Origin of the sequence: Cellulosimicrobium funkei (genome assembly GCF_900155925.1) — a bacterium.
GTDB lineage: Bacteria > Actinomycetota > Actinomycetes > Actinomycetales > Cellulomonadaceae > Cellulosimicrobium > Cellulosimicrobium funkei.
Genome location: NZ_FTMI01000002.1, coordinates 401,748 through 459,263 on the forward strand (window position 1 = coordinate 401,748; position 57,516 = coordinate 459,263).

At 74.9% G+C, this 57,516-nt stretch carries 49 protein-coding genes (2 of these 49 running past the window's edge); 32 read left to right on the forward strand and 17 right to left on the reverse strand.

The features are described from left to right. From BXA05_RS06070 to BXA05_RS06105, 8 genes are all read left to right on the forward strand, one after another. Positions 1–205 carry the 3' end of a branched-chain amino acid ABC transporter permease gene (locus BXA05_RS06070; protein WP_043657230.1) on the forward strand. The gene continues 854 nt to the left of window position 1, outside the view, so 205 of the gene's 1,059 nt are visible here — the last part of the coding sequence; the start codon falls outside the window, past its left edge; the stop codon is at positions 203–205. Further along, the gene (locus BXA05_RS06075; protein ID WP_240949494.1) at positions 202–1,587 is read left to right on the forward strand and encodes a branched-chain amino acid ABC transporter permease; all 1,386 of its coding nucleotides are present in this window, start codon (positions 202–204) and stop codon (positions 1,585–1,587) included. The genes BXA05_RS06070 and BXA05_RS06075 overlap by 4 nt, the downstream gene beginning before the upstream one ends. Further along, complete coding sequence (locus BXA05_RS06080; RefSeq protein ID WP_083711550.1) at positions 1,584–2,648, forward strand: ABC transporter ATP-binding protein; 1,065 nt, start codon at positions 1,584–1,586, stop codon at positions 2,646–2,648. The genes BXA05_RS06075 and BXA05_RS06080 overlap by 4 nt, the downstream gene beginning before the upstream one ends. After that, a complete protein-coding gene (locus BXA05_RS06085; RefSeq protein ID WP_021483127.1) occupies positions 2,635–3,354 on the forward strand; it encodes an ABC transporter ATP-binding protein in 720 nt (239 codons plus the stop codon). Before BXA05_RS06080 ends, BXA05_RS06085 begins: the two co-directional genes overlap by 14 nt. Before the next feature lie 103 nt (positions 3,355–3,457). Continuing rightward, positions 3,458–5,308: a BamB-related PQQ repeat family beta-propellar protein gene (locus tag BXA05_RS06090; protein WP_076404318.1), complete on the forward strand. Its 1,851-nt coding sequence runs from the start codon at positions 3,458–3,460 to the stop codon at positions 5,306–5,308. A gap of 21 nt (positions 5,309–5,329) precedes the next feature. Beyond that, entirely contained in the window at positions 5,330–7,078 is a 1,749-nt protein-coding gene (locus BXA05_RS06095) for a BamB-related PQQ repeat family beta-propellar protein (RefSeq protein ID WP_143311065.1), read from the forward strand. Between the two features lie 55 nt (positions 7,079–7,133). Beyond that, positions 7,134–9,512 (forward strand): S9 family peptidase, encoded by a 2,379-nt coding sequence (locus BXA05_RS06100; protein ID WP_425291913.1) that lies wholly within the window; start codon positions 7,134–7,136, stop codon positions 9,510–9,512. Between the two features lie 39 nt (positions 9,513–9,551). Beyond that, entirely contained in the window at positions 9,552–10,514 is a 963-nt protein-coding gene (locus BXA05_RS06105; protein ID WP_076404320.1) for a hypothetical protein, read from the forward strand. 14 nt (positions 10,515–10,528) lie between these two features. Here the strand turns inward: BXA05_RS06105 and BXA05_RS06110 are convergent, their stop codons facing one another. From BXA05_RS06110 to BXA05_RS06120, 3 genes are all read right to left on the reverse strand, one after another. Then, a complete protein-coding gene (locus BXA05_RS06110) occupies positions 10,529–11,173 on the reverse strand; it encodes a zinc ribbon domain-containing protein (protein WP_211435828.1) in 645 nt (214 codons plus the stop codon). Positions 11,174–11,345: 172 nt separating this feature from the next. Beyond that, positions 11,346–12,269, reverse strand: coding sequence for a diacylglycerol kinase catalytic domain-containing protein (locus BXA05_RS06115; protein ID WP_076404321.1), 924 nt, complete (start codon positions 12,267–12,269; stop codon positions 11,346–11,348). Positions 12,270–12,271: 2 nt separating this feature from the next. Next, positions 12,272–13,315 (reverse strand): SPFH domain-containing protein, encoded by a 1,044-nt coding sequence (locus BXA05_RS06120; RefSeq protein ID WP_061267895.1) that lies wholly within the window; start codon positions 13,313–13,315, stop codon positions 12,272–12,274. 97 nt (positions 13,316–13,412) lie between these two features. On the opposite strand from BXA05_RS06120, the gene BXA05_RS06125 reads away from it, so the two are divergent. The 4 genes from BXA05_RS06125 (at position 13,413) to BXA05_RS06140 (ending at position 17,835) form a co-directional block, all read left to right on the forward strand. Continuing rightward, on the forward strand, positions 13,413–14,261 hold the full coding sequence (locus BXA05_RS06125; protein ID WP_076404322.1) for an NUDIX hydrolase: 849 nt from the start codon (positions 13,413–13,415) through the stop codon (positions 14,259–14,261). A gap of 99 nt (positions 14,262–14,360) precedes the next feature. Beyond that, entirely contained in the window at positions 14,361–16,055 is a 1,695-nt protein-coding gene (locus BXA05_RS06130; protein ID WP_076404323.1) for a hypothetical protein, read from the forward strand. Positions 16,056–16,255: 200 nt separating this feature from the next. Continuing rightward, positions 16,256–17,533, forward strand: a complete 1,278-nt coding sequence (locus BXA05_RS06135) for an inorganic phosphate transporter (protein ID WP_076404324.1) — start codon at positions 16,256–16,258, stop codon at positions 17,531–17,533. A gap of 23 nt (positions 17,534–17,556) precedes the next feature. Beyond that, on the forward strand, positions 17,557–17,835 hold the full coding sequence (locus BXA05_RS06140) for a hypothetical protein (protein ID WP_061267893.1): 279 nt from the start codon (positions 17,557–17,559) through the stop codon (positions 17,833–17,835). 89 nt (positions 17,836–17,924) lie between these two features. Here BXA05_RS06140 and BXA05_RS06145 read toward each other — a convergent pair whose 3' ends face one another. Then, positions 17,925–18,977, reverse strand: coding sequence for a LacI family DNA-binding transcriptional regulator (locus BXA05_RS06145; protein WP_076404325.1), 1,053 nt, complete (start codon positions 18,975–18,977; stop codon positions 17,925–17,927). A 29-nt stretch (positions 18,978–19,006) separates the two neighbouring features. Further along, entirely contained in the window at positions 19,007–20,221 is a 1,215-nt protein-coding gene (locus tag BXA05_RS06150; RefSeq protein WP_076404616.1) for a glycoside hydrolase family 3 N-terminal domain-containing protein, read from the reverse strand. A gap of 201 nt (positions 20,222–20,422) precedes the next feature. Here BXA05_RS06150 and BXA05_RS06155 point away from each other — a divergent pair, with 201 nt between their 5' ends. Then, entirely contained in the window at positions 20,423–24,031 is a 3,609-nt protein-coding gene (locus tag BXA05_RS06155) for a DUF5979 domain-containing protein (protein ID WP_076404326.1), read from the forward strand. 94 nt (positions 24,032–24,125) lie between these two features. Here BXA05_RS06155 and BXA05_RS06160 read toward each other — a convergent pair whose 3' ends face one another. Next, entirely contained in the window at positions 24,126–24,554 is a 429-nt protein-coding gene (locus BXA05_RS06160; RefSeq protein ID WP_228485119.1) for an SRPBCC family protein, read from the reverse strand. Between the two features lie 83 nt (positions 24,555–24,637). Here BXA05_RS06160 and BXA05_RS06165 point away from each other — a divergent pair, with 83 nt between their 5' ends. Next, on the forward strand, positions 24,638–25,588 hold the full coding sequence (locus BXA05_RS06165; RefSeq protein WP_143311066.1) for an alpha/beta hydrolase family protein: 951 nt from the start codon (positions 24,638–24,640) through the stop codon (positions 25,586–25,588). Between the two features lie 58 nt (positions 25,589–25,646). Here the strand turns inward: BXA05_RS06165 and BXA05_RS06170 are convergent, their stop codons facing one another. Together BXA05_RS06170 and BXA05_RS06175 are read right to left on the reverse strand one after the other, a co-directional pair. Next, the gene (locus tag BXA05_RS06170; protein ID WP_076404328.1) at positions 25,647–26,147 is read right to left on the reverse strand and encodes a nucleoside deaminase; all 501 of its coding nucleotides are present in this window, start codon (positions 26,145–26,147) and stop codon (positions 25,647–25,649) included. An 18-nt stretch (positions 26,148–26,165) separates the two neighbouring features. Beyond that, positions 26,166–27,302: a threonine aldolase family protein gene (locus BXA05_RS06175; protein WP_076404329.1), complete on the reverse strand. Its 1,137-nt coding sequence runs from the start codon at positions 27,300–27,302 to the stop codon at positions 26,166–26,168. Positions 27,303–27,430: 128 nt separating this feature from the next. Here BXA05_RS06175 and BXA05_RS06180 point away from each other — a divergent pair, with 128 nt between their 5' ends. After that, on the forward strand, positions 27,431–27,658 hold the full coding sequence (locus tag BXA05_RS06180; protein ID WP_051028580.1) for a hypothetical protein: 228 nt from the start codon (positions 27,431–27,433) through the stop codon (positions 27,656–27,658). A gap of 88 nt (positions 27,659–27,746) precedes the next feature. On the opposite strand, the gene BXA05_RS06185 is transcribed toward BXA05_RS06180, so the two are convergent. After that, a complete protein-coding gene (locus BXA05_RS06185; protein WP_076404617.1) occupies positions 27,747–29,450 on the reverse strand; it encodes an alpha-amylase family protein in 1,704 nt (567 codons plus the stop codon). Further along, positions 29,447–30,439, reverse strand: coding sequence for a TIGR03885 family FMN-dependent LLM class oxidoreductase (locus tag BXA05_RS06190; RefSeq protein ID WP_076404330.1), 993 nt, complete (start codon positions 30,437–30,439; stop codon positions 29,447–29,449). The genes BXA05_RS06185 and BXA05_RS06190 overlap by 4 nt, the downstream gene beginning before the upstream one ends. A 119-nt stretch (positions 30,440–30,558) precedes the next feature. Between BXA05_RS06190 and BXA05_RS06195 the strand changes: the two genes are divergently transcribed. Next, entirely contained in the window at positions 30,559–31,026 is a 468-nt protein-coding gene (locus BXA05_RS06195; protein WP_076404618.1) for a VanZ family protein, read from the forward strand. Between the two features lie 108 nt (positions 31,027–31,134). Here the strand turns inward: BXA05_RS06195 and BXA05_RS06200 are convergent, their stop codons facing one another. Both BXA05_RS06200 and BXA05_RS06205 read right to left on the reverse strand, forming a co-directional pair. After that, positions 31,135–32,784, reverse strand: coding sequence for a fucose isomerase (locus BXA05_RS06200; RefSeq protein ID WP_076404331.1), 1,650 nt, complete (start codon positions 32,782–32,784; stop codon positions 31,135–31,137). Then, positions 32,781–34,343, reverse strand: coding sequence for an FGGY-family carbohydrate kinase (locus tag BXA05_RS06205; RefSeq protein ID WP_076404619.1), 1,563 nt, complete (start codon positions 34,341–34,343; stop codon positions 32,781–32,783). Before BXA05_RS06205 ends, BXA05_RS06200 begins: the two co-directional genes overlap by 4 nt. A gap of 459 nt (positions 34,344–34,802) precedes the next feature. On the opposite strand from BXA05_RS06205, the gene BXA05_RS06210 reads away from it, so the two are divergent. The 5 genes from BXA05_RS06210 to BXA05_RS06230 are packed head-to-tail and all read left to right on the forward strand — an operon-like array spanning position 34,803 to position 40,171. Next, positions 34,803–36,140 carry an ABC transporter substrate-binding protein gene (locus BXA05_RS06210; RefSeq protein ID WP_031316944.1) on the forward strand — a complete coding sequence of 446 codons (1,338 nt, stop codon included), beginning with the start codon at positions 34,803–34,805 and terminating at the stop codon, positions 36,138–36,140. A 2-nt stretch (positions 36,141–36,142) separates the two neighbouring features. Next, a complete protein-coding gene (locus tag BXA05_RS06215) occupies positions 36,143–37,111 on the forward strand; it encodes a carbohydrate ABC transporter permease (protein WP_083711552.1) in 969 nt (322 codons plus the stop codon). After that, the gene (locus tag BXA05_RS06220; protein WP_076404332.1) at positions 37,108–38,034 is read left to right on the forward strand and encodes a carbohydrate ABC transporter permease; all 927 of its coding nucleotides are present in this window, start codon (positions 37,108–37,110) and stop codon (positions 38,032–38,034) included. Before BXA05_RS06215 ends, BXA05_RS06220 begins: the two co-directional genes overlap by 4 nt. Further along, entirely contained in the window at positions 38,031–39,530 is a 1,500-nt protein-coding gene (locus BXA05_RS06225) for an FGGY-family carbohydrate kinase (protein WP_076404333.1), read from the forward strand. The genes BXA05_RS06220 and BXA05_RS06225 overlap by 4 nt, the downstream gene beginning before the upstream one ends. Next, positions 39,527–40,171 carry a class II aldolase/adducin family protein gene (locus BXA05_RS06230; protein ID WP_021483183.1) on the forward strand — a complete coding sequence of 215 codons (645 nt, stop codon included), beginning with the start codon at positions 39,527–39,529 and terminating at the stop codon, positions 40,169–40,171. Before BXA05_RS06225 ends, BXA05_RS06230 begins: the two co-directional genes overlap by 4 nt. 56 nt (positions 40,172–40,227) lie before the next feature. Here the strand turns inward: BXA05_RS06230 and BXA05_RS06235 are convergent, their stop codons facing one another. Continuing rightward, positions 40,228–41,286, reverse strand: a complete 1,059-nt coding sequence (locus BXA05_RS06235; protein WP_076404334.1) for a LacI family DNA-binding transcriptional regulator — start codon at positions 41,284–41,286, stop codon at positions 40,228–40,230. A gap of 83 nt (positions 41,287–41,369) precedes the next feature. Between BXA05_RS06235 and BXA05_RS06240 the strand changes: the two genes are divergently transcribed. Then, on the forward strand, positions 41,370–42,362 hold the full coding sequence (locus BXA05_RS06240) for a ketose-bisphosphate aldolase (protein WP_076404335.1): 993 nt from the start codon (positions 41,370–41,372) through the stop codon (positions 42,360–42,362). 7 nt (positions 42,363–42,369) lie between these two features. On the opposite strand, the gene BXA05_RS06245 is transcribed toward BXA05_RS06240, so the two are convergent. After that, positions 42,370–43,377 (reverse strand): LacI family DNA-binding transcriptional regulator, encoded by a 1,008-nt coding sequence (locus BXA05_RS06245; protein ID WP_076404336.1) that lies wholly within the window; start codon positions 43,375–43,377, stop codon positions 42,370–42,372. Positions 43,378–43,487: 110 nt separating this feature from the next. Between BXA05_RS06245 and BXA05_RS06250 the strand changes: the two genes are divergently transcribed. From BXA05_RS06250 to BXA05_RS06270, 5 genes are all read left to right on the forward strand, one after another. After that, positions 43,488–44,150, forward strand: a complete 663-nt coding sequence (locus BXA05_RS06250; RefSeq protein ID WP_021483304.1) for a GntR family transcriptional regulator — start codon at positions 43,488–43,490, stop codon at positions 44,148–44,150. A 164-nt stretch (positions 44,151–44,314) separates the two neighbouring features. Beyond that, positions 44,315–45,190 (forward strand): dihydrodipicolinate synthase family protein, encoded by an 876-nt coding sequence (locus BXA05_RS06255; protein ID WP_076404337.1) that lies wholly within the window; start codon positions 44,315–44,317, stop codon positions 45,188–45,190. Positions 45,191–45,317: 127 nt separating this feature from the next. Continuing rightward, entirely contained in the window at positions 45,318–46,757 is a 1,440-nt protein-coding gene (locus BXA05_RS06260; protein WP_076404338.1) for an MFS transporter, read from the forward strand. Further along, positions 46,754–47,878 carry a sialidase family protein gene (locus tag BXA05_RS06265; RefSeq protein ID WP_076404339.1) on the forward strand — a complete coding sequence of 375 codons (1,125 nt, stop codon included), beginning with the start codon at positions 46,754–46,756 and terminating at the stop codon, positions 47,876–47,878. Before BXA05_RS06260 ends, BXA05_RS06265 begins: the two co-directional genes overlap by 4 nt. Beyond that, positions 47,875–48,651 carry a fumarylacetoacetate hydrolase family protein gene (locus BXA05_RS06270; RefSeq protein ID WP_076404340.1) on the forward strand — a complete coding sequence of 259 codons (777 nt, stop codon included), beginning with the start codon at positions 47,875–47,877 and terminating at the stop codon, positions 48,649–48,651. The genes BXA05_RS06265 and BXA05_RS06270 overlap by 4 nt, the downstream gene beginning before the upstream one ends. 68 nt (positions 48,652–48,719) lie before the next feature. Here the strand turns inward: BXA05_RS06270 and BXA05_RS06275 are convergent, their stop codons facing one another. Both BXA05_RS06275 and BXA05_RS06280 read right to left on the reverse strand, forming a co-directional pair. Continuing rightward, on the reverse strand, positions 48,720–49,163 hold the full coding sequence (locus BXA05_RS06275) for a YchJ family protein (protein WP_076404341.1): 444 nt from the start codon (positions 49,161–49,163) through the stop codon (positions 48,720–48,722). 135 nt (positions 49,164–49,298) lie between these two features. Beyond that, positions 49,299–51,107 (reverse strand): carbohydrate-binding protein, encoded by a 1,809-nt coding sequence (locus BXA05_RS06280; RefSeq protein WP_076404342.1) that lies wholly within the window; start codon positions 51,105–51,107, stop codon positions 49,299–49,301. Between the two features lie 204 nt (positions 51,108–51,311). On the opposite strand from BXA05_RS06280, the gene BXA05_RS06285 reads away from it, so the two are divergent. After that, complete coding sequence (locus BXA05_RS06285) at positions 51,312–51,953, forward strand: DUF305 domain-containing protein (RefSeq protein WP_170963142.1); 642 nt, start codon at positions 51,312–51,314, stop codon at positions 51,951–51,953. Positions 51,954–52,037: 84 nt separating this feature from the next. Here the strand turns inward: BXA05_RS06285 and BXA05_RS20655 are convergent, their stop codons facing one another. Next, entirely contained in the window at positions 52,038–53,018 is a 981-nt protein-coding gene (locus BXA05_RS20655) for a glycoside hydrolase family 19 protein (RefSeq protein WP_083711558.1), read from the reverse strand. Positions 53,019–53,374: 356 nt separating this feature from the next. Between BXA05_RS20655 and BXA05_RS06295 the strand changes: the two genes are divergently transcribed. The 4 genes from BXA05_RS06295 to BXA05_RS06310 form a co-directional block, all read left to right on the forward strand. Continuing rightward, on the forward strand, positions 53,375–54,406 hold the full coding sequence (locus BXA05_RS06295; protein ID WP_021481797.1) for a LacI family DNA-binding transcriptional regulator: 1,032 nt from the start codon (positions 53,375–53,377) through the stop codon (positions 54,404–54,406). Further along, a complete protein-coding gene (locus tag BXA05_RS06300; RefSeq protein ID WP_244550396.1) occupies positions 54,403–55,362 on the forward strand; it encodes a carbohydrate ABC transporter permease in 960 nt (319 codons plus the stop codon). The genes BXA05_RS06295 and BXA05_RS06300 overlap by 4 nt, the downstream gene beginning before the upstream one ends. A 3-nt stretch (positions 55,363–55,365) precedes the next feature. Then, positions 55,366–56,193: a carbohydrate ABC transporter permease gene (locus tag BXA05_RS06305; RefSeq protein ID WP_021481799.1), complete on the forward strand. Its 828-nt coding sequence runs from the start codon at positions 55,366–55,368 to the stop codon at positions 56,191–56,193. A gap of 70 nt (positions 56,194–56,263) precedes the next feature. Further along, positions 56,264–57,516, forward strand: the 5' portion of a protein-coding gene (locus tag BXA05_RS06310; protein ID WP_043656842.1) for an ABC transporter substrate-binding protein. 37 nt of this gene lie beyond the right edge of the window; only the first 1,253 of its 1,290 coding nucleotides appear in the window; it begins with the start codon at positions 56,264–56,266; its stop codon lies off the right edge, out of view.

Sequence of the window (57,516 nt, forward strand, 5' to 3'; positions counted from 1 at the left end):
GTTCTGCGCTGCGGTGCTCGGCGGCATCGGCAACCTGCGCGGCGCGCTGCTCGGTGGCCTGCTGCTCGGCGTCATGGAGAACTACGGCCAGGTCGTGTTCGGCACGGAGTGGCGCGACGTGGTCGCGTTCGCGCTCCTCATCATCGTCCTGATGTTCCGCCCGACGGGCATCCTCGGGGAGTCGCTGGGGAGGGCCCGCGCATGAGCACCTCGACACCTGCACCCGCCCCCGCGCCCGACGGCGGTCGCCCCACCGCGATGCCGCCCGCCGGCCGCGTCGCGACGAAGGACCGGCCGCACAGCGGAGTCGGCGACCGGCTGCGCCTGTGGTGGGACGCCCAGGCCCGGCCCACGCAGTGGGCGATCGGCGTGCCGTTCCTGATCTTCCTGGCGCTCGTGCCGATCCTCAACATCCCGGTGCTCACCACGGTGGGCACCAACTTCGGCGGGGTGATGGCGCAGTTCGGCATGATCGCGCTCATCGCCATCGGCCTCAACGTCGTGGTGGGCCAGGCGGGCCTCCTCGACCTCGGCTACGTCGGCTTCTACGCCATCGGTGCGTACACGGTCGCGATCCTCACGAGCCCCGACAGCCCGTGGAACCAGACCGACGAGTGGCTGTCGAAGGACTGGGCGTGGCTCGCGGCGCTCCCGATCGCGGTCGCGATCACGTCGTTGTCCGGGCTGATCCTCGGCTCGCCGACGCTGCGCCTGCGCGGCGACTACCTCGCCATCGTCACGCTCGGCTTCGGTGAGATCGTCCGCCTCCTCGCGGACAACCTCGACGAGCTGACGGGCGGCGGCCAGGGCCTGCGCGGCGTCGCCTACCCCCGGGTGGGCGTCACGGAGGAGCTGCCCAACGGCGTCTTCTCCGCGGGGAACGCCGCGGGCACGCTCAACTCGGGCGTGTGGTGGTACTGGCTGAGCCTCGTGTTCATCGTCATCTCGCTGCTGCTCGTGGGGAACCTGGAGCGCTCGCGCGTCGGGCGCGCCTGGGTCGCGATCCGCGAGGACGAGGACGCGGCCGAGATCATGGGCGTCCCCACGTTCCGCTTCAAGCTGTGGGCGTTCGTCATCGGGGCGTCGATCGGTGGTGTCGCGGGCGCGCTCTACGCCGGGCAGGTCCAGTTCGTCATCCCGACGAACTTCAACGTCATCAACTCCGTGCTCTTCCTGTGCGCCGTCGTGCTCGGCGGCCAGGGGAACAAGCTCGGGGTGATCCTCGGTGCGTTCATCATCGTGTACCTGCCGAACTTCTTCCTCGGCCGCACGGAGCTGTTCGGCATCCCGATCAACGGCAACGAGATCGCGAGCTACCGGTACCTGTTCTTCGGGATCGCGCTGGTCGTGCTCATGATCTTCCGTCCGCAAGGGCTCCTCCCCGTCCGGCAGAAGCTCCTCGCCTACGGGCGCGAGCTCTACGTCGCCGCGCGCCGCGCGGCGCAGGCCGTCACGCGGGGCGGGTCCGACGACGGCGCCCGCCCGGGCTCCCCGGCGGTCGCCACGGCGTCGGGCGGCTCCCGCGCGACGGGCACGACGACCGGGACCGGCGCAGACGGCACCACGACCGGGGAGGAGACCCGATGAGCACCCACGACCCCGGCGGCATCGGCGCGGGCGGCGAGCACGGCGACGAGCACCTCGCGTCGTCGGGCCGCGCCGACTCCTCGCGTGCCGACCTGTACATGCCCGGAGCCGTCCTCGAGGAGCCGGCGGTCGTCGACGTCGCGGACGTGCGCCCCGAGCTCGCGAACCCCGAGCTCGTCGACGCGATGGTCGCACCGGACCGCACGGTCCACGCACGCGTCGGCGAGCCGCTGCTCCAGATGCAGAACGTCACGGTCCAGTTCGGCGGCCTCGTCGCGCTCGACGACGTGACGTTCGACATCCGGCGCGGTGAGATCCTCGGGCTCATCGGCCCGAACGGCGCGGGCAAGACGACCGCGTTCAACGCGATGACGGGCGTCTACCGGCCCACCCAGGGGCAGGTCGTCTTCGACGGCTCCCCGGTGGGCAAGCTCAAGCGCTACCGGATCACGCAGCGCGGCATCGCCCGCACGTTCCAGAACATCCGCCTGTTCAACGAGATGACGGCGCTGGAGAACGTCGTCGTCGGGTCGGACGCGCGGCACCGCACGTCGGTCCCCGGGGCGCTGCTGCGCACGCCGCGGCACCGGCGCGAGGAGCGGGACGCGATCGACCGGGCGCTCGCGCTGCTCGAGTTCGTGGGCGTCGGCGGGCGGGCGACGGAGAAGGCGCGCAACCTCTCGTACGGCGACCAGCGCCGGCTCGAGATCGCGCGGGCCCTGGCGACCGAGCCGAAGCTGCTGTGCCTCGACGAGCCGGCGGCCGGCTTCAACCCGGCGGAGAAGGAGTCCCTCATGGACCTCATCCGCCACATCCGCGACGACGGCTACACCGTGCTGCTCATCGAGCACGACATGCGCCTCGTGCGCGGGGTGACCGACCGGATCGTCGTGCTCGAGTTCGGGCGCGTCATCGCGGACGGCACGCCCGACGAGGTCACGAACGACCCCAAGGTCGTCGCGGCCTACCTCGGCGTGCCCGACGAGGAGCTGGACGGCCCGGACGGCGTCGGGCCCGCGGCCCCCACCACCGAAGGAGGCAGCGGCCATGCCCCTGCTTGAGCTGCAGGACATGACGGTCGCCTACGGGCGCATCGAGGCCGTGCGCGGCATCTCGATCACCGTCGAGGAGGGCGAGCTCGTCACCCTCATCGGGGCCAACGGCGCCGGGAAGACCACGACGATGCGCGCCATCTCGGGCATCCGCCCGGTAGCGCGGGGCAAGGTGCTGTTCGACGGCAAGGACATCACGAAGATGAAGGCGCACCTGCGCGTGCTCGAGGGCATCGTGCAGGCGCCCGAGGGCCGCGGCATCTTCCCCGGCATGACGGTCGTCGAGAACCTGGAGATGGGCGCCTACGCGCGCACGTTCGCGTCGAAGGCCGAGCACGACGAGACGGTCGAGCGCGTCTTCGACCTGTTCCCGCGGCTCGCGGAGCGCAAGGAGCAGGTGGGCGGCACCATGTCGGGCGGCGAGCAGCAGATGCTCGCGATCGGGCGCGCGCTCATGGCCCGGCCGCGGCTGCTGCTCCTCGACGAGCCGTCGATGGGGCTCGCGCCCATGGTCATCCAGCAGATCTTCCGCATCGTGTCGGAGATCAACGCGCAGGGGACGACGGTGCTGCTCGTCGAGCAGAACGCGCAGCAGGCGCTGTCGCGCTCGCACCGCGCGTACGTGCTCGAGACGGGCGAGGTCGTGCGCAGCGGCGGCGGGCGCGAGCTGCTCGCGGACTCGAGCATCAAGGAGGCGTACCTCGGCGTCGCGTGACGGGCACGCCGTCCTCGGCCGGACGCGCCGCCGGGCGCGTCCGGCCGGGTCGGGCATGGCCTGGGGCGGTCCGCCGTCGGGCGCGCTGGCCTAGGCTGGCCGCGTGCCGCTCCGACGACGTGACGCCCGGGACCGACTGACCTTCGAGCTGGTCGAGTCCGAGGACGTCGACGCGGACGACGACGCCCTCGGCGGTCCGGGCCCGGTCTCGCCGGGCGGGCCGCGCGGCGTGCCGTCCGGCGCGACGGTGGGCACGACCTGGACGCCGGGCGTGACGGCGGGCGTCCGTGCCGCCCTCGGGGCGACGGACGGTCCCGCGGGACCCGACGGCCCGCCCGGGCGTGCGTCGGTCGACGACGACCCGGCCGAGGACGACCCGGCAGAGAGCGACGCGGCGGAGAGCGACCCGGCCGAAGGCGGACCGCCCCGGCGGGGACGGCCTGCGGCGGTCGTCGCGGGGGTCGCGGCGGGGGTCGCGCTCGTGCTGGGCGGCATGCTCGCGGTCGACGCGTGGCAGGGCCGGGCCGACGTGGAGCGGCTGCGGGCCGCGCCCGGCGGCCTGGAGCCGCTGCCCGACGCGCCCGTCGAGCGCTGGACGGCTGACGTCGAGGTCTCGGGCGGGCTCGCGCTCCTGCCCGGGGCGGTCGTGACGGTCGAGGACGGGACCGCCGTCGCCCGCTCGCTCGACGACGGGGCGGAGCGCTGGCGCGTCGACGTCGGCGCCCACGCGTCGTGCGGCGGCCAGCTGCTGTGGTCGCTGCCCTTCGGTGAGCCCGCCTCGACGCTCGTGTGCGTGGCGCCGTCGTCGGACGCCGTCGGACTCGGGGGCGTGACCGACCTGCAGCTCGACCCCGAGACCGGCCGCGTCCTCGCGTCGGACTGGGCGGTCACGGTGCTCGCCGCGGACGGCGAGGTGCTCGGGCGCCGCGACACGACGTCCGCCGGCGGCGCGCCGATCCCCGGGACCGACGGCACGCTCCTCCGGGCCCAGCGCGTCGGCGAGGTCCCCGCGGGCGACGGCGCCGTCGTCGAGCAGGACGTGGCCACCTCGGAGGTCGCCGACCTCCCCCTGGGGCGCCCCGCCGTCGTCCGCGTCGAGGACGCGCTCACGGGCGACACGCGCTGGGAGGCCGACGTGCCGTTCGTCGAAGGGTCAGGACAGTGCGTCGGCTGGACCGAGACGGACGGGACGGAGACGATCCGGGCGGAGCTCGAGAACCTGTGGGCGGCGACCGAGACGCACCTCGTTCGTGTCGAGGGCTGCGGCGTCACGGCGTGGTTCACGCCGGGCGGCGAGCGCCTCGACGACCAGGAGAACCCGCTGGACGGAGTCGTCGCGCTCGCGGACGGCACGTACTACCGCGACCCGTCGGGGTATGCCTCCACCTGGGGCTCGGCGGCGACCGCACCGCGCGACGCGGCGCGCGCCGTCCTTGCGGCGGACGGCGCCGTGCGCTGGGAGCCGCCCGGCCCGATCCTCGTGCCGCGCTCGAGCGACGGCTCGGACGCGCCGCTCCTCGCCCGGTCCGAGGGGGAGCTCGTCGCGTTCGACGGTGACGGCAGCGAGCTGTGGCGCTCGTCGGAGGTGGTGGCGCCCGAGGCGGTGCTCGTCGCCACGCACGACACGGTCGTCGTGTCCGGGGGTTCCAGCACGGGCTGGATGACCGGGCTCGACGCGACCACGGGGACGGTGCGCTGGTCCCTCGACCGCGAGACGGTCGAGGCCGCGGCCGGCGGGAGCGTCAGCTGGATGGACACCGCCTACACGGACGGGCGGCGCGCGATCCTGCTCGCCTACCAGGACGACGGGCGGACGGACCTTCTCGCGATCGACCTCGCCGACGGTCACGTCGCGTGGTCCGGTGGTGTCGGGCCGGAGGAGGGCTCCTGGCCCGTTCCCCTCCAGGGACGGCTCCTGCGGATCGGGCAGTCGGAGATCGCCCGGCTCGGTTGACGACCGGCCTACGCTGAGGGGGTGCCGCTCCGACGGGGAGACGGCGGCGACGGCCGCCGGACGTTCGAGCTCGTCGACACGGCCGGGGTCGACGACGACCTCGACCTCCTCGACGCGCCGCACCCGGTGCTGCTCGGCGGACCGCACGCCGTGCCGCGCGGCACGACCTTTCCACTGCCTCCCGGAGCGCCCGGAGCGCCCGGAGCGCCCGGAGCGCCCGGTGCGCCTGGTGCGCCCGGTCCTGGACCACGGTCGGCCGGGGCGCCCCCTGAGGTGCCGAAGACGCCGCCTGGTCCCGGCCGCCGTCGGGCCGTGGCCGTCGAGGTCGCGACCGGGGTGGTCGTGCTCGTCGTCGGCGGGATGCTCGTCGTCGACGCCGCGACGAGCCGGGACGCGCAGGAGCGGCTGGAGACGGCGCGCGGCGCGGTCCGCGCGCTCGACACCGCCCCGACGGAGCAGTGGCGCGCCCCCGCCGCGGCGGACCGCGGGACGGCCTTCCTCCCGGGCCTGCTCGTCACCGTGGACGGCGACGAGGCGGTGGCGCTCGACCTCGACACGGGGGCCGAGGCGTGGCGCGTGCCGGCCGGCGGCGACGAGGCCGTGTGCGGGTCGTGGAGCCCGTGGGAGCGGTCGGCCGTGCCGTCGCGCACGGTGGTGTGCGTCGCCGGGTCGGGGGTCGCGCCGTCCTGGTACGACGTCAGCCCGCCGTCCCGGCCGGGGGAGGGCACGGCGACCGTGACGGTGCTCGACGCCCGCGGGCGGGTCGTCGGGCAGCGGCAGGCGGAGACCGCGGGGGCGCTGCTCGTCCCCGGCCCGGACGGCGGCCTCGTGCGGGCCGAGCGCGTGGGCGAGCCGGGCGCGCCGAGCGGTGCCCCCGTCGCCGTCGACCCCGGCGCGGGCGAGTCCGTCGACGGCGTCGCGGGGCGGGACGTCGTCGTGACGCTCGAGGACGCCGCCACGGGCGCGGTGCGCTGGCGGCGCGAGCTGCCGTTCCAGGACGTCCCGTGGTCGTGCACGTCGTGGCACGCCGGGACCGGCGGGGAGGAGGTCGACCCGGAGCGGCTGCTGCTCGTCGCGACGGAGACCCTGGTCGACGTGGGCGGGTGCGGCGTCGCGGCGTCGTTCCTGCCGGACGGCGAGCGCCTCGACGACCCGGACGTCCCGACCGACGGCGCGGTCCCGCTCGCGGGCGGGCGGTTCCTCCTCGACGCGGACCGGCAGGGGTCGGACGGCGCGCTGCGCGCCGACCGCGTGCTCGACCCGGACGGGACGCCGCTCCTCGACGTGCCGGGCGAGGTCCTGGACCCGCAGGCGACCGACGACCCCGCTCCGGGCGTGCTCCTCATGCGCGACGGCATCGCTCTGCGTGCCTACGACGAGCAGGGCGCGCGCCTGTGGACGTTCGACGGCGCCCGCGTGCCCGAGGCCGTGTACGTCGTCGCGGAGGGCACGGCCGTCGTCGGGACGGCGAGCACGGTCCTGGGGCTGGACGCGCTGTCGGGCGAGCAGACGTGGTCGCGGTTCGTCGACGACCTCGCGGGCGAGCGCGGCCACGGCGCCGTGGTGACGCAGGCGTTCACCGACGGGCGCTGCGCCTTCCTCGTGCTCGTCGACCCCGCGACGGGGGCGAGCTCGCGCGTCGTGGCGCTCGAGCTGTCGTCGGGGTCGGTCGTCTGGTCGGAGGACCTCGACGGCGGCTGGGGCGGGCTCCTCCCGGTGCAGGGCCGGCTCCTGCGCTGGGACGGGCAGACGGTCGCCCTCCTGGGCTGAGGTGCACGGACGCTCACGCGCTGATGTCGTCGGGTCCCGGCACTACCCTGGCGAGATGCCCGACGACCTCACGCAGCCCGCCACGCCGTCTTCTCCCGAGCCCGAGGTGGCCGAGCCGGCCGAGATGCCGCAGGCGCCCGTCGCCCCCCGTCGTCCCGCGCCGCGCACGCACCACGGCGAGACGGTCGACGACGACTACGAGTGGCTGCGGGACAAGGAGTCGCCCGAGGTCGTCGCGCACCTCGAGGCCGAGAACGCGTACACCGAGGCGCGCCTCGCGCACCTCGAGCCGCTGCGCGAGCGGATCTTCGAGGAGATCAAGGCCCGCACGCTCGAGACGGACCTGTCCGTCCCGGTGCGGCAGGGCGCGCACTGGTACTACGCGCGCACGGTCGAGGGGTCGCAGTACCCGATCCGGGCCCGCGCCCCGATCGACGCGAGCCTCGGCAGCGACGCGCCGTCGGCCTGGGTGCCGCCCGTGCTGGAGCCGGGCGTGCCCGTGCCGGGCGAGCAGGTGCTCCTCGACGACAACGTCGAGGCCGAGGGCCACGAGTTCTTCTCGCTCGGGTCGTTCGACGTCTCGGCCGACGGGACGCGGCTCGCGTACGCGGTCGACGTCGTCGGCGACGAGCGCTACACGCTGCGGGTCCGCGACCTGGAGTCCGGCACCGACCTCGTGGACGAGGTCCCGGGGACGTTCCCGGGCGCCGTCTTCTCCCCGGACGGGCGGTACGTGTTCTACCCGACGGTCGACGACGCGTGGCGGCCCTGGCGCGTGTGGCGCCACGAGGTGGGCACGCCCGCGACGCAGGACGTCGTCGTCTTCGAGGAGCCCGACGAGCGGTTCTGGGTCGGGGTGGGCGTCTCGCGCTCGCAGCGGTTCGTGCAGATCGACGTGGGCTCGAAGATCACGTCCGAGACGTGGCTGATCGACGCCGACGACCCGACGGGCGAGGCGCGCGTGGTGTGGCCGCGCCGCGAGGGCGTCGAGTACACGGTCGAGCACGCCGTCCTGCCGAGCACGTGGTTCCCGACCGCCGAGCACGCGGTCGGCGACCGTCCTGACGAGAATCCGGTCGCCGACCCCGTGCTCGGCGGGTTGGGGGAGGGGCGCGACGTCCTGCTCGTCCTGCACAACGACGGCGCGGAGAACTTCGAGCTCGTCGTCACCGGTGTCGCCGAAGTCTCCGCCGGGCCGGGCGACGCGACCGTCGTCGTGCCGCACGACCCCGCGACCCGGCTCGAGGCCGTGGACGCGTTCGCCGGGCACCTCGTCGTCTCCTACCGGCGCGACGCGCTCTCGCGGGTCGGCGTGATCGACCTCGCGAGCCCGGAGCCGCCGCGGCCCGCGGGCCTGCCGACCCCGATCCGCACAGGAGACACACCGGCGCCCGCGACCGACCTCTGGCACGTGCACGAGGTCGCGTTCGACGAGCCGCTGTACACCGCGGCGCTCGGTGCGAACCCCGAGTGGGACCAGCCGAACGTCCGGCTGAGCTACACGAGCTTCGTCACGCCGTCGACCGTGTACGACCTGCGGGTCGAGACCGACGAGCTCACGCTCCTCAAGCAGCAGCCCGTGCTCGGCGGCTACGACGCCGCGGACTACGTGCAGCGCCGCGAGTGGGCCACGGCCGAGGACGGCACGCAGGTGCCGGTGTCGCTCGTGTGGCGGCGCGACGCCGTCGGGCTGGACGCGACGGGCACGGGCGCCGAGCCGGCGCCGCTCCTGCTGTACGGCTACGGGTCGTACGAGATCAGCATCGACCCGGGGTTCTCGATCTCGCGCCTGTCGCTGCTCGACCGCGGGGTCGTGTTCGCCGTCGCGCACGTGCGCGGCGGGGGCGAGATGGGGCGCCGCTGGTACGACGAGGGCAAGACGCTCGCCAAGCGCACCACGTTCACGGACTTCGTCGCGGTCGCGCGGCACCTCGTCGACGCCGGCTGGACGAGCCCGGAGCGGCTCGTCGCGCAGGGCGGCTCGGCGGGCGGGCTGCTCATGGGCGCGGTGACGAACCTCGCTCCCGAGCTCTTCGCGGGCGTGCTCGCGCAGGTGCCGTTCGTCGACGCGCTCACCTCGATCCTCGACCCGTCCCTCCCGCTCACCGTCGTCGAGTGGGACGAGTGGGGCGACCCGCTGCACGATCCCGACGTCTACCGGTACATGCGCACGTACACCCCGTACGAGAACGTGCCCGACGACGCGTCGCACTACCCGCGGATCCTCGCCGTGACGTCGTTCCACGACACGCGCGTGCTGTACGTCGAGCCCGCGAAGTGGGTCGCGCGCCTGCGCGCCGCGGGGGCGCCCGCGCTGCTGAAGATCGAGATGCACGCCGGGCACGGCGGGGTCTCGGGCCGCTACGAGGGCTGGCGCGAGGTCGCGTACGAGGACGCGTGGGTGCTCGACGTGCTCGGGCTGGCCGACCGGTGACGTGCCCACGGGCGTGAGGCCGCAGACGGAGGGGGAGCGATGACCGACGAGACCGTGACGCCCGACCCGCGGACGGCGCGCGACGTGACGCCGCCCGGGAGGGCCGTGCTGCTGCTGCGCCCGGTCGGGTACCTCGCCGTCGGGCTGGTGGGGACGGCCGTCGGGCTCGCCCTCCTGGGCCTGTACCTCGCGCCCGCGGCGTACGGGCTGCTCGCGCCGCCGGCGGACCAGGAGCCCTGGGCCGAGCTCGTCGCGTCGCCCGGCGCCGAGCTCGGGCGGCTCGCGGTCGTCGCGCCGGTCGCCGTGGCGCTCGCCGGCCCGGTCGCGTGGTACCTGTCGTGCGCCGTCTGGCCGCTCGCCGCGCTGGCGTTCGTGCACGCCGGGCGGGCGCTGCGGCCGTCGTCCCGGGACGACCGGCTGTCGTTCACGAGCCGGGTCGCGCCGGGCACGACGCTCGGGCCGCCCGTGCCCGGGCCGCTCCCCGTGCCCCTCCAGCCGCAGCGGCGCTCGCGGCTCACGGACACCCTGTTGCGCTTCGCCGTCTGCGGCTGGCACCCCGACCGCCGCGAGGCCGGGGCCGCGGTCCCGGCCGGCGTCGCGTGGGTGCTCGCGAGCGCGGGGGCGTCGACGGCGCTGCCGCCCGGCTGGCGGGTCGTGCTCGTCGTGGCCGCGGTCCCCTTCGCGCTCTGGTCCGTGGTCGCCCTGCGGCGCCGGTGGGACTGGCGGTTCCACCGCGAGCGCGTGCGCGCGGCGCGGCGCGAGCGGTGGCTCGAGCGCCACGCCGACGGGTACGTGATGCGCGACGGCCCGCGCGTCGTCCGGTCGCGCCCGCAGTCGGCCGAGCACCGCGCACGCGTGGAGGCGGAGCGCGCCGCGGCCCGTGCCGAGCAGGACTGCCTCACGAGCCTGACGAGCGACGCCATCGGCGAGCGCCGCGAGGCGGTGCTCCGCGCCCGCCGCGAACGCGAGCAGCACCAGAACGACCCCCCACAGGGAGACTGACCGGCGGCGGGGGGTCAGACGGACTGCGGGCTGCCGCACTCCGCGCAGTAGCGCGCGGCCGCGGCGTTCTGCGTGCCGCACTCGCGGCACGCGGCCACCTGCGCCAGGCGCTCGCCGCACTCGGGGCAGAACTTGCCGCCGTCGACCTTCGCGCCGCACGCCGGGCACCGCGTGACGGCGGCCGTCCGCAGGTCCGCGCCGCCGACGAGGTCGGTCGTGCGGAGCTGCTCCTGGACCTGGTACCGGCGGGCCTCGGCCTGGAGCTGGGCGAGCTCCTCCACCTGCTTGGGCGAGCAACGCACGCACTGCCCCACGGCCTCGTTCCAGCAGACCTCGTGGCACATCCAGTCGCCGCACCCGTGGCACTGGCGGAACGCGTCGCGCACCTCGCCGACGGCGGCGTCGAGCGCCTTGTCCTTCGCCGACGAGTTGGTCTGGCGGTCCGCGGCCCACGACCCCGCCGCGTAGGAGAGGTCGGCGACCTTGCCCCCGAAGAACCGGCCCGCCGCCTGGACGAGGCTGCTGCCCTTCGCGACGACGTCCGTCCGGTAGGCGGAGCGGTAGCCGTTGCCGCAGCGCTCGCACCGGAACTCGAACTGGTAGCCCCCGGCGTTCGACAGGTCGCGGACGTTGTCGGTGAAGGCGATGGGCGTGCTCATGGCGGGGACCTCGGTGGGCTCGTGGGGTCGGCGTCCCCGCAGGCCAGGCCCGCGGGAGGGGGGAGTCATGGGGATCCCGTGACCGCTGCGATGCTACCCACCGACCCTCGCCGTCCCGGCGGATCACCCGGGTGAAATCGGGCCGACCGGCGGGCACGCCGTGGCCGGGGGTTCAGGGCCGCACGAGGCGGAGCGGGGCGTCGGCGGTGCGGACCGTCACCGTCTGGCCCCACGAGGCGACGAGGCGGTCGTCCTCCACGCCGTCGCCGAACACGACGAGCCGGTCCGAGGCGACGGTGAGCGCGACGTCGGCCCCCTCCTCGACGACGCCCTCGGTGAGCGAGACGCCCGTTGCGGGCGAGGGCCACGCCTCGCGGACGAACCAGCCGAGCCGGTGCTCGGTGCGCCCCGGGGCACGCCGTCCGCCGCGGTCGTGCGCGAGCGACGCCCACCAGCCGGTCGCGCCCGTGCCCGTCGCGACGAGCACGCCCGACGACGACTGCCGCTCCTCGCCCGCGCCGCAGCGCAGCGTGTAGCGCGCGCTCTGGTGGCTGGGGTGCCCGACGAACACCTCGTTGAGCGCGGTGAGATGCTGGCCGTCGTCGAGGTCGGCGCGGACCATGGTGAGCGCGTCGACGGGCAGGAGCGCCACCCGGTCGGGCGCGCCGCCCGGCACCTCGGTGTCGGCCCCGAGCTCGCGCAGGAGGGCCGTCGCCGCCGCGACCGGGTGCCGCACGAGCACGCCCGCGTTCACGCCGGGCTCCGGGTCGACGCCGAGGACCGGCTGGCCGTGCAGGTACTTCGCGACGTTCGCGACGAGGCCGTCCTGCCCTACGACCACCACCACGTCCTCGGGCGCGACGAGGAACCGCGACAGGTCCGCGCGCTCGACGTCGGCGCGCGCCCAGCCCGGGGGCAGGGCGGCCACGACGGCGTCGCGCGCGGCCGCGAGGGCGTCGTGCCGCGCCTGCACCTCGGCCAGCGACCGGCCCCGCGACCGGAGGAAGAACTCCGCCTGGCCGCGCGTCCCGTGCCGGTCCAGCAGGTCGTCGAGCTCGGTCCGTCGGTGCACGACGACGGCGCGTCGCCGGAGCATCGTCAGGCCGCCTTCCCGGGCGCCGCGGCGGGCGAGCCGCCGTCGGGGCCGAGCCCGCGCACCAGAGTCGACAGCACCCCGGTGAGCAGGTCGGGCGTGATGGTGAGGTTCTGCACGTCCGGCAGCGACCCGGCGGCCTCGCGCAGCGCGAGCGCGAGGAGCGTGCCCTGCCCGGCGCTCGCGTACACGTCCATGCGGGCCTGCTCGGCGGCGGCCTCGGCCGCGCCGACGACGCGCACCTGCTCCGCCTTCGCGTCGGTCGCGAGCTGGGCGCGCTCGGCGGTCGCGCGGGCGTCGACGAGGGCGGCGGCCGCCTTCTCCTCGGCCTCGCGCCGCGCGTTCGCGCCCTCCTGGGCGACGAGGCGCTCGCGCCGGGTCGCGAGCTCGATCCGGCTCGCGAGCTCGTTCTCCGCGATGGCCCGCTCGCGCTCGACGGCGAGAGCCCGACGCTCGTAGGTCGCGCGGTCGGCCTCGGCCTGCACGTGCTCGCGCGCGGGCGTCTGGAGCGCGCGCTCGACGTCCTTCTCTGGCCGGACGGCGAGCACCTGGACGCCGATGACGACGATGCCCGTCGTGGTGAGGCGCGGGTCGGTGGTCAGCGCCTCGGTGAGGACGTCGCGCACGCGCGGCACGCCGGTCGTCAGGGCGTCGGCGAGGGGCATCGCGGCGAGCGCGTCGGTGGCCCGGCTCTGCGCGAGGCGCCCGACGATGCTCGTCACCTGGTCGCGCCCCGCGGTGCTCGTCTCGCCGCTGCCCGGGTCGACCGCGAAGTCGAGGCGCTGCGAGACGGTCACCGGGTCGGCGAACCGGTACGTCACGCCGGCCTGCACGGTGACGTCCTGGTGGTCGGCCGTCACGGCGTGGAAGAAGACGGGGAGCTCCTGGTCGTCGACGGGGACCTCGGAGAGGACCGACGTCGTGGGCCGGAACCAGAACGCCTGACCGACGCCCTCGTGGGCGACGCGCCCGCGGCGCAGGTGCACGACGTGCCCGGTGGGGCTCCCGAGGAAGTGCCGCGTCCACGGGTAGGTGCGGATGGTGGCCATGGTCGTCTCCGATCTGTTTTCGTCAACCTGACGATAACGAGCGTAGGCCGGTGCGCCAGTTCTCGTCAACCTGACGCGAATATGCGACGATGAGCCCATGACCGCACCCGCCGCACCGGCCCCCGACGTCCCGCCCGGCGCGGCCCTGCTGCCCGTCACGGTCGACGTCGTCGCGCTCACCGTGCGCGACGACGCGCTGCACGTGCTCCTCGTCGAGCGCGGCGTCGAGCCGTACCGCGGCGCGCTCGCGCTCCCGGGCGGGTTCGTGCTGCCGGGCGAGCGGCTCGCCCAGGCGGCGCGCCGCGAGCTCGCCGAGGAGACGGGCGTCCGTCCGCCCGGGCACCTGGAGCAGCTCCGCACCTACGGCCCGCTCGACCGCGACCCGCGCGGCCCGGTCCTCTCGGTCGCGTACCTCCTGCTCGCGCCCGAGTTCGGCGTCGTGCACGCCGGGTCCGACGCCGGGGGAGCGGCCTGGCACCCCGTCGAGCCCCTGCTCGGGGACGGCCCGGGGCCCGGCCTCGCCTTCGACCACGCACGGATCCTCGCCGACGGCGTCGAGCGGGCCCGCGCCAAGCTCGAGTACTCCGCGCTCGCGACGGCGTTCTGCCCGCCCGAGTTCACCGTCGCCGACCTGCGGCGCGTCTACGAGGCCGTCTGGGGCGTGCGGCTGGACCCGCGGAACTTCTCCCGCAAGGCCACGACGACCGCGGGCTTCCTCGAGGACACGGGCCGCACGACGTCGGGCGGGACCGGGCGGCCGGCGGCGCTCTACCGGGCCGCGCGCCCGGCGCCGGGCCCGCAGCCGGGCCCCGGTCCCGACGCCGCCGTGGCCGACACTGCCGCGGCCGACACCGCCACGACCGACGCCGCCGCGCCCGACCCCGACGACGCCCCGGCGAGCGTGCCCGCGGTGCTCGACCCGCCCCTCATGCGCCCGCGCCGCTGACCGCGCGGCCGGGCCCGGCATCGGTGTCCCGCGCCGACGGCCCACGCCGGGGGAGTTCTCCCCCTCGACAGCGCCGCCCCGCTGAGTACGCTCGCGCGCATGTCGACGTACAGCTCCTGGCGCAGCGACCAGGGCAACATGCGGGCCCTGTCCGACGAGCTCGCCGCCCAGGCCGCGATGGCGCGGTCCCGCGAGGCGTCGCTCCACCGCCGCCTGCGGTCGCTCGAGGGCGACCTATCGAGCCGCGTCGAGGTGCTGACCCGCCTCGTCAACGCGCTCATCGAGCTCGGCGAGGTCCGGGAGGAGCTCGCGCTCTTCACGCCCGCGCGCCGCGCCCGCGACGCGGCGCGCGCCCTCACGAGCGCCGTCGTCACGGGGGAGGGCGACGTGTCGCACCTGCGGCGCTCCCCGGACCTCGTGGACGTGCCCGGCTACTGGCTCGTGCCCGCCGCGCTCGCGGTCGCCGAGCTCCCCGCCGGGCGGCTCGACCGGGAGGCGGCCGAGGAGGCCTTGCTGCGCGACCGCCGTCGTGCCGCGACGTACCTCGTCGCGGTGTGCGCGCTCGTCGGGCAGCCCGGCCTCGCGCGCGAGTGGGTGCCGGGGGTGCTCGACGCGCCGGTCCTGCCCGCCGCGGGCTGGGGCAGCGCCGACGGCGCCCCCGAGCCGTCGCCGGGCGCGGGCGAGGGGCCGGACGAGGTGGGCGTGACCGGGGCCGAGCGCGCGCTGTGGGTCGCGGCCGCGGCCGGTCACCTCGGCGGCGACGGGGTGGAGGTCGTGCGCCGCGCGCTCGCGGAGCGGGTCGCGCTGCTCGACGACGACGCGCGCGCCCGCTGGCGGGCCCGGCTCCTGGAGGCAGCGCCGTCGCTGCCTGCGGCGCCCGCCGACGGCGCGGCCTGGGGCAGCCCCGAGGCCGCGGGGGACGCGGCCGGGGCGCGTCGTCGGGCCGCCGCCCCCGACGCGCTCCCGCTCCTGCGGTCGTGGACGACGTGGTCGCTCGCGCTCGTGGCAGGGGACGTCGCGGTGCCCGCGCCGGCCCCCGGACCCCTCCCGGCCGGGACCTCCGAGGCGCCCGGCGCGGCGCTGCTCCGCGTCGTCGCGTCGCTCGTGGACGAGGGGGCGCCCGTGGAGCGCGGGCTCCTGGACCGGGCGGCGCTGCTCGACGAGCGCGTCGGGCGCGCGCCCCGCGAGGACGCGCCCGGGTGGGACGCCCTGGCGGGGACGCTCGTCGACCTGCTCGTCGAGGACGCCCGCGGGACCGACCCCGGGCGTGCGGCGCTCGCGGGCCCGCTCGTCGCCGAGGAGCTGCGGGCCGCGACCCACGCGCGGGCGGCGGAGCTCGCGGGGGCGCCCGCGCCGTCGCGCGAGCTGCGCCTCGGGCGCCGCACCGTGACGGTCACGCCGACCGAGGACGGCGCCGCACCGGCCGCGACCGCCCGCGCGGAGCTCCTCGCGCAGCCGGTGGACGGCGTGTCGTGGGGCGCCGTCGGCGGGACCGGCGCGGTCGCGCTGCTCGGCGTCGTGCTCGGCCTCGCCGCCTCGCCGGCGTGGTTCACGGTGGCCGTCGTCGCGGCCGGCCTCGCCGCGTGGCAGTGGTTCGCGGGGGAGCGGCGGGCACGCGACCAGCGCGCCGACGCGCAGGCCCGCGCGGACCGGTTCGACGCCGACCTCGCAGAGGCGCGCACCGTCGTGGCCGCGTCCGCGGAGCGCGCGCGGACGCAGCGCGAGGCCGTCGCGACCGTCGTCGCCGACCTCGACGACACCCTCGCCGAGCTCGCCGCCCGCACCCCGGCCTGACGCGGGCGGACGGTCGCGCCGGGCACGTCCGACGCGGCCGCGCCAGGGACCGTCCGCCCCCGCTCCCGGGCTGTCCGCCCCGGACGCCGACGGGCCTCTCCGGCGTTCGAACGAGGGCTTCGAACGCCGGATGAACTGTCGGTGAACAGTGGCGGAAGAATCCACAGGATGGTCGAGCGCGCGGCGGTCGTGACCGCACCATGGACGACGTGACCGAGACGCTCCTGCTGGTGCTCGTCGTCGTGACCGCACTGGCCTTCGACTTCACCAACGGCTTCCACGACACGGGCAACGCGATGGCCACGTCCATCGCCACCAAGGCCCTCAAGCCCAAGACCGCCGTCGCCCTCTCCGCCGTCCTCAACATGGTCGGGGCGTTCCTCTCCCTGGCCGTCGCGGCGACCATCGCGAAGGGTCTGGTCGACGCCGACGTCATCACCCTCGAGGTCGTCCTCGCGGGACTCGTGGGCGGCATCACCTGGAACCTCCTGACCTGGTTGCTCGGCATCCCGTCGAGCTCGTCGCACGCCCTCATCGGCGGCGTCGTGGGCTCCGTGCTCGCGGCCGTCGGCACGCAGGGCGTCATCTGGAGCGGCGTCGCCGCCAAGGTGCTCATCCCCGCGCTGCTCGCCCCGCTCATCGCGGTCGGCGTCGCGAGCGTCGGCACGTGGGCCGTGGCCCGCCTCACGCGCGACGTCCCCGAGGACGTCTCCACGCGGGCGTTCCGCTGGGGCCAGGTCGGCTCCGCGTCGCTCGTCTCGCTCGCGCACGGCACCAACGACGCGCAGAAGTCGATGGGCATCATCCTGCTCGCGCTCATCGCGGCGGGCGCCGTCCCGGCCGACTCGACCGTGCCGTTCTGGGTCATCCTGTCCTGCGCGTTCTTCATGGCCCTCGGCACCTACCTGGGCGGCTGGCGGATCATCCGCACGCTCGGCAAGGGCCTCGTCGAGATCGACACCCGCCAGGGCATGGCGGCCGAGACGTCGTCCGCCGCGGTCATCCTCATGTCGGGCCTGTTCGGCTACTCGCTCTCGACGACGCACGTCGCGACCGGCTCGATCCTCGGCTCGGGCGTCGGGATGCCCGGCGCGAAGGTCCGCTGGGGCGTCGCGGGCCGCATGCTCGCCGCGTGGGGCCTCACGCTCCCGGCCGCCGGCCTCGTCGGCGCGGCCTGCTACGGCATCCAGCACGGCATCGGGGGCGCCGCCGGGACGGTCGTCGTGTTCGCGATCCTCGTCGGCTCCTCGCTGGCCATCTGGATCGCCTCGCGCCGCAAGCCCGTCGACCACACGAACGTCAACGACGCCTGGGAGGAGGGCGCGGTGGACGCCGGGCTCGAGTCCGAGGTCGTCGAGGCGCGCGAGGCCGCGCTCGAGCGTCGCCTCGACGTCGCCGACCCGTTCACCGACGCCGCGCCCGCCCCGGCGCCGACCACCCCGACCACGCCCGCCTCGCGCCAGCGCGCGGGCGTCTGACCGGCAGCCAGGAGGAGAGAACCGTGTTCGTCGAGATCGACTCGCTGCTCAAGGTCGTCGTCGCCGGCCTCGTCGTCGGCGCGGGCCTGCCCGCCCTGTTCGCCCTGGGGGTCCGGCTCGCCGCCGGGCGCGCCGTGCCGGTCGAGGTCGGCACCCCGGACGGTCGCTTCACGTCCGACGGTCGCACCGTGCGCGTCGAGCGCGCGACCCGCCCCCGCCAGGTCGGCGCGATCGTGTGCTTCGCCGTCGTGGTCGTCGCGATCGCGGCCGGCATCGCGTTCGTCGCGGGCGGGGGCCACTGACCCGGGACGGCACGCTCCCGCTGAGTGCAGGAAAGAGTCGCGGTCGGACGTCCCGACCGCGACTTTTTCATGCACTCAGCGGGTGGGGGTCAGGCGGAGTCGCGGACCACGAGGTGCGGCTCGAACAGGACCGAGCGCGCGTCGGCGTCCGGGTCGTCGATCGCGGCGAGCAGGAGGCGCGCCATCTCGGCCGCCATCTCCTCGACCGGCTGCCGGACCGTCGTGAGCGGCGGGTGCGCCTGGCGCGCGACCGTCGAGTCGTCGAACCCGACGACCGCCACGTCCTGCGGGACGCGGCGGCCCGCCTCCTGCAGGACGAGCGACGCGCCGTCGGCCATGAGGTCGCTCGCGCCGAACACACCGTCGACGTCCGGTCGCGCGGCGAGCAGCGCGCGCGCCGCGGCCTCCCCGCCCGCGCGCGTGAAGTCGCCCTCCACGACGAACGGCTCCGCGAGCCCGGCGGCCCGCACCGCCGCGAGGAAGCCGTCGCGGCGTCCCCGCGCGAACGGCACGTCCGACGGGCCGGCGACGGTCGCGAGCCGCGTGCGGCCGTCCGCGACCAGACGCTCGGCTGCGATCCGGCCGCCGGCGGCCTGGTCGAGGTCCACCCAGCTCACGCCGGCCGCCTCGTCCACCCCGTCGAGGTGCGTCGACAGCACGACCGGGACCGTGAGCGCCGCGATCCGCGCCGACAGCGGGTCGCTCGCGCTCGACGTGACGAGCAGGACGCCGTCGACGTGCCCCTGCCGCACGTAGCGCACGACCTGGTCGTGCGCGGGCGGGTCCGCGGGCAGGATCGCGAGGTGGATGTCGCGCGGGCGCAGCACCTGCTGCGCGCCCGCCGTCACGCGCCCGATGTACGGGTCGGTGAACAGCCGCTCGAGGAACGGGCTCGGGGAGCGCTGCTCCGACGGCTCGGACACGACGAGCGCGACCGACCCCGTGCGCCGGGTGACGAGCGTCCGGGCGGCGAGGTTGGGGACGTAGCCCGTCTCGTCGATCGCCTGCTCGACGACCGCCACGATCGCCGGGTCCACCGTCGGCACGCCGTTGATCACGCGGGACACCGTGGCGCGGGAGACGCCCGCGACGGCCGCGACGGCCTCGAGCGTCGGGCGGGGAGCGGGGCGACGGGCAGCCATGCGGTCAGTTATACCGCCGGGCCGCGCGCTCAGCGCAGCCGCTCCTTCGCCGCGAGCACGCGCAGCACGGCCGCGTCGACCTGCGCGGCGAACGCGTCGTCGCTCGACGCCCGCTCGACGACGGCCGCCACCATGGGCTCGACCACGCTCGGGTCCGCGGACGCCAGCACCATGTCGCCGCCCGCGGCGATCGTCAGGACGGCACGGTCCGCGGGCGACCAGGCCTGCACCTGCTGCGCGGCGGACACGTCGTCGGTGAGGACGACGCCGTCGAACCCCAGGTCGCCCCGCAGCATCCCGTCCACGACGACGGGCGAGAAGGCCGCGGGGAGCGTCCCGTCGATCTGCGGGTAGACGGCCGTGGAGGTCATGACGAACGCCGCGCCGGCCTCGATGCCCGACGCGAAGACGGCGACCGACGGGTCGTCGCGCGTCGTCACGTCGTCGGTGACGCCCGTGTCGGTGTCGGTGTTCTCGGTGACGCGGCCGAGCCCGGGGAAGTGCTTGATCGTCACGTCCACGCCCGACGCCTCCATGCCCGCGCTGAACGCGTTCGCGTGCGACGCGACCGAGTCCGGGGTGAACCCGTAGCTGCGCTGGAAGGCCCCGATCGGCGGGTTCTGCGCGGCCGTCCCCTCGGGCACGAGGTCCATCACGGGCGCGAGGTTGAGGTTCACGCCCGCCGCGGCGAGCTCGGCGCCCCACGTGGTCGCGTCGGCCTGGAGCGTCGCCGGGTCGAGCCGGGCCTGGTCGGTCGCCGTCGGGATCTGCGAGAACCCGGGCCCGCGCAGCACCTGGACCTTCCCGCCCTCCTGGTCGGTCGCGACGAACAGCGGGGTGCCGTTCGTCGTCTCCGGGGAGACGAGCGCCGTGAAGCCCTCGACGAGGTCCGCCGTCGGGCCGGTCCCGGCCTGCGAACGGCCCGCGAGGAACACGTTGCCCACGTGCAGGCGCGAGACGGCGTCGTAGCTCACCTGCTGCGGGTCCCGCACGTCGACCCCGACCATGAAGAGCTGCCCCACCTTCTGCTCGAGCGTCCACCCGGCGAGAGGGTCCGCGGGCGGGGTGGACGGCGTCGGCGACGTGCCCGACGGCGTCGGGTCGGCCGGGGCGGACGGCGTGCCCGACGGCGCGGTCTGCGGCGCGGGGGCGGGCCGCGTGAGGTACCAGGCGACGGCGGCCACGGCGGCGAGCGCGGTCACGACGGCGACGACGATCCAGGTGGTCCGGGCTCGAGCGGTCACAGGCGACACCTCCGACGCCACGGTAGCCCGACGGCCGCGGAGGGGGCGTCGTCCCGGGCGCTCCGACGCCGCCCGGCGGCGGTATGACCGACGTCACCGCCGGTCTCACGTCATGAGACGCGTCCCGGCGCGTCTCCTGGGTGACATGGCGTCCTGGCCTCGCGGTCGCGCAGCGCCCTCCCCCCGAACCTGGAGCCCGGCATGACCCCTCGTCCACCCTCCCTCCGCGTCGCCCCCGGACGCCTGCGCAGAGCGGTCGCGGCGCTCGTCGCCGCCGTGCTCGCCCTGGCCGGTGCCGTCGTCCTCGTCTCGGGGCCGCAGGCGCGCCCGGCGTCCGCCGCGGTCGGTTTCTGCCCCGCGCCGGGGGACATGCCGAGCGTCGGCCAGTCGCCCCCGCTGTTCACGGACACGAACGTCACGGTGTGGACCGGGGGCGACTACCACGCCACGGCGAGCGCCGCGGAGTCGGAGGGACTGCTCGTCGTCGCGGGGGGGACGACGATCGACGGGCCCGGGAACTTCAGCATCGGCGCGGTCGGCGCGGGCTCGCAGATCACGCCGCCCGACGGCGCGGTGATGCTCGCCGTCGGGGGCGGTCTGGAGATCGGGACGGGGACGAGCGTCACCGTCGGCTCGACGCTGCCGACCGGCGGCGCGGTGAACGTCGGTGCCGCGGTCACGGGCGGCGGGTCGCTCTCGACCGCCGGGACGACGCCGGGCGCGGACGCCCCGGTCACGCAGGGCATGGGGGCGGCGGCCCTCGGCGAGTGGGCCGGGTACGGCGCCGTCGTCGCCGACGCGTCGGCGACGATCGCCGGGTGGCCCGCGACCGCGGCGGGCGTCGTGTCGGGGACCCGGGTGACCTTCACCGGCTCCGGCACCGCCGACCCGCAGGTGTTCACCGTCGACTCCGCGCAGCTCGCGGGCGTCCGCGAGGTCGTGTTCGCGAACGTGCCGGACGACGTCGCGATCGCGATCAACGTGACCGGTGACGCGCCGGTGAGCATGAGCCCCAACTACTGGGAGGGCAACGGCTCGCCGTTCATCAACGACTTCAACTCCAACCCGGGCTTCGGCTTCGGCAGCTGGGCCGCGCGCATCCTGTGGAACTTCGCGTCCACGCCGGACCTCGCGCTGGGCCGGGCCGACCAGTTCCTCGGCACGATCGTCGCGCCGGTCGCGGACGCGACGATCACGACGAGCACGAACGGCCGCGTCCTCGTCGGAGGGAACCTCACGTTCGGCGACCCGAGCGTCACCGGCGGGCTCGAGATGCACAGCTACCCCTGGATCGGGCCCGGTCCGTTCGACTGCACCGGGGGCGCGAGCTTCGCCGTGCAGAAGACCGTGACGGGCGAGGCGGCGGCGTACGTGCCCGCGGGCACGACGTTCCAGGTCGAGTACACCTACGAGCAGCCCGACGGCGTCACCGGCGGCGACACGCTCACGGTCCCGATCAGCGGGGCCCTGGTGAACGGGCCGACCCTGCCGGAGGGCACGGTCGTCACGGTCCGCGAGACGAACCTGCCGTCGGTGGCGGGCGTCGAGTGGGGCACGCCGGTGGTCCGCGTGGACGACGAGCCGCTCGGTGACCCGGCGCAGTTCACCGTCGCCGCGGGCCGCACGGTCACGGTCACCGTGGTGAACACCGCGAACGCCGGCGGCGGGACCACCGCCGTGGGCGGCTTCACGGTCGCGAAGGTCCTCGCCGGGGACGCCCTCGGCCTCGTCCCGGCAGACACCGCGTTCCTCGTCGACTGGGCGGCCACGCTGCCGCAGGGCACGACGTACGACGGCGCGCTCACCGGCACCCTGACCGTGCGCGCGGACGGCGCCGTGGTGGCCGGGCCCGCCGACCTCCCGGTCGGCACGACGGTGACGTTCACCGAGCGGCTGCCGCTCCCGGTGGTCGACGGCGTCGTGTGGGGCGACCCGGCCGTGAGCCCGGCCGGGCCGGTGACGGTCGTCGAGGGCGCGACGGGTGTCGCGGTGACGGTCACCAACGTCGCGGACCCCGTCGTCGGCGGGTTCGCGGTCCGCAAGGCCGTCGAGGGCTCCGCCGCGGGCGACGTCCCGGCGAGCACCGCGTTCCTCGTCGACTGGCGCGCGACGGTCCCCGCGGGCGTCGCCTACGACGGCCCGACCTCCGGCACGCTCACCGTGCGCGCCGACGGCACGCTCGCGAGCGGCCCCGCGGACCTGCCGGTCGGCACGGTCGTGACGCTCGCCGAGCAGCAGCCGCTGCCCGCGGTCGACGGCGTCGTGTGGGGCGTCCCGTCGTTCGACCCGGGGCCGTCGGTGACGGTGACCGAGGGTGCGGCCGTCGAGGTCGCGCTGACGAACACCGCCGAGGCGGTGCAGGAGGTCGGTGGGTTCGCCGTCCAGAAGACCGTCGCGGGCGGCGCGGCCGGCGCCGTCCCCGGCGGCACGGAGTTCCTCGTCGACTGGACGGCGGAGCTCCCCGCGGGGGCCGAGCACGCGGGGGAGACGCAGGGCACGCTCACCGTCCGCGCCGACGGCACGGTCGACGCGGGGCCGCAGGACCTCCCGGCGGGCACCGTCGTGCGCTTCGTCGAGCGGCAGCCGCTGCCGACGGTCCCCGGGGTCGCGTGGGGCGAGCCGGTGTTCTCGCCCGCGACGGTGACCATCGGCGACGGCGACGCCGTCGCGGGCGTCGCGCTGACCAACCAGGCCGACGCGCTCGTCGGGGGCTTCTCCGTCGCGAAGACCGTCACGGGCGACCTCGCCGGGAGCGTGCCCCCGGGCACGGAGTTCTCGGTCGCGTGGTCCGGGGCGCTGCCCGCCGGGTTCACCCACGACGGCCCGCTCGCCGGGACGCTCACGGTGCGCGCCGACGGCACGGCCGTCGACGGCCCGCAGGACCTCCCGGTCGGGACGGTCGTGACGTTCACGGAGACCGACCTGCCCGAGGTGGGCGACGTCGTCTGGGGCGCGCCGGTGTTCTCGCCCGCGTCCGTCACGGTCGGTGACGGCGAGGACACGCTCGTCACGCTGACCAACACGACCCAGGACGTGGCCGCGGTCGGCGGGTTCTCCGTCGCGAAGGAGGTCGTGGGCGACCGCGCGGACCTCGTCCCCGCGGGGACGACGTTCACGGTCACGTACGCGTACGAGCTCGAGGGCACGCCCGTGGGCGGTTCCGTCGAGGTCCCGGCCGACGGCACGGTCGTCGCCGGGCCGCAGAACCTCCCGGCCGGGACGGTCGTGACGTTCGGCGAGACGGACCTGCCCGCGGTCGACGGCGTCGTGTGGGGCACGCCCGTGTTCAGCCCGCCGACGCTCGTCGTCGGCGACGGGACGGACGCGCTGGTCACGGTGACGAACACGGCCGACCAGGCCGTGGGCGGGTTCTCCGTCGTGAAGGAGGTCGTGGGGGCCGCGGCGGGCTCCGTGCCGGCGAGCACCGAGTTCACCGTCCGCTACGCGTTCGACCGCGACGGCGAGCCCGTCACCGGCACGCTCACGGTGCGGGCCGACGGGCAGGTCGTCGACGGGCCGCAGGACCTTCCCGTGGGGACCGTCGTGCGCCTCACCGAGACCGACCTGCCGACGGTCCGCGGCGTCGACTGGGGCACGCCGGTGCTCACCGTCGGTGACGAGCGGGTGACCGGGGTGACGGTCGGCGCGGGCGCGCCGGTCGTCGTGACGGTGACGAACACCGCGTCGTCGGCCGGCGGCCTCGCGATCACGGGTGCGGACGCCGTCGTCGTGACGACGCTCGCGCTGCTGCTCGTCGGGACGGGCGCCGCGCTCCTCGTGGTCCGCGCGCGCCGCCGCCGCACCGCCTGACGCGCGGGGCGTCGTCGGGCCGGTGCCTGACGGCCGACGGGCCGGTCACCTCCTCGCGGGGTGACCGGCCCGTCGTCGTGCGGGGCGGGACGCGTCAGTCGTGGCCCGCGAGCGTCGCGAGCGCCTTCGTCCACAGGGCGTGCGCGCGCTCGGCGCGCTCCGCCGTCTCGATGTTGCGCTCGACGACGCGCACGAGCGTCCCGGAGTCGTCGGGCTCGAGCGTGATCGCGATGTCGTGGTAGCTCTCCGGCACGTCGGGCAGGCCCATGGTGGGCGAGAAGTGCGTGAAGTGCAGCAGGCGCGGGCGCTCGACGGCCACGACGGTGCCCCAGTCGGCGAACTCGCGGCCCATGTAGTGGCCCTCGAACGTCACGGGGCTCCCGGGGCGGAAGTCGGTCTCGATGTTCATGCCCAGCATCCAGCGGGCGCTCGGGTGCATGAGCTCGGCCCAGACGACCTGCGGGGGGCGGGCGACATGGGTCTCGACGGTCGTGCTGTGCTCGGTCAGGGTGCGGTCGTTCACGGGGGACTCCGGGGGGTGGGGGCTGGCTCCTGGGCCCGACGGTAGACCCTCCCGGCGGCACCGGCAGCCGGTAGGTTCGGCGCGTGACCCGACTCGTGCTCGTCCACGGCCGCGACAACCAGGGGCTCGACGCCGAGCAGCTCGACCGCACGTGGACCGAGGTCCTGGACGCGGGTCTCGCTGCGGCCGGCTCCGGCGTCGTCGTGCGCGACGCGGACACGGCGTTCGTCTACTACGGCGACACGCTCGCCGCGCTCGTCGGGGGCGCCACGACGCCGCCGCCGGTCACCGTGCACGCGGTCGGCGCGGCGCGCGACGGGGACGCCGCGTGGTCCACGGCCGAGGCGGCGGAGGAGGCCGCCTTCGTGGCGGCCGTCGCCGAGGAGGTGCTGCGCGCCGCGGGCGCGACGGTGCCGGTGCGCCCGGAGGGTTCCGGGCCCGGTGGCGTGGAGGGAGACGTCGGCGCGTGGCTCAACCTGCTGCTGTCCGCGCTCGACCGGTCCGTGCCGGGCCTGAGCGGCGCCGTCGTCGCGCTGCTCGCGCGCGACGTCTGGGCGTACCTGCACGACGACGCCGTCCGCACGACGATCGACGACGCGCTCGCCGCCGCGATCCCCACGGACGGGTCTGTCGTCGTCGTCGCGCACTCGCTCGGGTCGGTCGTCGCCTACGCCGTGCTGCGCGAGCACCCCGACGCCGCGCGCTGGGACGTGCCCCTCCTGCTCACGCTCGGGTCCCCGCTCGCCGTCCGCGCGATCCGGGACGTCCTGGCCGCGCGCGCCCCGCTACGCGTGCCGGCCCCCGTGCGGCGGTGGGTCGCGGCGCGCGACCCCCGGGACGCGCTCGCGCTGCACGGCCTCGGGCCGGCGGCGTTCCCGCTCGACCCGGCGTCGCCGGGGATCGAGGAGCTCGTCGTCGCGAACGCCGCGCCGGGCCACCACGCGGCGGCCGTCGTGCTCGACGGCGCCCGGCCCGCCGGCTACCTCGCCGTCCCGGAGGTCGCGCGCACCGTCGCGGACGCGCTCGACGCCTGAGAACGTCGTCCCGCGGGCGCGCGGTCCGGGTGCACGACGACGGGCGAGCGGGCCCCGGTCAGGAGACGCCGTGCAGACGCGCGTGCAGCGCGCGGACCTCCACCTCGAGCTCGTACGCGGGGCCACGCACGGCGACGCCGGGCGCGACGTCGCCGATCGCGAGCGGGCGCACCGGTCCCGGCGCGACGCCCCACTCCTCCAGCCACCCGACGAGCTGCGTCGTGCTCGCGGCGTAGACGACCGGGCCGAGGCCGACCCACGCGTGCGCCGCGCTGCACATCGCGCAGTGCTCGCCGGACGTGTAGACGGTCGCGTCGCGCCGCTCCTCGGGCGTCAGGTGCGCGGCGGCCCAGCGGGCGATCTCGAGCTCGGGGTGCCGGGTCGCGTCGCCGTCCTTGACGCGGTTGCGGTCCTCGAGCCGGACGACCCCGTCGCGGTCGACGAGGAGGGAGCCGAACGGTTCGTCGCCGTCGTCGAGCGCCTCGCGCGCCAGCTCGACGCAGCGGCGCAGGTGCACGAGGTCGTCGGCGGTCGGCAGGGGCAGGCTCTGGTCGCTCATGGCGTCATCCTCGCCCGCTCACGACGCGACCGCGAGGGCGGCCCGCACGTCCGCGACGAACCCGTCCACGTCCCCCGGGGTCGTGTCCCACGCGCACATCCACCGCACCTCGACGCGGTCGGGCGTCTCGCCCGGCCCCCAGTCGTAGAACCGGTGCCGTTCGCGCAGGCGCGCGACCGCCGTGCGCGGGAGCGTCGCGAAGACCGCGTTGACGAGCGTGGGCTGGGTGAAGGCGAGACCAGCCGCCGGGCCCGGGGCGGCGTCGTCGGGCCCGACGGCGGCCGGCACGACGACGTCCGCGAGCCCCGCGCGCAGCCGCGCGGCCATCGCGTTCGCGTGGCGGGCGTTGCGGAGCCAGAGCTCGTCGGCGTCGGCGCCCTCGTCCACCTCGGCGACGACGTCGCCGACCGGCTCGAAGAGCGCGAGGAGCTGCGCGGACACGTAGCGCATCTTGGACGCGAGCTGCATCGTCGACTTGCGCACGAACTCGACGCCGTCGACCGCGGACGGGTCGAGCACGACGACCGCCTCGCCGAGCGCGAGCCCGTTCTTGGTGCCGCCGAACGACAGCACGTCCACGCCCGCGTCGGTCGTCAGGTCGCGCAGCGGGACGCCGAGCGCCGCGGCGGCGTTCGCGAGGCGCGACCCGTCGAGGTGCACCCGCATGCCGCGGGCGTGCGCGGCGTCGGCCACCGCCCGGATCTCGTCGGCCGTGTAGAGGGTGCCGAGCTCGGTGGACTGCGTGAGCGACACGACGAGCGGCTGCGCGCGGTGCGGGTCGCCGAGGTCGCCCGCGAAGCGCTCGACGGCGTCGGGCGTGAGCTTCCCGTCGGGCGCCGGGACCGTGAGCACCTTGACGCCGCCCACCCGCTCGGGGGCGCCGTTCTCGTCCGTGTTGAGGTGCGCGTGCTCGGACGCCACGACGGCGCCCCAGCGGGGGAGCGTCGCCATGAGTGCGACGACGTTCGCGCCCGTGCCGGTGAGCACCGGGTACGCGGTGGCGTCGGGCCCGAACCGCGCGCGCACGGCGTCCTGGAGGCGCGCGGTCCACGGGTCCTCGCCGTACGAGATCTCGTGCCCGGCGCTCGCGGCGGCGAGCGCGGCGAGGACGTCGGGGTGGGCGGGGGAGTAGTTGTCCGAGGCGAACGAGGTCACGTGCCCAGCGTAGGTCGGCGGGGCGGCCCGGCCGCGCGCGAGCGGGCCGGGGCGCGCCTAGCGTCGAGGAGGGACGCGGTGCGCGTCCCGTGGACCGCGCGCAGCGCGTGAAGCACGGAGGTGCAGCCATGACCACGAACCCCGACCAGCCCGGTACGGGCCCGGGCTCCCCGGCGGAGCCGACGGTGGAGCCGCCGAAGTCCCCGGGGCCGCCCCCGGACCCGTCCACGCCGCCGCACGACCCGAGCCACGCCGACCCGGTCCCCGGCGGGCCGGCCGACCCGTCGCCCGACGTCCCCGACCGGCCGTCGTCGCCGGGCCGGCCCGTCGGCCCCGACGAGCCGACGCACGGCTGACGCCCCGGGCTCACGCCCCGGGCTCACGCCCTAGTTGACCGGTCGGGACCCGGCCGACCGACCCCGCGCACGCCCCGGCCGCGCCGGCTCAGAGGAGCCGGCGCGACCCGGCCGGTGTGACGCGCAGCCAGCGGAACCCGTAGCCGTCGAGCCGCACCTCGGCGGTCCCGTCGGGCGCGGGCTCGACGTCGTCCGCGTCGAGGACGTCGACGAGCCGCGCGTCCTCCGGCAGGTCGCCCAGGGGCACCCGCACGACGACCGGGTCCGGCGACAGGTTGTGCAGCGTCACCATCGAGGCGTCCTGCCAGGTGGTGCGCAGCGCCAGCACGGACGGCTCGGGCGAGTCGAGCACCTGCGCGTCGCCCCAGCCCAGCTCGGGGCACTCGCGGTAGCGGTGCGCGAGCATCCGCACGAACGTGAGCAGCGACTCCGGGTCGCGGCGCTGGTCGGCGACGTTGACGTGCTCGGGCGCGTACCCGTCGCCCGGCAGCGGCGCCGCGAGCCGGCGCGCGGGGGCGCGGGAGAACCCGCCGTTCGGCCCCGACGTCCACTGCATGGGCGTCCGCACGGCGAGGCGCCCCGGCACGTCCAGGTTCTCGCCCATGCCGATCTCCTCGCCGTAGAACAGCACGGGCGTGCCCGGCAGCGAGAAGAGCAGCGAGTACACCATCCGCAGCCGGCGCGGGTCGCCGCCCAGCATCGGGGGCAGCCGCCGTCGCAGCCCTCGCCCGTAGAGCTGCATGTCCTCCTCGGGCCCGAACGCGGCGAAGACCTCGGCGCGCTCGTCGTCCGTGAGCTTGTCGAGCGTGAGCTCGTCGTGGTTGCGCACGAACGTCGCCCACTGGGTGTCGCGGGGGATGGGCGGACGCGCGGCGAGCGACCCGGCGAGCGGGGTCGCGTCGTGCCTCGCGAGCGCCAGGTACAGCGCCTGCATCGCGTTGAAGTCGAACTGGAGCGTCAGCTCGTTGCTCGTCACCCCGCCCGGGTCGCCGTCGGTGGGGTCGCCGTCCCCGAAGTAGCGCGCCTGCTCCTCGTACGGCAGGTTGACCTCGCCCATGAGGATCGCGTCGCCCGACCGCCGCCCGACGAACGCGCGCAGCACGCGCAGCAGGTCGTGGGGGTCGTCGATCTCGTCGCCCGGGTTCGCGGCCGCGTCGGTCAGCGCGTAGGGGACGGCGTCGACCCGGAAGCCGGAGATGCCGAGCTCCAGCCAGAAGCCGATCGTCTTCGCGATCGCGTCCCGCACCTGCGGGTTCGCGGTGTTGAGGTCGGGCTGGTGCCGGTAGAACCGGTGCCGGTACCACTCGCCCGACGCCTCGTCGAGGGTCCAGATGCCCTCCTCCTGGTCGGGGAACACGACCTGGTCCTTGGTCGACGGCGGCTCGTCGGACCGCCACACGTAGTAGTCCCGGAACGGGGACGACGTCGACCGCCGCGCCGAGCGGAACCACGGGTGGCGGTCGGACGTGTGGTTGACGACGAGGTCGACGATCACGCGGATGCCCCGGTCGCGCGCGGTCCGCACGAGCTCGACGACGTCGCCCAGGTCGCCCAGGCGCGGGTCGACGCCGAGGAAGTCGGTGATGTCGTAGCCGTCGTCGCGGTCGGCCGTCGGGTAGAACGGCATGAGCCACAGGCACGTCACCCCGAGGTCGGCCAGGTGGTCGATCCGCTGGACCAGGCCGGGGAAGTCGCCGATCCCGTCGTCGTCCCAGTCCATGAAGGTCTCGACGTCGAGGCAGTAGACGACCGCGTTCTTCCACCACAGGTCCCCGGTGTCACGGATCCTCACGCCGCACCCCCGTCGGTGGAGGCGGCGCACGCCTCGCGCAGCCGGGGCAGGAGGGCCTCGCCCGCCGCGTCGAGGAACGCGTCCTGCTGCTGCCCCACGTGGTGCAGGTACACCTCGTCGAACCCGCACGCGACCAGCTCGGCGACGCGGTCCGCCAGGCGCCGGGGGTCGTGCTCGACGAGCACCGTGCCGCGCACCTCCTCCGGGCGCACGAGCTCCGCCACCGCGTCGTACTGCTCCGGGGTCTCGAGGTGCCAGTTGACGCTCGGCGGCAGGAGGTTCGAGCGCCACTGGTCGTGCGCGACGGCGAACGCGGCCTCGTCGTCCGTGCCCCACGCGACGTGGACCTGGAGCGCGAGCGGCCCGCGGCCCCCCGCGTCGCGGTACTCGCCGACGACCTGGCGCAGCGACTCGACGGGCTGGTTCACGGTGACGAGGCCGTCGGCCCAGTCGGCGTGGCGGCGCGCCGTGGCGGGGGTGACGGCCGGCCCGACGAGCCGCGGCGCGACGTCGGGCAGCGACCACACGCGCGCCCGGTCCACCGTGACGTGCCCGTGGTGCGTGACCTCCTCGCCCGCGAGGAGGGCCCGGATGACGTCGACGCACTCGCGCAGGCGGGCGTCGCGCTCGGCCTTCGTGGGCCAGCGGTCGCCCGTGACGTGCTCGTTCATCGCCTCGCCCGAGCCGAGCGCGGCCCAGAAGCGGCCCGGGAACATCGCGCCGAGCGTCCCGATCGCCTGCGCGACGATCGCCGGGTGGTAGCGCTGGCCGGGGGCGGTGACGACGCCGAACGGCAGCGCGGTCGTCGCGAGCGCGGCGCCGAGCCACGACCACGCGAACCCGGACTCGCCCTGGCGCTCGCTCCAGGGGGCCAGGTGGTCGGAGCACATGGCGGCGTCGAAGCCGACCTGCTCGGCGCGGCGGGCCGCAGCGAGGAGGGGGCCGGGCGGGATCTGCTCGTGGGAGGCGTGGAAGCCGACGGTGACCATGGCGCCCAGTGAACCGACCCTCGCCGTCCCACGCGCGGCGAGGAGGGGGAACGGTGGAGGCTCCGTGGCCGCGCCGCGGGGCCCGGCGCGCCCGGGACGCGCGCCCGTACGCTGACGGGATGCGCCTGCTGACCTGGACGTTCGCCGTCTATCTCGCCGCCGTCCTGGTCGTGACGCTCTGGCCGTCGCCGCAGTCCACCGACGCGCCCGGCTGGGCGACGTCCACGCTCGGCTTCCTCCAGGGCCTCGGGATCCCGATCACGCTGCCGGTGCTCGAGGCTCTCGCCAACGTCGTGATGTTCGGGCCGTTCGGCGTGCTCGGCGTGCCCCTCCTGCGGGGCGCGGCGGCCCGTCGGGGCCGTGCCGTCCCGGGGGCGTGGCGCGCCGTCGGGCTCGTGACGCTCGCGGGCTGCGCCCTCTCGGTCGCGATCGAGCTCACCCAGAACCTCCTGCCCGGCCGCGTCCCGACGGTCCAGGACGTCGTCCTCAACACGGCCGGCGCGCTCCTGGGCGCCGTGCTCGTGGCCCTCGTCGTGGGCGGGCTCGCGCGCCGGCGGCCCGCCCGTGCCCCGAGGCCGGCCCGCTGACGGCACGGGACCGGGCAAGAGACCAGGCAAGAGACCGGACGGGCCGCCCCGCCGCGGCCGGGGGACGAGCGCGGCGGAGCGACCCGCCCGGGGTCGCGGGAGCGGGGGTCAGCGCGTGAGCGCCGTGTCCCCGCACAGGTGGACGGGCATGCCGAGCGCGGCGAAGAACGCCGCCTTCGCCTCGAGCGCGCGGTCGGCCGTCGCGGCGTCGGGCGCGTACGCGACGTTGAGGTGGTTCGCCTTGTGGCGGGCCATGAACTGGTCGCGGCTCACGCCGTGCAGCACGGCGTGCATGATCGGCCACTCGGGGTTCGTCGCCTCCTTGCGGCGTCGGGTCTCCTCCGCGGGCAGGGAGACGGCCGAGGCCCTGCCGAGGTCGACCTGCAGCACGCCGTCGGCGATGTAGACGCGCGACCAGACGATCTCGCCCGCCTTGGACACGCCGTTGATCGTCGACCCGCCGGCCGGGAAGAACACCGGGTCCTGGCGCCAGCCCTCGGCACCCGCGTACCCGCCCTCCAGGTGCGAGGCGGGCACGGAGCCCGAGATCTCGAAGACCCACACGAAGCGGCCGTCGTGCTCCTCGCCCCAGCGCACGTCGTGCAGGGTCGTCGCCGGGTCGAGGCCCATCGCGGTCCACACCCGGTTCGTCACGAGCGCGTCGACGGCGACGCCCTCGTCCGCCTCGTTGAAGTGCGGGAACGCCTGGCCGTCCCACAGCACCCGACGGCCGTCGCGCGAGCGGACCGGCGGCCGCTGGACGTTGTTGAGCAGGCCCTCCGCGAGGTCCGACGCCGGGCAGATGTCCTTGAGCCCCTGCTGGTACTGGATGCCGACGGCGTCGAGCCCGAAGTCGTCGGCGATCCGCAGCGCGGCGATGTACATCTTGTGCTGCCAGCGCAGCTGGGCGGGGGTGAGCTCCGTCGCCTCGTCGGTGCCGAGCCGGAACGTCATGCCCGCGTCCTCGAGCCAGCGCTGGACCGCGTCCGCCTCGTCGTCGCCGACCCGCTGCATCTCGGCCCAGAGCGCCGACTGCGACAGCCGCTCCTTGTAGATGCCCAGGCCGTTGAGCAGCTCGTCGTCGAAGATCGCGTTGTACATGCCCATGCAGCCCTCGTCGAAGACGCCGATGATCGCCTTCTCGCGCAGGAGCTGGGCGGCGAGCGCCTCGCCGAGCTGCTTCTCGGCGCTGTCCGGGAGCTCCGGGAGCGCGTGGACGTGCGAGTCGTCGTGCTCGATCGTGCCGGTCGTGACCCACGACCGGATCGCGTCCTGGAACCAGGCGTCGCTCCCGTCGACCGTCCACACGGTCGAGTAGGGGCGGCCCATCTTCGTCAGGCCCGCGTTGAGGCCGAGCAGCCCGACGAGCCCCGGCCAGTCGCCCGCGAAGTTGGCGGCGGTGAGCACCGGGCCGCGGTGCGTGCGCAGCCCGGCCAGCACGTGGTGGCTGTACTGCCACACCGCCTCCGCGACGACGAGCGGCGCGTCGGGCGGGATCGTCGCGAACACCTCGAGCCCCATGCGCTGGGAGCTGATGAACCCGTGCCCGGTCTCGGGGTCCACGTCGTTGGCCCGCACGACCTTCCAGCCGTTCGCGGCGAACGCGTCGGTGAGGACGCGCTCGAGCTCCACCTGCGTGGGCCAGCCCGCGACGTTCGCGGACTCGCGCAGGTCGCCCGACGCGACGAGGTAGACCGTGCGCTCGGGGGCCTGGGGCTCCGGCGCGAGCGTGGGGACGGCGTAGGTGCTGCTGGTCATGCGGGTGCTCCTTCGAGGGCGGTGCGGTCGGGGGCGGGGGGCGCGGCCCGGCGGGCGAGCGCGTGCACGACGTCGCGCGTCGCCGGGTAGAGGTCGCGGTACAGGCCGTAGAGCTCGTCGTAGACGCCGCGCACCGCGGGGTCCGGTCGCACGAACCGCGCGGGCGGGTTCCACGCCGCGACGTCCAGGAGGTGCCCCTGCTCGTGCACGAGCCCGGCGGCGAGCATCGCGGCGCCGTAGCTCGCGCCGATGGTGCTCGTGGGGACGACCTGGGGCAGCCCGGTCACGTCGGAGACGACCTGCGTCCAGAGGTCGCCCTGGGTGCCGCCGCCCACGGCGACCACGCGGGAGACGTCGGCGCCCGCCGCGCGCAGGGTCTCGACGTTGTGCCGCACGCCGAACGCGGTCGCCTCGAGCGCCGCGCGGTAGAGGTCGCCGCGCGTGTGCGAGAGCGTGAGGCCGGCGACGACGCCGCGTGCGTCGGGGTCCTGGACGGGGGTGCGCTCGCCCGCGAGGTAGGGGAGCAGGAGGAGCCCGCGGGCGCCGGGCCCGCTGGCCGCGGCCTCGGCGAGCAGCTCGGGGTAGTCCGCGCCGGTCAGGTCCTTCAGCCACGACGTGACGGCGCCCGACGTCGCCATGCCGCCGGCGAGGCTGTGGGTCCCGGGGTAGGCGCCGACGGTGCCCCACATCGTCTCGCTGCGCAGCGGCTCGGCGACCGTGGCGACGAGGAACATCGTCGTGCCGTACATGAGCATGAGGTCGCCGACGTGCGTCGCGTCGACGCTCACGGCCTCCGACCAGGCGTCGATGGTGCCGGTGACGACGGGCGTGCCGGCGGCCACCCCGGCGAGGCGCTCGCGGGTGACCCCCGCCGCCTCGCCGGGCCACCGCAGAGCGGGCAGCTCGAGGCCGGGCGCGACGAGCGCGGCCCACTCGCCGATCCAGTCGTGGTCCCGCGGGTCGTACAGGGGCGTCGACTGCGACGCCGAGTGGTGGTCGAGCACGTACGCGCCGGTGAGGCGGAAGGCGAGGTACGACGCCGGCATGAACAGGCGGCGGGCGCGCGCCCAGGCCCCGGGCTCGTGCCTCCGCACCCAGGCGATCTTGGGCCCGGCGGCCTGCGACGACAGCGCCGAGCCGCACCGGTCGAGGACCGTCGCGCGCCCGAGGGCCTCGTCGAGCTCGGCGATCTGCTCCGTCGCCCGGGTGTCGACGCCGTAGAGGATCGCCGGGCGGACCGGGGTCCCCTGCTCGTCGGCCAGCAGCACGCACGGGCCCATGCCGGAGAGCCCGACGGCGGCGACCTCGAGGTCGGCCGGGACGTCGGGGCCGCGGACGGCACCGGGGGCGAGGTCGGCCGTGAGCTCGGTGACGACGTCGACGAGCTCGTCCCACCAGACCTGGGCGTCCATCTCGACGTGGCCGGGCTGCGGCCGGTCGACGACGTGCGCGCGCGTGGTCGAGCGCAGGATCGCGCCGTCCGGACCGACGAGCACGCCCTTGGTGCTCGACGTCCCGACGTCGACGCCGACGAGGCCGGGGGTCGTGGGGGAGGGCATGCCGACCAGCATGGCAGAAATCGATTACAGACACAACGGGTCCCGCGACCTGCGATGTTGCCCTTGGCCGTCTCAACAGGTGAGACGAATCTGGGCGTCACGGAACTGTGACCTCGGGCCTGGCCGAGCGGCGCGGAGCGGCTCGGCGGCGCGCCCGCGTCCCGGACAACCGACCCGGGGCCCGTTGTCAGCGCGGGGCCACCGGTCCGCGGCGCGGCCCCCAGCCGCGGGACCGCGGGGCCGGGCCCGGTACCCGTGTCGGACAACGGACATCCCGCTGTCGGCTCGACGCCGTGGCGCGCTGTCGGCGTCCGCCGGACCGGGTCGCGGCGACCGGACAGGACACGGACGACACGGCGCGCCGCGGGCCACCGCACCCCGGCGCGACCCGTTGACGGCCCCCGCGGGGAGACGTTCGATGAGGCCCTCGCATCCAACGACGGAGAGAGGACGGACGCGATGAAGCTTCCCCGAACTGCGCGGCGCGGCATCCAGGCCGGCGTCGCGCTCACGATCGTCACGTCGCTCGCGGCGTGCGCCGGCAGCGCCGACCCCGAGCAGTCGGGCCAGGGGGGCGAGGGCGGGACGACGGTGACGTTCCGCTCCTGGAGCCCGATCGAGCAGACCACGCGCCAGATGATCGACGCGTTCACCACCGCGAACCCCGACGTCACGATCGACTCGACGATCTTCAACTACCCCGAGTACGTCGTGGACCTGCAGACCCGCGCGAGCTCGGGCACCATGCCCGACATCGTCGGCCTGCAGCCCGGCGCGCTGACCCAGCAGTACCGGGAGAACCTCATGCCGCTCGAGGAGTGCGCGGCCGACACGTGGGGTGACGACTGGGAGTCGAAGTTCTTCCCGATCGGCCTCGAGCAGGCGCGGATGGGCAACCCCGAGGGGGACGACAGCTACTACGCGCTGCCGCTCCTCGTGCAGACCGTGAACCTCTGGGCCAACTCCGACCTCCTCGACGAGGCGGGCGTCGAGCCCCCGGCCACGTGGGCCGAGCTCGAGAGCGCCGTCGACGCGCTCGGCGGCGGCTCGGCCGCGCCGTTCCTGCTGCCCGCCAAGGACTCGTGGCTGCGCAACGTCGTCTTCCTCCAGATCGCCAACAACGTCGAGCCGGGCCTCGTCCAGCAGGCGGAGTCGGGCGAGGCGTCGTGGACCGACCCCGGGATCGTCGAGGCGTTCACGTACTGGCAGAAGCTCTTCACCGACGGGATCGCCCAGCAGGGCGCCCTCGCGCTGGACGCCTACCCGAACGGCGTCAACCAGTTCGAGGCGGGCAACGCCGCGATGATCCCGCTCGGGGCCTGGTGGATCCAGCAGTCCGACCCCTCGCGCGCCGACATCCCGCCGCTCTCGCAGGGCATGGAGGGCTACGAGCCGTTCCTGTTCCCGACGATCCCGGGAGGCGCGCCCGAGCCGCAGCTCGTCGGCGGCATCGACGTCGCGCTCGGCATCTCGAAGGACGCGAAGAACCCCGAGCTGGCGTGCCAGGTCCTCACCGACTGGATCGCCGGGGACGGCGCCCAGGTGCTCATCAACACGTTCAACGACCTGCCCGCCGTGCAGGGCCTCGACCCCGAGGAGTTCACGAGCGACAAGCAGCGCGAGATGTGGACGACGTTCACCGAGGACTGGATGCCCGAGGTGCAGTACTCGCGCTACTTCGAGTCGCCGGACATCGACACGGCCGTCGCGGACGCGCTGTCCGCGGTCGCCGCCGGGCAGTCGACCCCCGAGGAGGCCGCGGCGAAGGTCCAGGCGGTCCAGGACGGGCTGGGCTGACGATGGCAGCCCTCGTCTCCGGGCGACCCGCGGCGGCGACGCCGCGGGTCGCCGGGCCGCGCGCGACGACGTCGACGGGACGCGGCACGCGTCGCCGCCAGCAGCTCGTCGCGCTCGGCTTCATCGCGCCCGCGCTCCTGCTCTTCGCGGTGTTCGTCGTGTACCCGATCGTGTTCAACGTCCAGGCGAGCACGCTCGACTGGGACGGCGTCAACGCCGGGACGCCGGTCGGCGTCCAGAACTACGCGGACCTCGCCCAGGACCCGGTCTTCCACATCACGCTGCGCAACTCGCTGCTGTGGATCCTCCTGACGATCGTCCCGCAGGCGGTCATCGGCTTCACGCTCGCCTGGCTGCTCAACACCCGGCTGCGGGGACGCACGGTGTACCGCGCGATCTTCTTCCTGCCGGCCGTCCTGTCGCCCGTCGTCGTGGGCATCGTCTGGCAGCGCCTGCTCGACCCGTTCAACGGCGTGCTCGCGCAGCTCGGGCGGGCGACCGGTCTCGAGGTCCTCACGCGCCCCTACCTGTCCGACCCGTCGACGGCGATCGTCACGGTGATCGTCGTCAACGTGTGGATGTGGTCGGGCTTCTCGATGCTGTTCTACCTCGCCGGCCTCCAGCTCCTCGACCACTCCGTCCTCGAGGCGGCGCGCATCGACGGGGCGAGCGGGTGGGCGCTCGTGCGGCGCATCGTCCTGCCGCTCCTCAAGCCGACCCACCTCTCGCTCGTCCTGCTCGGGATCATCGGCTCGCTCAAGACCTTCGAGCTCGTGTGGGTCCTCACCGAGGGCGGGCCCAACCACGCGTCGGAGCTCATGCCCACGTACATGTTCAAGGAAGCCTTCCAGCTCCAGTCGTTCGGCTACGGCGCGACGATCTCCGTCGTCCTGCTCGTCCTCGCGATCGGCTCGTCCGTCGCGATGCTGCGCACGTTCGGGGCCGGGTTCATCACGGGGGAGAAGTCATGACGGCGCTCAGCTCCGGCACCGACCGCGCGCGGCGCGCGGCCGACGGCACCACCACACCGCCCGCCGCCCCCGTCCCCCGGCGACGCGGCCACGGCCGCAGCAAGGACGTCGAGGCCCCGCCGCGGTGGTCGCACTGGGTGCTCGGACCGCTCGCGGCGCTGTGGATGGTGCCCGTGGTGATGGTGGTCGGCATCTCGCTGCTGCCCACGTCGAACCCCTCGACGACGGCGCTCGGCCTGCTCCCCGAGGAGCCGACGCTGCGCAACTACGTGACGATCTTCGAGACCAACCCGATCCTGCAGCACCTGCTCAACAGCCTGCTCGTGTCGGTCCCGTCGATCCTCCTCGTCGTCCTCCTCGGCTCCATGACGGCGTTCGCCCTCGCCCGCCTGCGCGTGCCGTTCCGGGGCGTCGTGTTCGTCGGGCTGCTGCTCGCGCTCGTGCTGCCCATGGCGAGCATCGTCGTGGCGGTCTTCAAGATCCTCCAGGCGATCGGCCTCTACGACTCGCTGCTGGGGCTCGTCCTCGCCTACACGGCGCTCGGCCTGCCGTTCGCCGTGATCATGATCCGCACCACGTACCTCGCGATCCCCGACGAGACGTACGAGGCCGCGCTCGTCGACGGGGCGTCCGCGTGGACGATCTTCTGGCGCATCTACTTCCCGCTCGGCAAGGCGGCCGCGGCGGTCGTCGTGATCTGGCAGCTCATGATGACGTGGAACGACTTCCTCCTGCCGCTCGTCGCGATCAGCGACAACGACCTCAAGCCCCTGACGCTCGTCCCCCTCGCGTACCGCGGGATCTACCTGAGCCAGCCCGGCGCGCTGTTCGCGGTGCTCGTGCTCATCTCCGTGCCCATCGTCGTCGTCTACCTGTTCATCCAGCGGTACCTGGTGAACGGTCTCGCGGGGTCGGTCAAGTGAGCTACCTCGGCATCGACCTCGGGACCACGGGGACGCGCGTCGGCGTGTACGACGAGGGGGGCAACGAGCTCGTCGCGCGCTCGCGCCGCACGACGGTCGTGCGCCCCGCGCCGGGGCGCGCGCACGTCGACGCGGAGGCCGTGCTCGACGGCGTCGAGGCGCTCGTGCGCGACGTCGTCGCCGAGCCCGCGGTGGCGGCGGACCCGGTGGAGGCCCTGTCCTTCTCGACGCTCGGCGAGGCCGTCGTGCCCGTCGACCGCGCGGGCCGCGCGCTCGGCCCCGCCCCGCTGAGCATGGACGGCCGGGGCGCGGGCTCGGCGGACCGGCTCCGCGAGCTGCTCGGCGGCGACGCCGTCCAGGAGATCACGGGGCAGCCGCTGCACCCGATGTTCTCCGTGCACAAGGTGCGCGGGCTCCTGCCCGACGGCGCGCTGCCCGCCGCGGTGCGCACCCTGGACGACTTCGTCGCGACGCGGCTCGGCGCGGCGCCGGCCGTGGACCTGACGATGGCGTCCCGCACGGGAGCGTTCGACGTCCGGACCCGCGCGTGGTCCGACGCGGTGCTCGACGCGCTCGACGTGCCCGGCGCGCTCCTGTCCCCGGTGGTCGCCGCGGGCGACGTGATCGGCGTGGTCTCCGCGGACGCCGCCGCCCGGACGGGGCTGCGCGCCGGGACGCCCGTCGTCGCGGGCGTGCACGACCAGGCCGCGGCCTTCCTCGGCGGGGGCGGACGCCCCGGCCTGCGCGCCGTGTTCTCGTTCGGGTCGAGCGACTGCCTCACCGTGGGCACGCGCGCCCGGCCGGAGCGGCTCGGCGGGACCGGGCTCGCGACCTACCCCGTGGGGGCGGACCTGTGGGTCACCCTCGCGGGCACGGCGGCGGGCGGCTTCGCGCTCGACTGGTTCTCGTCGATCGTCCACCACGACCGGATCGACCCGTGGGCGTCGCTCTACGAGGTCGGCGCCGTCGACCCGCCCCCGCTCCTGGTCGCGCCCTACCTCGCCGGGTCGGGCACGCTCGACAACGACCCCGCCGCGCGGGGCGCGCTCCTCGGCCTGACGCTCGAGACGACGACGGCGCAGATCGCGCGCGCGTTCGTCGAGGCCTCGGGGTTCGAGCTCGCGAAGATCCGGGCGGCGCTCGCGGAGCGCGGGGTGGAGCCGGTGGACGTGCACGCCGTCGGCGGCGGCTCGGCCAACCTCGGCGCCCTCCAGGCCCGGTCCGACGCGGCCGGGGTCCCGCTGCGCGCCGTCGTGCGCGAGGCGGCGGGGCGCGGCGCCGCGCTCCTCGCCGCGCTCGGTGCCGGCACCTTCGCGAGCGTCCTCGACCTGCCCGCGCCCGCCGTCGTGCACGAGGCGAGCCCCGACCCGCGGCACGCCGCGTGGTACGCGCGGCAGCGCGCGACGTTCGACTCGCTGCACCAGCTCCTCACCCCCGTCAGCACGTCCCTCGCCGTCGAGACCGTCGACGGCACCGCACTCAAGGAGATCGCATGACCACGCTGGACACGTTCGACCTGCAGGCCGCGCGCGAGGACGTCCTCGCGTACTGCCTGGAGTCCGTGAAGCTCGGGCTCAACTTCAACACGCAGGGCAACATCAGCCTCCGCATCCCGGGCACGTCGACGTTCCTCATCACCCCGACCGACCTCGAGTACGACCGCATGACGCCGGACGACCTCGTGGTCGTGGACGAGGACGCGAACGTCGTCGAGGGGCGGCTCCAGCCGTCGTCGGAGGTGACGGTGCACCTCGCCGTCTACGCCGCGCGCCCCGACGTCCAGGCGATCGTCCACACCGAGCCCACGTACGCGAACGTGTTCGGCGTGCTGGGCGAGCCGATCCGCGGCGCGCTCGTCAACATGGTGATCTACACCAAGGGCGACGTGCCGGTCATGCCGTTCGCGCTGAGCAACTCGACCGAGTTCGGCCGGGACATGGCGCGGTACCTCGAGGACCGCAACGCCGTCGTCTGGGCCAACCACGGCCTGCTCACGGTCGGGCCGAACCTGCGCGACGCGTTCAAGACGAGCGTCGCGGTCGAGAGTGCGGCGAAGGTGCTCTCCGCGGCGCGCGCCGTGACGGACGACCCGATCGTCCTCGACTACGCGTCGCTGGGCATCACGCACACGCTGTGACCGGGCCCGGCGCGCAGCGACCCGGTCCGGTCGGGCGCACCGCCCGGCCGGACCACCTAGCCGAGGACGTTGCGCGCCGGGTCGATCGGCACGCACCCGCAGGTCGTGCCGTAGGCGATGTCGTAGTCCATGTCGAGCAGGCGCGGCGGCAGCGACGGGTTGTTCATGCGCTCCGTGAGGAGCTGGACCGTCCGGGCGGCGAGCGTCGCCGCCGGCGCGACGGCGTTCGTGGGCACGAGGCCCGTCGTCCCGACGCCGGGCACGTTGTCGAACGTCGTCAGCACGACGTCGGACGGCACCTTGAGGCCGAGGCGCTGCGCCGCGGTGAGCACGCCCCAGAACATGAGGCTGTTGGTCGCCAGCACGCCGAACGGCGGCTCGAGCGTCCGGAAGAGCGAGTACGCCGCGGTCGCCGCCTCCTCCGACGTCGTGAGGCCGGCGAGGACGTGGTTCTCCGTCCCCGTCCGGCTGACGACGCGCTGGAACGCGGTGTGCCGGTTGCGCAGCGTCGAGACCGCGAGGTCGCCCGCGACCAGGCACACGCGCTGCACGCGGTGCTGCTCGATCATGTGCAGCGTGAGCTGCTCGGCCGCGTGCCGCGCGTCCGGCAGCACGTGGTCGACGAGGCCGCGCACGGACGGCACCGTGCGGTCGACGACGACGGTCGGCACCGACTGCGCGAACTCCACGAGGCCCGGGGCGCCGGTCGGGAAGATGACCATGCCGTCGACGTCGAGCCGACGGAACGCGGTGAGGATCGCCTCCTCGGTGTGCAGGTCGTCGTCCGAGTCCGCCGACAGCAGCGTGGGGCTCACGTTGGCGAGCCGCTCCTGGAGCGCGCGGCTGACGGCCGCGAAGTAGTCGTTGCGCACGTCCGGGAAGACCAGCCCGACCACGCCCGTGCGCCGCTTGCGGCCGCGCGGGCGCGACTCGCCCTCCAGCCCGAGCTCGGCGATCGCGTCCTCCACGAGACGCCGTGTCGCGGCCGCGACGTGCGGCTCGTCGTTGACGACGCGCGACACCGTCTTGATGGACACCCCCGCGCGCGCCGCGATGTCGGCGAGCCGCACGGACCGGCCACCCGCACCCGCGGTCCGGTCGTCGTCCTGCGTCACGTCGCCTCCGCCCGTCGCTCGCCCGCACCCGCCGCCGTCCGCCCGGGCGGCACGCTCCCGACGACACGACAGGAAGGTCAGCCATGACCCTCGTCACGAACCGTACCCTGCTCGACGCCGCCGCCCGGGGTGGCTACGGCGTCGGCGCCTTCAACGTCGCGGACCTCGCGATGGCGACGGCGGTGCTCGACGCCGCGCGCGCCACGGAGAGCCCCGTCATCGTCGAGACGCTGGCCGGGTCCCACCCGTACGCCTCGGACGCGCTGTGGTGGTCCGTCCTGCGCACGGCGATCGCGGCGTACCCCGACGTCCCGGTCGCGCTGCACCTCGACCACGGCCCCGACGAGGCGACGTGCGCGCGCGCCGTCGCGGCGGGGTTCACGAGCGTCATGATCGACGGCTCCCTCGGGCCCGACGGCCGCCCCGCCGCGTTCGAGGACAACGTCGCGGTGACGCGGCGCGTTGTCGAGCACGCGCACGCGCACGGCGTGTCCGTGGAGGGCGAGCTGGGGACGATCGGCGGCTCGAAGGACGGGCGCAGCCACGCGGAGATCGTCCTCGCGGACCCGGAGCAGGCCGAGGAGTTCGTGCGCCGCACCGGGGTGGACGCGCTCGCCGTGGCGATCGGGACCTCGCACGGCGCCTACAAGTTCACGAGCCCGCCGGACGGCTCCGTGCTCCACATGGACCTCGTCGAGCGCATCGCGCGGCGCGTGCCGGGGACGCACCTCGTCATGCACGGCTCGTCGGGGCTCCCGGCCGACCTCCGGGCGACGATCAACGCGCACGGCGGCGACCTGCCGGAGTCGTGGGGCGTCCCCGACGCCGAGAAGGCCCGGGCGGCGAGCCTCGGCGTGCGCAAGATCAACCAGGGCATGGACCACTACATGGCGTTCACGGCGGGCGTCCGCGTCGCGCTCGCCGCGTCGCCCGGCGACGTGGACCCCGCGGGCTACCTCGCGCTCGGCCGGGAGTGGGCGCAGCGGCTCGTCGAGGAGCGCATGGTGCTGTTCGGCCAGGCCGGCCGCGCGTCCGACGTGCTGCCCGCCGCCGCGGGCACCCCGGCGGCGGGCTGAGGCCGGCTCACGGCCCGGCGGGCGTCCCCTGGACGACGCGGCGCGCCGGGTCGTCGGCGCCGGCCAGCCGGTCGAGCAGGATCCGCGCGGCCGTCGTGCCGAGCGCCCGGGGGTCGAGCGGGACGAGCGCGACGTCGGACGTGCGCGACGTCGCGAAGGGCAGGTCGCCCACGATGCCGACCCCGACGGCCGGCCCCTCGTCGGCGCCGCGGGCCCGTGCGTCCGCGGCCGACGCCGCGGGTCGGCCGTGCGCCTCGGCGAGCGCCCGGAGCACGCCGACGCCGACCAGGTTGTTGGTGGCGAGGATCGCGTCGGGCGGGTCGGGCCGGGCGAGCAGGTCGACGGCCGCCCCGTGGCCGCCGTCGACGCGGAAGTTCGCGTGCACGAGCAGCCCGGCGGGGGAGAGCCCGGCCTCGGCGAGCGCCTCGCGCCACCCGTCCGCGCGCTCGACCGCCGTGCTCGTGCCGCGCGGCCCGGTGATGCACGCGACCCGGCGGAACCCGCGCTCGACGAGCTCCGCGGCGGCGCGGCGCCCGAGCGCGACGTTGTCGAACACGACCTGGTCCACGTCCTGGCGCACCCGGCGGTCGATGACGACGACGGCCCGACGGCGGGCGCGCAGGGCGGCGGTCTCGGGCGCGTCGGTGGCCGGGGCCAGGACGACCCCCGCCATGTTCTCGCGCTCGGCGACGGCGAGGTAGCGCTCCTCCTTCGACGGGTCGTCGTCGGTGTTGCACAGGACGACGGAGTACCCCGCCTGCTGCGCGACGTCCTCGACGCCGCGCGCGACCGCCGTGAAGAAGGGGTTCTCGACGTCGGGCAGGACGAGCGCGACGACGTCGCTCGACCGCCGGCGCAGGGACCGTGCCGTGCGGTCCGGGGCGTAGCCGAGGTCCTCGACCGCCGCGCGGACGGCGGCTGCGAGCTCCGGCCGGACGGTCTTGCCGTTGAGGACCCGGGAGACGGTGGCCGTGGACACGCCGGCGTGCCGGGCGACGTCGACGATGCGGGTCATGCCCGCGAGCGTAGCCGGGCGCCCGGGTCCCACCCGCGCGCCTGCGGCACAATGGTCCGGTCATGGGGCCGGTGGCCGGCCCCGTCGGGCGTGGGGACGAAGGGGCGAGGGTGTCGGTCGACACGGTGCGTGCGGGGTCGCTGGGGGATCGTCTCGCCCACGTCCTGAGGGTCGCGATCGTCCGGGGGGAGCTGGCGCCGGGGGAGCGGCTCGTCGAGGAGGGCGTGGCGCGGCAGTACGACGTGTCGCGCGGGCCCGTCCGCGACGCGCTGCGGGTCCTCGCGGCCGAGCACCTCGTCGAGTCCGAGCGCCGCGGGTACGTCGTGCGCGGCGTGGGCGCCGCCGACGTCGACGAGCTGTACGACGTGCGCAGCGCCCTGGAGGCGGTCGCCGTGCGCGCGGCGGCGGAGCACGCCGACGAGGTCGACTGGTCCGCGAGCGAGGCGGCTCTCGCCGGCATGCGGGAGGCGGCGGACGCCGGCGACTGGTACACGTACGCCGCCCACGACCTCGCGTTCCACTCCACGCTGTACGCCGCCGTGCCGAACCGCCGCCTGCGCACGCTGTGGGAGCAGATCGAGCCCACGTTCGCGGTCATGCTCCAGGAGACGAACAAGCAGGACGTCGACCTGCACCCGTCGTGCGCGGACCACGAGCGGCTGCTCGACGCGATCCGGACGCCGCGCCTCGACGAGGCGCTGGCCTACCTCGACGAGCACCTCGCCGGCTCACGCCGTCGCATGAAGGACGCGCTGCAGCAGCCGCGCCGCTGAGCCCCCTCCCGCACGCCCCGGTCTGCCTCGGCAGGCCGGGGCGTCGTCGTGGCGCAGGAACGTCTTCCCGTTGACGGTTGACTGTTAACAGTAAACGGTGCCATCCTGACGGCGGCGCGAAGCAGCGCCCGCGCAGCGACGCGAGAGACCGAAGGAGACGTGCCATGACCACGGCACCGGAGATCATCACCCCGCCCGTCACCACCTACGACGCGTCGGGCGCGCTCGACCTCGGGGCGCTGCGCGTGCTGCTCGCCCACGTGGAGCCGGAGGTCGACGGGGTGTTCGCCGTGGGCACGACGGGCGAGTTCCCGGCCCTCGACGCCGCCGAGCGCGCCGCGCTCGTGCGGACCGCGGCCGACGTGTTCGGCCCGGACCGGACGATCGCGCACGTCGGTGCCGCCTCCGTGCACGAGGCGCTCGACCACCTGCGCGCGGCCGAGGACGCCGGCGTCCGGCGCTTCGCCGCCATCACGCCCTACTACCTCACGGCGAGCGACGAGGGCGTCGTGCGCTACTACGCCAGCCTGCGGGCCGCGACGGACGGCGAGCTCTACGCCTACGTCTTCCCGGACGTCGCGTGCTCCGACGTCTCGCCCGAGCTGCTCGCCGTGCTCGCCGAGCTCGGTCTCGACGGCGTCAAGACGTCGGGCTCCGCCTCGGCCCGGGTCGACGCGTACCGGTCCGCGGTTCCGCGGCTCGCGCTCTGGTCGGGGAACGACGCCGACCTCCCGCACGTCGTCGCGGCCGGTGGGCGCGGGACCGTGTCCGGCGTCTCCGGGGTCGCGCCGCGCGCGTTCGCGGACCTGCGGGCGGCGCTCGCCGCGGACGACGCGGCCGCCGTCGTGCGGGCGCAGGCGGTCGTCCAGCGGCTCGTCGCCGCGCTCGGGCCCAGCATCGCCCGCCTCAAGTACGGCCTCGACGTCCAGGGGCTGCCCGGCGGGACGACGCGCATGCCGGTCGACCCGCCGTCCGACGCCGTGAAGGCGGAGATCCGCGCGGCCCTCGCCGCCGCCGGGCACGACCTCGCGGCCGCCTGACCCCCGCTCCGAACCGCTCGACCCGTGGCACCCCGGACGGGTGCCGCGGGAGGGGCCCGGGCCCTCGCCGCTGAGACCCGGAGCCCCCACACTGAGATCAGCGGAACCCCGCACCGAAGGAACAACGATGTCCGTCACCGCACCCGCGGCCCCGCTCACGAGCAGGCGGTACGCCTGGAAGGTCACGCTCTCGAGCTTCGTCGGCAACACGCTCGAGTACTACGACTTCCTCGTCTACGGCACCGCCGCCGCGATCGTCTTCCCCGCCGTCTTCTTCCCGTCCGAGAGCTCGTTCGTCGCCACGCTGTCGTCCCTCGGCACGTTCGCCGTCGGGTTCCTGGCCCGCCCGCTGGGCGGCATGTTCTTCGGCCGCCGCGGCGACAAGCAGGGGCGCAAGTCCACGCTCGTCCTCACGCTCGCGATCATGGGGACCGGGACCCTGCTCATCGGCTTCCTCCCGTCCTACGACTCGATCGGTATCCTCGCGCCGGCCCTGCTCGTCGTGCTCCGGCTCGTCCAGGGCTTCGCCGTCGGCGGCGAGTGGGGCGGGTCGATGATCATCGTGCTCGAGTCCACGAACCCGCGGCACCGCGGCTTCTACACGTCGTGGCCGAACACCGGCGGCTTCTCCGCGCAGATCCTCATCACCCTCGTGTTCGCCTGGGTGTACACGCTCGACGACGCCCAGCTCCAGTCGTGGGGCTGGCGCGTGCCGTTCTGGCTCTCCGCCGTCGTGCTCGTCGTCGGCCTGTGGATGCGCCGCTCGCTCGAGGAGACGCCGGTCTTCACCGACGCCGTCGCCGGCCTCGAGAAGGAGGGCCGCAACCGCTCGCTCACCGTCGAGAACCTCGAGGCCAGCCAGGCCGCCATCCGCGAGCGCCAGGAGCGCGAGGTCGCCGCGGCCGCCGAGCCCGCTCCGCAGACGCCCACCCGCGGGCCGCTCGCGAGCGTCTTCCTCGAGGACTGGCGCAACCTGCTGCGCATCGTCGGGCTGCGCTTCGCCGAGGCCCTGCCGTACTTCCTGCTCACGGTCTTCGTGCTCAGCTACGGCCCGCAGCACCTCGGCATCGAGAAGGAGAGCCTCAACACCGCGATCCTCATCATGGCGGTCCTCGCGTTCCCGGCCCACGGGATCTTCTCCTGGATCTCCGACAAGATCGGTCGCCGGCCGGTCTACTTCTTCGGGGCCCTCGTCGTGTTCGTCATGGCCTTCCCGTTCTTCGGGCTGCTCAACACGGGCAGCTTCGTGCTCATCGTGCTCGGGTACGTGCTCATGCTGAACCTCGGGCACAACGCCATCAACTCGATCCAGCCGGCGTTCTTCGCCGAGCTCTTCCCGGCGGACCGCCGCTACTCCGGCGCGGCCACCGGGCGCGAGATCGCGTCGATCGTCGCGGGCGGCCTCACGCCGTTCATCGCGACGGCTCTCGCGGGCGAGGACGGGTCGCGCTGGCAGCTCGTCGCGCTGTACGTCATGGTCGGCGCGCTCATCACGATGCTCACCGTGTGGAAGACGCCGGAGACCTTCCGGCGCGACCTCAACGTCGTCGGCGAGACCGTCCGGTGACGACGCCCGTGGAGCGCCTGCTCGTGTCGGGCGACGGCGAGGCGTGGGCCCAGTGCCACGCGTCCACCGTCGCCCGCACGGGCGGGCGCACGCTCGTGGCATGGTTCGCCGGCACCCGGGAGGGCACGCCGGACAACGCGATCTGGCTCGTCGCCGAGGAGGACGGCCTCTGGGGGGAGCCCCAGGTCGTGCTCGGCGAGGACGACGGCGTCGCGTGGTGGAACCCCGTGCTCGCCGTCGCGCCCGACGGCCGGCTCTGGCTCTTCGCCCACCGGGGCGAGCGGATCTCGCGCTGGGTGACCTGGTACCGCACGTCCACGGACCACGGCCGCACCTGGACGGCGCCGCGCGAGCTCGTGCCCGGGGACGCGAGCGGCGGTCGGGGCCCGGTGAAGAACCCGCCCGTCGTCACGCCGCACGGCGCGTGGCTCGCCCCGTCCTCGGTCGAGAGCGGGGGAGCGGACCCCGTCTGGGGCGCGCGCTTCGACCGCTCGGAGGACGCCGGGGCGAGCTGGGCGCTCGCGGACGTCCCGCTCGACCGTTCGCGGCTGCGCGGGGCGGGGATCATCCAGCCGGCGCTCTGGTCGGGGCGGTCGGGTCTCGTCGCCGTCTGCCGGTCGAGCGAGGGCCTCGTCTACCGGACGACGTCCGCCGACGACGGCCGCACGTGGACGGCCGCCGCACCCACGCGGCTGCCCAACAACAACTCGGGCCTCACGGCCGTCCGCCTGCCGAGCGGGCGCGTCGCCCTCGTGCACAACCCGGTCGGCGAGGAGTGGGGCGCGCGGTGCCCGCTGAGCGTCTCGGTCTCGGACGACGACGGGCTGACCTGGCACCGGGTGCTGGACCTCGAGGACGGGACCCGGGCGCCCGCCACGCTCCCGGGCGTCCCCGTGCCCGCGCTGCGGGAGGCCGGCCCGCCCAGCGGGTTCGCCGCCGGCGACACGGGGATCGTCACGGACGGACGCGGCGAGTACTCCTACCCGTCGGGGACGACCGACGGCGCGACGCTGCTCGTCGCCTACACCTGGCAGCGCCGGGGCATCGTCCTCGCGCGCGTGCCGCTGCGGCTCGTGGACCGGCCGGTCGCCGCCGCGACCGACCGGGCCGGGTCGTCGTGAGGATCGCGCGGCTCCGCACCGCGCACGGCCCGCGGGCCGCCGTGCTCGACGGCGACGCCTGGGACGTGCTCGTCGCGGACGTCCCCGAGCCCGCGACGGGTCGCGACGGCCGCCCGGCCCTGCCCGCGTCGAGCGGCGTGCGGGTCCGCGCCGACGACCCCGGCCTCGACGGCGCCCTGCTCGCGCCGTGCCGTCCGCGCGTGGTGGTCGGCATGGCCCACAACAGCGGGCCCGAGGGTCGGGCGCTGCCCCCGCAGGCGTTCCTCAAGTCGGCGCGCACGGTCGTCGGGCCGGGGGCCGTCGTCCGGCACGACCGCGCGCTGGGGCGCCTGGTGGCGGAGGCGGAGGCGGCGGTCGTCGTGGGGCGGCCGTGCCGCGACCTGCGGCCCGACGACGTCCCCGGCGCGATCCTCGGCTGCACCGTCGCCGACGACCTCACGGCCGACGACCAGGTGCCGCTCGACGCGATGATGACGCGCGCGAAGAACGGCACCGGGTTCACGCCGCTCGGCCCGTGGATCGACACCGCCGCCACGCTCGACGACGCCGCGCTCGTCGTCGCGGTGGACGGGGTGGAGCGGGCGCGGTCGACCACCGCGGGGCTCTCGTACGACGTCGTCGACCAGCTCGTGTTCCTCACGCGCCACCTCGAGCTCGGCCCGGGCGACGTCGTGCTCACGGGCGCGCACCGGTCCGCCGTGCCCGTCGAGGGCGGGGTGGAGGTCGCGCTCGAGGTCGGCGGCGTCGGCACGCTGCGCCACCGCGTCGCCTGAGCGACCACGTCGTCGGAGTCACGCGTCGCCCGAGCCCACCGGGCGCCGGTGGGCCGACGCGGCGGGTCCTAGCCCTGCACCGCGCCGTCGACGTAGGACCAGCGGTCGCCCTCCCGGACGAACCGGCTCACCTCGTGGAGCCGCCCGCGGTCGGCCGGGTCGGTGCGCGAGCGGTGGTGCGCGACGAACTCCACGACCCCGGTCGTGTCGAACGGGCCGCCCGCCTCCGTGCGCACGACGTCGAGGCGGCGCCACTCGACGTCGTCGTCGAGCTCGAGGTCGGCGGGCCGGGCGGCGGCGTGCCACGTCGCGAGCAGGTAGTCGGCGTCGCCGACGGCGAAAGCGCTGTAGCGCGAGCGCATGAGCGCCTCGGCCGTCGGTGCGTGCGGGCCCGGGGCGGTGCCGTCCGGGCCGGGCCGCAGCCCCGCGTGGTACCGGCCGCAGCACGACCCGTAGGTGTCGCCGGAGAGGCAGGGGCAGCGCGCGCCGTCGTCGAGCGGGTTCCCGGTCATGCGGCCGCATCCTACGGGTGGGTGTGCGGGCACGGCCCCCCGCACGACGGCGCCCGCCCACCGGGGTGGACGGGCGTCGTCGGGCTGTGCGTCACCCGGGCGCCACGCTCGGGCGCGGCGCCCGGGCGGGGCGCGTCAGTCCTGCGGGTCCCAGGGGCCCCAGCGGTCGCCGGGCGCCTGGTTCCGCGTCCACCACTTCGCGGTGTACGTCGTGCCCTCGTACGTCACGCTGTCGCCCTTGACGTAGACGCGGCTCGGCTTCCACGCGCCGACCCCGGCGGAGTCGACCCCGGCGATCTCCTCCCACGGGCCCCACGCGTCGGCACCGGGCACCTGGCCCTTCGTCCACCACTGCGCGCGCCACACGGCGCCCCCGAAGGTGACCGTGGTGCCGCCCGCGTAGGCGGTGCCCTTCGACCAGGCCGGCGGCTCGGTGTACGTCGGCTGGGCCTGCGGGTTGAACTCGTCCGTCACGACCGACTTCGCGGCGTTCGTCACCGGGTCGTCGAGCAGCAGGACGTCGAGGCCCTGCTGGATATCGTTCGAGATGATCGCGCCGTTGTACCAGTAGGCCGACCACGAGCCGCCGAGGATCAGCCGCTCCGCGGACAGCGGGCCGCGGTCGAACCACGCGATCTCGACGGGGTTCGCCGAGTCCGTGAAGTCCCACACCGAGATGCCGCCCTGGTACCAGGCCTGGACCATGATGTCGCGGCCCGGGACGGGGATGAGCGAGCCGTTGTGCGCGACGCAGTTCTCCGTCGCGGCCTGCTCGCGCTCGATCTTGTAGTAGCTCTTGAACACGAGCTCGCCACCCACGATGTCGTAGATGGCGTCCGCGCCCTTCTCCGGCCCGACGGTCGGGTTGCACGTCGGCGCCCCGCCGCCGCCCAGCTCGTCCGTGAAGACGACCTTGGTGCCGGCGTTGTTGAACGTCGCCGAGTGCCAGAACGCGAAGTTCGTCGTGTCCCGGACGACCTCGGTCACCACCGGGTGCGCGCGGTCGGAGATGTCGAGGAGGATGCCGTCGCCCATGCACGCGCCCGCCGCGAGGTCCTTCGACGGGTAGGTCGTGATGTCGTGGCAGCCCGACGTCGTGCTCGAGCCGTTGCCGCCCGGGTTGCCGCCGTCGGGGAAGAGGACGGGCGTCGAGACGAGCTCCGCCGCGGCGGGGTCGTCGAGCGGGATCTGCACGACCGAGATGAGGTCGTGCGGGGGCTGGCAGTCGGGAAACGCCGCGTTCGGGCTGTACGACGAGACGTAGACGAACAGCTCGTCGCCGTCCTGGGACGGCGCGAGGGAGTGCGTGTGGGAGCCGCACTGCGTCTCGACGGACGCCACGTACTCGGGCGCCGTCGGCTCGGAGATGTCGAAGACCTTGATGCCCTCCCACGAGTCCTTGATCGCGGCGCTCTGGGCGACGTTCTCGCACGAGTCGTTGCTGCGCGAGGAGTCGGTGCTGAGGACGAGCAGGTCGCCGTAGACGGAGATGTCGTTCTGGGACCCGGGGCAGACGACCTGGGCGACCTGCTGCGGGGCGGTCGGGTTCGCGACGTCGTACACGGTGAAGCCGCCGTAGTTCCCGGCGAACGCGTACCGGCCCTGGAACGCGAGGTCGGTGCTGTACTGCCCCTCGGGCGCGAAGCCGCCGTTCTTCGGGATGTTGGCGACGTGCGTGAGGTTGGGGCTGCCCGCCGTCTCCCCGGGCGCCAGGACGTCGGTGGCCTGGGCGAGGGGGGCGAGGCGCTGTGCGGGGAGGTCTGCGAGCGAGGCGGCGGCCTGGTCGGTGAGCGCCGCCACCGCCTCGGGGGAGCCGTCGGACGGCTCCGCGGCGGCGGTCGTGGCGACCGCGAGGGTCGAGACGGCGAGGGTCGCCGCCAGGGACGAGGCGAGCAGGACCCGGCTCCGGTGCCGGTGCGTCTGCCGGTGCGTTCTTCGATGCACGAGGGAAACACCTCCTTGGTAGGGTGCTGCAAATTCTGGCGGGCAAATGTGATCTGGACCACTCAAACCGGGCGGTTCGCGACGATCTTTTACACGGAGGGAACAGCGCGGGTGCAGATTTTTCCCAGCCGTAACACAGCGTGGCGCACCGCCGCGCGTGCCCTGACCTGCGGCGTCACCGCGACCGGCCTGGCGCTCGGTGCCGTGCTCGGCCTGGCCGCGTGCACGCCCGACCCGCAGCCGACGTCGACGCCGTCGAGCGTCGTCGTGCAGCCCGGGCGACCGGGCGAGGGTGCGACGACCGTCGCCCCCGAGGACTACGCGGGCGCGCCCGACGAGGGCTCGTGGAACCAGGCCGACGCCGCGTTCGTCACCGGCATGATCGAGCACCACCTCCAGGCCCTCGAGATCGCCGCGCTCGCGCCCGACCGCGCCGGGTCCGACGCCGTCCGGTCGTTCGCGGAGCGCGTCACCGCCGCGCAGGGGCCCGAGGTGCACGCGCTCGCGTCGTGGCTCCAGGCGCGCGACCTCGCCGTGCCCGAGGGCGCGCAGGACGCGGGCGGGACGGGCCCGCGCGCGCCCGACGGCGCGGGGCACGACCACGGCGCCGGGGCCGCCGGGATGCTCTCCGACGAGCAGCTCGCGGCGCTCGAGGCCGCGAGCGGCCCGGAGTTCGACCGCCTCTTCCTCGAGGGGATGATCCAGCACCACGAGGGCGCGCTCGCGATGGTCGACGTCGTGCTCGTCGAGGGGGAGGACCTCTTCGCGAACGAGATGGCCGCCGAGACGGCGGCCGGCCAGGGCGGCGAGATCGACCGCATGCGGGACCTCCTCGCGCAGCTCTGACCCGTCCGTCCCGGCACGGGGCACCACGCACGACGGCGGCCCGCCCCGGGGTGGGGCGGGCCGCCGTCGTGCGTGCGGGACGGGTCAGCAGGAGAGGTTGTTGCCCGTCGTCGTGCCGAGGATCTGGGCGAACCGCTGGAACGCGGCGATGCGCGACTGCACCTGCGCAGGGTTCCCGCCGTTGCACTCCATCGTGCCGTTGATCGAGCGGATGGACTCGCCGAAGCCGGCGCCCGACACGATCGCCTGGTGCCCGGACATCGAGCCCGCGCCCGACTGCGTGTTCCAGAACCACAGGCCGGTCTTCCACGCGACCGCGGAGTTCTGCTCGACGAGGTACGGGTTGTTGAGCAGGTCGATGCCGAGCGCGTCGCCCGCGGCCTTGTAGTTGTAGTTCCAGCTCAGCTGGATCGGGCCCTTGCCGTAGTAGGCGGACTGGCCCGCCGGGCAGCCGTACGGCTTCGAGGCGTCGCAGTAGTGCGGGTAGTTCGCGGTGTTGATCTCCTTGACGTACACGAGGCCGCCGGTCTCGTGGTTGACGTTGGCGAGGAACGCCGCGGCCTCGCGCTTGGCGACCTCGGTGCCGCCCGTCGTCGCGAAGCCCGGGTAGGCGGACAGCGCGTCGACGAGGCCCTGGTACGTGTAGAACGGGTTCCGGTTGGGGAACATCTGGTTGAACTGCGCCTCGGAGACGACGAACCCGGTCGGGTTGCCGGGGTTCCCCGGGTTGCCGGGGTTCGTGCTGCCGCCGCAGGCGCCCTGGCTGCGCCAGACGCCCCACTCGCCGGTGGTGCCGGGCGTGTCGCCCTGGGTCCACCAGCCGGCCTTCCAGTTCTGGCCGCCGTGGGAGACGACGGCGCCGCCCGTGTACACGGCGCTCGCGCTCCAGGGGGCCGCGCACGTCGCGGCGTGCGCCTGCTGCGCCGGGCCCGCGACGGACCACGAGAGCGCTCCCGCGAGCGCGAGGACGAGGCTGAGGAGCAGGGCGAGAGGCCGGGAGATCGGCCGGGCGGCGGCCGTCGTGGGCGCCGCGGGGGAGGACGACGCCGGGGCTCGCGTGTGCATCGGTGCACCTTTCGTCGGTGGTCGGGTCGCTTCGAGCCTGACCGGGGCCCCGCGTCGTGGACAACCCCCTTACGCGGAACCCCGTACCCGTGGGAGCCCGAGGTAGAGCCCTGGTCTGCCGAGGTAGAGCCGAGGTCGGGACCACGGCTCTACCTCGGCGGACCGGGGCTCTACCTCGCGGGACCAGAGCTCTACCTCGCGGTGGGGGACGAGCGTCCCGAGGGCGGCGGGGTTGACGTCCGGGCGGGGCGGGTGCAAGAGTGTCCGCCAACCCGGAAACGTTTCCAGGGCTGTCGAGGTCGGCAGTCTGGAAACGTTTCCAGAACGACGGTCCTTCGACGACGAGGTGGACGACAGTGACGTCATCACGCGCCACGCTGATCCAGGTGGCACAGCGGGCCGGGGTCTCCCTGGCCTCGACCTCCCGTGCGCTGCACGGGACGGGCGCGAGCCCCGCGATGGTCGAGCGCGTGCGCGCCGCGGCCACCGAGCTGGGGTACAGCCCGGACGCCATCGGGCGCTCGCTGCGCCTCAAGAAGACGTTCCAGGTGGCGTTCGCCGTCGCGGACATCGGCAACCCCGTCTACGTCGAGATGATGACGGCGATCCACGAGGTGCTCGCGCCGCACGGCTACCGCGTCGTCGTCATGACGACGGGGGACACCACGCGGTCCACCGTCGAGCTCGTGCGCAGCCTGTCGAGCGGCTTCGTCGACGCCATGATCCTCAGCCCGCTGCGCACCGACGACGAGCTCGTCGAGGAGATCCGCGAGGCGCCGGTGCCCGTCGTCGTCATCGGCCGCACGCTCGCGGACCGCGGCATCGACTCGGTGTCCACGGACTCGGCGGGTGGGATCGGCGAGGCGGTGCGGCACCTGCTCGGCCTCGGCCGCCGCCGGATCGCGTTCCTCAACGGTCCCCTCGACACGACGCCCGGTGAGGCGCGCCAGCGAGGCTTCGACGCCGCGACGCGCGCCGCCGACTTCGACGCCGAGCGGGTCGAGGTCGCGCCCGCCCTCGACTTCACCGTCGCCGCGGGCCTCGCGACGACGCGCGCGCTGCTCGACGCCACGGACGACGACGCCCGCCCGGACGCGATCGTCGCGGCCAACGACCTCCTCGCCATCGGCGCCATCCGGGCCGTGCGCGAGCGGGGGCTCTCGGTCCCCGAGGACGTCGCGGTGACCGGCATGGACGACACGGAGATCGGCCGCGTGTTCCAGCCCTCCCTGACGAGCGTCTCGCTCGGCTCGACGGAGCGTGGACGCGTCGCCGCGCAGCTCGTCGTGGACCTCGTCGACGGCGACGCGGAGCCCGGTCGGCACACCGCCGTCGGGCCGCGGCTCGTCGTGCGCGAGTCGACCGCCCCCGGGGGTGGTTCCCGGTGAGCGCACCGACCCTCGCGGGCGACCCCCGTCGCGCCGCCCTGCGCCCCGACCGCGGCCCGGTGCGCCGGACCGGCGGCATGGCCCGCGCCAAGCGGCGCGAGGCGATCGTGCTCGTCATGCCGTCGCTCCTGCCGATCCTCGTGCTCAGCGTCGCGCCGCTCGTCATGGGCGTCGCGCTCGCGTTCACCGACGCGCGGCTCGTGCGCCAGCCGGACTACCAGTTCGTCGGCGTCGACAACTTCGTGCGCCTCGCGGACAACTCGTTCTTCTGGGACTCGTTCCGCATCGGCATGATCTGGGCCGTCTCGGTGACCCTGCTCCAGCTCGTCGCGGCGATGGGCCTCGCGCTCCTGCTCAACTCGGGCCTCCGGCTCCAGGGCCTGACGCGCGTGCTCGCACTCATCCCGTGGGCCATGCCGCCGGTCGTCGTGGCGATCATGTGGCAGATGATCTACTCGCCCAACGCGGGGCCGCTCAACGCGTTCCTCGGCGCCCTGGGCCTGCCGGACGACATCAACTGGCTCGCGGACTTCTCGACCGCCCTGCCCGCGGTGATCGTCGTCGGGGTGTGGGTCGGCATGCCGCAGACCACCGTGACGCTGCTCGCCGGGCTCCAGCAGATCCCGGACGAGCTCCACGAGGCCGCGGCCATGGACGGCGCGGGCGCGTGGCGCCGCTTCACCGCGGTGACGCTCCCGAGCCTGCGCCCGATCATCACCTCGATCACCTCGCTGAACTTCATCTGGAACTTCAACTCGTTCTCGTTGGTCTACGTGCTCACCGAGGGCGGGCCGGGCGGCCGGACCATGCTCCCGATGCTCTTCACGTACCTCGAGGCGTTCAAGAACCGCAACATCGGCTACGCCGCCGCGATGGGCGTCGTGCTCGTCGTCGTGGTCGTCCTCCTGCTCGCGATCTACCTGCGGTCGCAGTTCCGCTCCGAGAAGGAGAGCTGACCCGTGCGCGCACTCGTCCGCCCCGCCCAGTACGCGGCCCTGGGGTTCTACATCCTGTTCCTCGGCTTCCCGCTGCTCTGGCTGATCTCGGCCTCGCTCAAGTCCTCGGGCGAGCTCAACTCGCTCACCGTGAGCCTCATCCCGCAGGACTGGCACTGGGAGAACTACTCCCAGGCGCTGGCCCGGCAGGGCCTCGTCCGCTCGGCCTGGAACAGCGCGATCGTCGCGGTCGTGTCCACGCTGCTCGTCATCGTCATCGCGCTGCCGGCGTCGTACGTGCTCGCCCGGCTGCGGGGCAAGATCCGCGCGGCGGGCGTCGGCTGGATCCTCGTGAGCCAGGTGTTCCCGGTGATCCTCATCATCCTGCCGCTGTTCCTCATCCTGCGGACCATCGGGCTCACGGACTCGCTCGTCGGCCTCACGCTCGTCCACACCACGTACACGCTGCCGTTCGCGCTGTGGATGATGCAGGGCTACGTCAGCGCGATCCCCGTGGACCTCGAGGAGGCGGGCTCCATGGACGGCGCGAGCCGGCTCACGGTCCTGCGCACCATCGTCTTCCCGCTGCTCATGCCCGGGATCGTCGCGACCGCGATGTTCAGCTTCGTGTCCTCGTGGAACGAGTTCTTCTTCGCGCTCGTGCTGCTCCAGTCGCCCGAGAACTACACGCTGCCCATCACGCTGAAGATGTTCATCGGCGGCGAGGGCAAGGTGGCGCTCGGCCCCCTCGCCGCAGGCTCCGTGCTCGCGGCCATCCCCAGCATCGTCTTCTTCTCGATCATGCAGAAGAAGCTCACCGGCGGCCTGCTCTCGGGCGCGGTGAAGGGCTGACCGTGACCCCTCCGCGCCCGGTCCCGCCCCCAGGCTCTCTCGACCCCACCCCCACCCGAAAGGTAGAACCATGAAGACTCGTGGTGCGTCCATCGCCGCATGCCTCACGATCACGACCCTGCTCGTCGCGTCCTGCTCCAGCGGGGGCGGCAGCGGGGACGACGGCGCCGACGGCGGCACGGTGACGCTGAAGTTCCAGTCGCTGTCCGACCAGCCCGCCGCGATCGAGGCGACCGAGAAGATCGTCGCCGACTGGAACGAGGCGAACCCCGACGTCCAGGTCGAGATCGTGCCCGCCGGCTGGGACGGCATCTACGACAAGCTCATCACCCAGTTCAACGGCGGCGCCGCGCCGGACATCATCCACTACGAGGCCGCGAGCATCGTGCCGTTCGCGGTCGACGGGTACCTCGCGGACCTCTCGGAGTACATGTCCGACGAGCGCCGGGACGACATCCCCGAGGGCATCCTCGACGCCGTGACGGTCGACGACCAGGTCATCGCGTACCCGACCGAGCTGCAGTCCTACATGGTCTTCGCCAACAAGACGATGCTCGACGCGGCCGGCGTCGAGATCCCCACGGGCGAGACGATGACCTGGGACGAGCTGCGGCAGATCGCGCAGGCCACGACGAAGGACGGCGCGTACGGGCTCGGGTGGGGGCTCGCGAGCCCGACGGCCGCGTTCATGGCGATGGCCCCCGGCTTCGGCGGCGAGTACTTCGAGGGCACCGGCGCGGACGCGAGCATCACCATCGGCGAGGGCGAGATGGCCCTGCCGGAGCTCGTGGACACGATGGCGCACACCGACGGCACGGTGCTGCCGGTGACCCTCACGCAGTCCGGGTCGGAGACGCTCGCGTCGTTCTACGCGGGGCAGGTCGCGATGACGATCCAGGGCTCGTTCCAGGCCGCGAACATCGCGAACGACGCGCCCGAGGGCTTCGACTGGGTCGTGCTGCCCCCGCTCGAGGGCCCCGACGGCGCCGAGCAGGCCGCGAACCCGCAGACGCTCTCGGTGAACATCGACTCCGAGCACGTCGAGGAGTCCGCGGAGTTCATCGAGTTCTTCACGCAGACGGAGAACCTCGCCGCGCTCAACGAGGCGGACGCGCTCATCCCCGCGACGACGTCGGCCCAGGAGGCCATGGCGGAGTCGCTCGGCGACGAGAACGGCTGGTCGACGATCCTCTCCTCCGGCCAGTACCTCACCTCGGCGCCGTACCTGTTCGTCGACGCGTACGCGCAGTGGAAGGACACCGTCGCGACGCCCGCGTACCAGAAGTTCCTCGCCCAGGAGATCGACGCCGACCAGCTCGCGAC

Excerpts from the sequence above, each read along its gene's own strand:
- BXA05_RS06075 (WP_240949494.1), top strand. The coding sequence starts at position 202 with ATGAGCACCTCGACACCTGCACCCGCCCCCGCGCCCGACGGCGGTCGC.
- BXA05_RS06080 (WP_083711550.1), top strand. The coding sequence starts at position 1,584 with ATGAGCACCCACGACCCCGGCGGCATCGGCGCGGGCGGCGAGCACGGC.
- BXA05_RS06085 (WP_021483127.1), top strand. The coding sequence starts at position 2,635 with ATGCCCCTGCTTGAGCTGCAGGACATGACGGTCGCCTACGGGCGCATC.
- BXA05_RS06100 (WP_425291913.1), top strand. The coding sequence starts at position 7,134 with ATGCCCGACGACCTCACGCAGCCCGCCACGCCGTCTTCTCCCGAGCCC.
- BXA05_RS06105 (WP_076404320.1), top strand. The coding sequence starts at position 9,552 with ATGACCGACGAGACCGTGACGCCCGACCCGCGGACGGCGCGCGACGTG.
- BXA05_RS06110 (WP_211435828.1), bottom strand. The coding sequence starts at position 11,173 with ATGAGCACGCCCATCGCCTTCACCGACAACGTCCGCGACCTGTCGAAC.
- BXA05_RS06115 (WP_076404321.1), bottom strand. The coding sequence starts at position 12,269 with ATGCTCCGGCGACGCGCCGTCGTCGTGCACCGACGGACCGAGCTCGAC.
- BXA05_RS06120 (WP_061267895.1), bottom strand. The coding sequence starts at position 13,315 with ATGGCCACCATCCGCACCTACCCGTGGACGCGGCACTTCCTCGGGAGC.
- BXA05_RS06125 (WP_076404322.1), top strand. The coding sequence starts at position 13,413 with ATGACCGCACCCGCCGCACCGGCCCCCGACGTCCCGCCCGGCGCGGCC.
- BXA05_RS06130 (WP_076404323.1), top strand. The coding sequence starts at position 14,361 with ATGTCGACGTACAGCTCCTGGCGCAGCGACCAGGGCAACATGCGGGCC.
- BXA05_RS06135 (WP_076404324.1), top strand. The coding sequence starts at position 16,256 with ATGGACGACGTGACCGAGACGCTCCTGCTGGTGCTCGTCGTCGTGACC.
- BXA05_RS06145 (WP_076404325.1), bottom strand. The coding sequence starts at position 18,977 with ATGGCTGCCCGTCGCCCCGCTCCCCGCCCGACGCTCGAGGCCGTCGCG.
- BXA05_RS06155 (WP_076404326.1), top strand. The coding sequence starts at position 20,423 with ATGACCCCTCGTCCACCCTCCCTCCGCGTCGCCCCCGGACGCCTGCGC.
- BXA05_RS06170 (WP_076404328.1), bottom strand. The coding sequence starts at position 26,147 with ATGAGCGACCAGAGCCTGCCCCTGCCGACCGCCGACGACCTCGTGCAC.
- BXA05_RS06180 (WP_051028580.1), top strand. The coding sequence starts at position 27,431 with ATGACCACGAACCCCGACCAGCCCGGTACGGGCCCGGGCTCCCCGGCG.
- BXA05_RS06190 (WP_076404330.1), bottom strand. The coding sequence starts at position 30,439 with ATGGTCACCGTCGGCTTCCACGCCTCCCACGAGCAGATCCCGCCCGGC.
- BXA05_RS06195 (WP_076404618.1), top strand. The coding sequence starts at position 30,559 with ATGCGCCTGCTGACCTGGACGTTCGCCGTCTATCTCGCCGCCGTCCTG.
- BXA05_RS06200 (WP_076404331.1), bottom strand. The coding sequence starts at position 32,784 with ATGACCAGCAGCACCTACGCCGTCCCCACGCTCGCGCCGGAGCCCCAG.
- BXA05_RS06205 (WP_076404619.1), bottom strand. The coding sequence starts at position 34,343 with ATGCCCTCCCCCACGACCCCCGGCCTCGTCGGCGTCGACGTCGGGACG.
- BXA05_RS06210 (WP_031316944.1), top strand. The coding sequence starts at position 34,803 with ATGAAGCTTCCCCGAACTGCGCGGCGCGGCATCCAGGCCGGCGTCGCG.
- BXA05_RS06215 (WP_083711552.1), top strand. The coding sequence starts at position 36,143 with ATGGCAGCCCTCGTCTCCGGGCGACCCGCGGCGGCGACGCCGCGGGTC.
- BXA05_RS06220 (WP_076404332.1), top strand. The coding sequence starts at position 37,108 with ATGACGGCGCTCAGCTCCGGCACCGACCGCGCGCGGCGCGCGGCCGAC.
- BXA05_RS06230 (WP_021483183.1), top strand. The coding sequence starts at position 39,527 with ATGACCACGCTGGACACGTTCGACCTGCAGGCCGCGCGCGAGGACGTC.
- BXA05_RS06240 (WP_076404335.1), top strand. The coding sequence starts at position 41,370 with ATGACCCTCGTCACGAACCGTACCCTGCTCGACGCCGCCGCCCGGGGT.
- BXA05_RS06245 (WP_076404336.1), bottom strand. The coding sequence starts at position 43,377 with ATGACCCGCATCGTCGACGTCGCCCGGCACGCCGGCGTGTCCACGGCC.
- BXA05_RS06255 (WP_076404337.1), top strand. The coding sequence starts at position 44,315 with ATGACCACGGCACCGGAGATCATCACCCCGCCCGTCACCACCTACGAC.
- BXA05_RS06260 (WP_076404338.1), top strand. The coding sequence starts at position 45,318 with ATGTCCGTCACCGCACCCGCGGCCCCGCTCACGAGCAGGCGGTACGCC.
- BXA05_RS06275 (WP_076404341.1), bottom strand. The coding sequence starts at position 49,163 with ATGACCGGGAACCCGCTCGACGACGGCGCGCGCTGCCCCTGCCTCTCC.
- BXA05_RS20655 (WP_083711558.1), bottom strand. The coding sequence starts at position 53,018 with ATGCACACGCGAGCCCCGGCGTCGTCCTCCCCCGCGGCGCCCACGACG.